The 44,332-nt window shown below is 73.2% G+C and carries 32 protein-coding genes and 1 riboswitch (1 of these 33 only partly in view); of the genes, 16 read left to right on the forward strand and 16 right to left on the reverse strand.

Features of this window, described 5'->3' with window-relative positions; all coding sequences use genetic code 11:
• A protein-coding gene (locus TR49_RS13305; protein WP_042381178.1) for an HTH domain-containing protein crosses the window boundary here: on the reverse strand, positions 1-207 show its 5' portion. 12 nt of this gene lie to the left of the window's left edge; 207 of the gene's 219 nt are visible here — the first part of the coding sequence; the start codon lies at positions 205-207; its stop codon lies off the left edge, out of view.
• A 138-nt stretch (positions 208-345) separates the two neighbouring features.
• Between TR49_RS13305 and TR49_RS13310 the strand changes: the two genes are divergently transcribed.
• A complete protein-coding gene (locus TR49_RS13310) occupies positions 346-1,581 on the forward strand; it encodes a CopD family protein (protein ID WP_042381179.1) in 1,236 nt (411 codons plus the stop codon).
• A gap of 128 nt (positions 1,582-1,709) precedes the next feature.
• Here TR49_RS13310 and TR49_RS13315 read toward each other — a convergent pair whose 3' ends face one another.
• Positions 1,710-2,441, reverse strand: a complete 732-nt coding sequence (locus TR49_RS13315) for an SDR family NAD(P)-dependent oxidoreductase (protein WP_042381293.1) — start codon at positions 2,439-2,441, stop codon at positions 1,710-1,712.
• A 95-nt stretch (positions 2,442-2,536) separates the two neighbouring features.
• Between TR49_RS13315 and TR49_RS13320 the strand changes: the two genes are divergently transcribed.
• Positions 2,537-3,388, forward strand: coding sequence for a LysR family transcriptional regulator (locus tag TR49_RS13320; protein ID WP_042381180.1), 852 nt, complete (start codon positions 2,537-2,539; stop codon positions 3,386-3,388).
• A gap of 69 nt (positions 3,389-3,457) precedes the next feature.
• On the opposite strand, the gene TR49_RS13325 is transcribed toward TR49_RS13320, so the two are convergent.
• Together TR49_RS13325 and TR49_RS13330 are read right to left on the reverse strand one after the other, a co-directional pair.
• On the reverse strand, positions 3,458-5,359 hold the full coding sequence (locus tag TR49_RS13325; protein ID WP_084724874.1) for a Xaa-Pro dipeptidyl-peptidase: 1,902 nt from the start codon (positions 5,357-5,359) through the stop codon (positions 3,458-3,460).
• A 43-nt stretch (positions 5,360-5,402) separates the two neighbouring features.
• Positions 5,403-6,842, reverse strand: a complete 1,440-nt coding sequence (locus TR49_RS13330; RefSeq protein ID WP_042381181.1) for a phospholipase C — start codon at positions 6,840-6,842, stop codon at positions 5,403-5,405.
• Positions 6,843-7,110: 268 nt separating this feature from the next.
• Between TR49_RS13330 and TR49_RS13335 the strand changes: the two genes are divergently transcribed.
• Positions 7,111-7,851, forward strand: coding sequence for a class I SAM-dependent methyltransferase (locus TR49_RS13335; RefSeq protein ID WP_042381182.1), 741 nt, complete (start codon positions 7,111-7,113; stop codon positions 7,849-7,851).
• Between the two features lie 93 nt (positions 7,852-7,944).
• Positions 7,945-8,325, forward strand: coding sequence for a VOC family protein (locus TR49_RS13340; RefSeq protein ID WP_042381184.1), 381 nt, complete (start codon positions 7,945-7,947; stop codon positions 8,323-8,325).
• 46 nt (positions 8,326-8,371) lie between these two features.
• Here TR49_RS13340 and TR49_RS13345 read toward each other — a convergent pair whose 3' ends face one another.
• Both TR49_RS13345 and TR49_RS13350 read right to left on the reverse strand, forming a co-directional pair.
• A complete protein-coding gene (locus TR49_RS13345) occupies positions 8,372-9,172 on the reverse strand; it encodes an SAM-dependent methyltransferase (RefSeq protein ID WP_042381185.1) in 801 nt (266 codons plus the stop codon).
• Between the two features lie 134 nt (positions 9,173-9,306).
• A complete protein-coding gene (locus TR49_RS13350; RefSeq protein ID WP_236653346.1) occupies positions 9,307-10,080 on the reverse strand; it encodes a helix-turn-helix transcriptional regulator in 774 nt (257 codons plus the stop codon).
• Positions 10,081-10,317: 237 nt separating this feature from the next.
• On the opposite strand from TR49_RS13350, the gene folE reads away from it, so the two are divergent.
• Positions 10,318-10,875: a GTP cyclohydrolase I FolE gene (folE, locus tag TR49_RS13355; RefSeq protein WP_152627245.1), complete on the forward strand. Its 558-nt coding sequence runs from the start codon at positions 10,318-10,320 to the stop codon at positions 10,873-10,875.
• A 52-nt stretch (positions 10,876-10,927) separates the two neighbouring features.
• Here folE and TR49_RS13360 read toward each other — a convergent pair whose 3' ends face one another.
• From TR49_RS13360 to TR49_RS13375, 4 genes are all read right to left on the reverse strand, one after another.
• Positions 10,928-13,009, reverse strand: a complete 2,082-nt coding sequence (locus TR49_RS13360; protein ID WP_052434261.1) for a SpoIIE family protein phosphatase — start codon at positions 13,007-13,009, stop codon at positions 10,928-10,930.
• 73 nt (positions 13,010-13,082) lie between these two features.
• Entirely contained in the window at positions 13,083-13,991 is a 909-nt protein-coding gene (locus TR49_RS13365; RefSeq protein WP_042381187.1) for a hypothetical protein, read from the reverse strand.
• A 42-nt stretch (positions 13,992-14,033) separates the two neighbouring features.
• Positions 14,034-14,306: a hypothetical protein gene (locus TR49_RS13370; protein ID WP_042381188.1), complete on the reverse strand. Its 273-nt coding sequence runs from the start codon at positions 14,304-14,306 to the stop codon at positions 14,034-14,036.
• A 314-nt stretch (positions 14,307-14,620) separates the two neighbouring features.
• Positions 14,621-15,178, reverse strand: a complete 558-nt coding sequence (locus TR49_RS13375; RefSeq protein WP_042381189.1) for a hemerythrin domain-containing protein — start codon at positions 15,176-15,178, stop codon at positions 14,621-14,623.
• Between the two features lie 186 nt (positions 15,179-15,364).
• Between TR49_RS13375 and gnd the strand changes: the two genes are divergently transcribed.
• The 9 genes from gnd to cobF all read left to right on the forward strand — a co-directional run bounded on the left by gnd (position 15,365) and on the right by cobF (position 26,800).
• The gene (gnd, locus tag TR49_RS13380) at positions 15,365-16,819 is read left to right on the forward strand and encodes an NADP-dependent phosphogluconate dehydrogenase (protein WP_042381190.1); all 1,455 of its coding nucleotides are present in this window, start codon (positions 15,365-15,367) and stop codon (positions 16,817-16,819) included.
• A gap of 153 nt (positions 16,820-16,972) precedes the next feature.
• Positions 16,973-18,850, forward strand: coding sequence for a methylmalonyl-CoA mutase family protein (locus tag TR49_RS13385; RefSeq protein WP_042381192.1), 1,878 nt, complete (start codon positions 16,973-16,975; stop codon positions 18,848-18,850).
• Positions 18,850-21,069, forward strand: coding sequence for a methylmalonyl-CoA mutase (gene scpA, locus TR49_RS13390; protein WP_042381193.1), 2,220 nt, complete (start codon positions 18,850-18,852; stop codon positions 21,067-21,069). Before TR49_RS13385 ends, scpA begins: the two co-directional genes overlap by 1 nt.
• Before the next feature lie 6 nt (positions 21,070-21,075).
• The gene (meaB, locus tag TR49_RS13395) at positions 21,076-22,062 is read left to right on the forward strand and encodes a methylmalonyl Co-A mutase-associated GTPase MeaB (RefSeq protein ID WP_042381196.1); all 987 of its coding nucleotides are present in this window, start codon (positions 21,076-21,078) and stop codon (positions 22,060-22,062) included.
• Positions 22,063-22,386: 324 nt separating this feature from the next.
• Complete coding sequence (locus TR49_RS13400; RefSeq protein WP_042381198.1) at positions 22,387-23,385, forward strand: ABC transporter substrate-binding protein; 999 nt, start codon at positions 22,387-22,389, stop codon at positions 23,383-23,385.
• Positions 23,386-23,410: 25 nt separating this feature from the next.
• A complete protein-coding gene (locus TR49_RS13405) occupies positions 23,411-24,433 on the forward strand; it encodes a FecCD family ABC transporter permease (protein ID WP_042381200.1) in 1,023 nt (340 codons plus the stop codon).
• Complete coding sequence (locus tag TR49_RS13410; protein ID WP_042381201.1) at positions 24,430-25,230, forward strand: ABC transporter ATP-binding protein; 801 nt, start codon at positions 24,430-24,432, stop codon at positions 25,228-25,230. The genes TR49_RS13405 and TR49_RS13410 overlap by 4 nt, the downstream gene beginning before the upstream one ends.
• Complete coding sequence (locus TR49_RS13415) at positions 25,227-25,997, forward strand: cobalt-precorrin-6A reductase (RefSeq protein ID WP_042381202.1); 771 nt, start codon at positions 25,227-25,229, stop codon at positions 25,995-25,997. The genes TR49_RS13410 and TR49_RS13415 overlap by 4 nt, the downstream gene beginning before the upstream one ends.
• 38 nt (positions 25,998-26,035) lie before the next feature.
• On the forward strand, positions 26,036-26,800 hold the full coding sequence (gene cobF, locus TR49_RS13420) for a precorrin-6A synthase (deacetylating) (protein ID WP_042381299.1): 765 nt from the start codon (positions 26,036-26,038) through the stop codon (positions 26,798-26,800).
• A 31-nt stretch (positions 26,801-26,831) separates the two neighbouring features.
• On the opposite strand, the gene nicT is transcribed toward cobF, so the two are convergent.
• The gene (gene nicT, locus TR49_RS13425; RefSeq protein ID WP_042381204.1) at positions 26,832-27,971 is read right to left on the reverse strand and encodes a Nickel transporter NicT; all 1,140 of its coding nucleotides are present in this window, start codon (positions 27,969-27,971) and stop codon (positions 26,832-26,834) included.
• Positions 27,972-28,002: 31 nt separating this feature from the next.
• Positions 28,003-28,208: riboswitch (cobalamin riboswitch) on the reverse strand.
• A 75-nt stretch (positions 28,209-28,283) separates the two neighbouring features.
• Positions 28,284-29,111: an adenosylcobinamide amidohydrolase gene (locus tag TR49_RS13430; RefSeq protein WP_084724861.1), complete on the reverse strand. Its 828-nt coding sequence runs from the start codon at positions 29,109-29,111 to the stop codon at positions 28,284-28,286.
• Positions 29,112-29,400: 289 nt separating this feature from the next.
• Between TR49_RS13430 and TR49_RS13435 the strand changes: the two genes are divergently transcribed.
• Complete coding sequence (locus TR49_RS13435) at positions 29,401-32,568, forward strand: putative bifunctional diguanylate cyclase/phosphodiesterase (RefSeq protein WP_160311595.1); 3,168 nt, start codon at positions 29,401-29,403, stop codon at positions 32,566-32,568.
• A 48-nt stretch (positions 32,569-32,616) separates the two neighbouring features.
• Positions 32,617-36,912, forward strand: a complete 4,296-nt coding sequence (locus TR49_RS13440; protein WP_160311596.1) for an amino acid adenylation domain-containing protein — start codon at positions 32,617-32,619, stop codon at positions 36,910-36,912.
• A gap of 40 nt (positions 36,913-36,952) precedes the next feature.
• Here the strand turns inward: TR49_RS13440 and TR49_RS13445 are convergent, their stop codons facing one another.
• The 4 genes from TR49_RS13445 to TR49_RS13460 form a co-directional block, all read right to left on the reverse strand.
• Complete coding sequence (locus TR49_RS13445; RefSeq protein ID WP_042381206.1) at positions 36,953-39,025, reverse strand: SpoIIE family protein phosphatase; 2,073 nt, start codon at positions 39,023-39,025, stop codon at positions 36,953-36,955.
• Between the two features lie 147 nt (positions 39,026-39,172).
• Complete coding sequence (locus TR49_RS13450; RefSeq protein WP_042381208.1) at positions 39,173-40,363, reverse strand: ArgE/DapE family deacylase; 1,191 nt, start codon at positions 40,361-40,363, stop codon at positions 39,173-39,175.
• A gap of 94 nt (positions 40,364-40,457) precedes the next feature.
• The gene (locus tag TR49_RS13455; protein WP_042381209.1) at positions 40,458-41,606 is read right to left on the reverse strand and encodes a metallophosphoesterase; all 1,149 of its coding nucleotides are present in this window, start codon (positions 41,604-41,606) and stop codon (positions 40,458-40,460) included.
• Positions 41,607-42,202: 596 nt separating this feature from the next.
• The coding region (locus tag TR49_RS13460; protein ID WP_052434266.1) for a helix-turn-helix domain-containing protein at positions 42,203-44,332 on the reverse strand (2,130 nt) is incomplete at its 5' end.

Here is a 44,332-nt window from a genome sequence, read left to right on the forward strand (position 1 = left end):
CATCTTCTGGATGGCCTGGCGGGAGACGCCCAGTTCACGTGCGATGTCGGCCTGCGTGACGCCCTGGTCGAGCAGGCTCTGCATCAGGTCACGTCGCTCGAGGGCGAACTGGCGGGCCAGGCGGGTGTGGTGGATGGCCTGGGCGCGCGCCTCCTTGATCTGCTCGATGGTCGACCGATGCCTGGAGAGATCACTCGTGTCTGCCATACCCCCAGGATGACAACCCCTGGTTGTCGCCGTCAACCCCTGGTTGTCAGTGGGGCGACCTGGTCGCACAGGCCAGTTAGGTAAGGCTAACCTAATGAAGCTTTCGTGACCGCACCCGCCTCCGAAGGATGGTTCCCCATGCCCTTTTCCGCCCTGCCCGCACCGTCGGTCCCGCTGGCCGCGGCGCCGCCCTCGACTCCCCTCGGGCCGTTCGGGGACAGTGCACTGGCGTGGGCGGGGTGGACGGCTGCGATGGCCTTCGCCGGTCTGGTCGCGCTCGCCCTGCTGGTCGCCGCCCCGGCGCGAAGGGGCGAAGCCGGGACGCATGCCCGCGTCCGCACCAGGCTCTCGGCCGCAGCCGTGGTGTTCGGGCTGCTGGCAGGCCCCGCCGCGCTGGCGGGTCTGGCCCATGACGCCGCAGGCGGCCCGGGCGCGGGCTACGACTACGCCGCCGCATGGGCGGGGCTCTTCGACGGCAGCGCCGAAGGGACGCTGTCCGGACTGCAGGTGGCGCTGCCGGTGCTCGGGGCCTTCCTGCTCGCGCCGATGGCGCTGCGGCGCACCCTCGCCGACCGCACCGGCACGGCACTGCTGTGGACCGGCCTGACGGCCGGTCTGGTGGCCCTCGGCAGCGCGAGGTTCCCCACCCAGGTCCGCAACGGCCTGGGGCGCACCGTCTTCGAGACGGGCGTCTGGATGCTGCACCTCTTCGGCGCCGCGGTGTGGCTGGGCGGACTGGTCGGACTCGTGCTGCTCGCCCTGCCCGGTGCGGTGGCACCGGCCGCGCGCGGCGCCTTCTGGGCGCCGGCCGTCCGGCGCTTCTCCGTCGCGGCGATGGCCTGCGTCGCGGCGATCACCCTGTCCGGGCTGTTCCTGTACTGGGAGCACGTCGACGGTCCGGGCCAGCTGGTCAGCACCATGTACGGGCGCGTGCTCGGCGTGAAGATCCTGATATTCGGATCGGTCCTGGTGCTGGGTGCGTTCAACCAGTTCTGGCTGCACCCGCGGATCGAGGCGCTGCGCGCGGACGGTGAGGCCGGCCGTCGCGGCGGCATCGCCCTGCGCCGCTTCCCGGTGGTCGTGGCAGCCGAGGTCGCCCTGGTCCTGCTCGTGCTGTTCGTCGCGCCGTTCCTACACGGTTCGGCCCGCAACCAGGCTTTCCAGGCCGAGGCGGCCCGGCACGCGACGGTCGTCGGCGCCCCGCTGCCGAAGCTGCCGCCCAAGCAGGCGACGGCCTCGACCTGGGCCTGGGGTGCCGCCGAGACCGCGGCGGTCATCGGCGTCATGGTGATCGGCCACCGCTGCTCCGGCCGCCTCGCCCGCCGTCGGGTCCGGCTCGCCGCGGCGACCGCACCGGCCGCCGCGGCGAGCTGACCCACGGCCAGGTGCCGGTCCGGCCGCGGGACCTATCCGGGCTCTTCGAACCTGACCGCGCTTCAGCACGTCGATCGCCCTCGGGGTCGAGCGCGGTCGGCGGCCTCAGCCGGCGGGTGCGCCCTGCATCACCAGGGCACGATGCCGGCGTCATCGAAGAACCGGCCGGTCGGGCCGTCGTCGGGCAGAGTCGCCAGCTTGACGGCGATCGCCGCGCCCTGTTCGGGGCTGCGCACGCCGCGGAAGCCGTTGAGGTCGGTCGCCACATAGCCGGGGCAGCCGGCGTTGATCAGGATGTTCGTGCCGCTCAGCTCCCGGGCGTACTGGAGGGTGACGGCGTTCAGGAACGTCTTCGACGGCGCGTAGGCCACGGCCACGGGGCCCGTCGTCTGCTCCGCTCCGGGTTCTGACTGCCGGGTGAGTGAGCCGACACTGCTGGACACGTTCACGATCCGTGGTGAGGCAGAGCGCCGCAGCAGCGGCAGCATCGCGTTGGTGACGCGGATGACGCCGATCACGTTGGTCTCCACGACCGCTCGGACGGTGGCGGGGTCGACGCTGCTGGGCTCCTGCGGCATGCCGCCGGCGATGGCGGCGTTGTTGACGAGCACGTCGAGGCGCCCGGCCTGATCCTCGATCAGCCGGGCGGCAGCGGTCGCGCTTGCGTCGTCGGTCACGTCCAGCGGTACGCCGAAGGCGTCGACGCCGGCCGCGCGCAGTCGCTCCACCGCGGCCTCGCGGCGCTGGTCGTCGCGAGCGCCGACGCCGACGCTCCAGCCGAGGGCGCCCAGGCCCGCGGCGATCTCGTAGCCGATTCCCTTGTTCGCGCCGGTGACCAGCGCAGTCGTTCGTTCACGCATAGGGACCATGCTGCCCTCGGACGCCATGGGGCGTCCAAGACCGATCGGGTGGGCAACGATACCGTCGGGGTATCGGTTCGAAGTACCGTGGCCGGATGGAGACCCGGGAGCTGCGCTACTTCGTCGCCGTCGCTGAGGAGCTGCACTTCGGGCGGGCCGCACAGCGGCTCGGGATCGCGCAGCCGCCTCTGTCACGGGCGATCCGGCAGCTCGAACGCCGCCTCGGGGCAGCACTGCTGGACCGGACCAGCCGCGTCGTCACGCTGACCGAGGCCGGCTCGGTGCTGCTGGTCGAGGGCCGGGCGGCCCTCGACGCGGTCGACGCCGCCGAGCGCCGGACCCGCCGGGCCGCCCTTTCCGCGACCGGCCGTCCCGGCCTGGTCCTGGTCACCAAGGCCAGCGCGTCCAGCGAACTGCTGGCGAGACTGCTCGACGCGTACGCCGCCGAACCCGCCGCAGTCCCCGTCGACGTCATCCTGTGCGGCCCGGCCGAGCAGGAACGACTCCTGCGCGAGGGCCGGGCCGACGTGGCGCTGCTGCACCGGCCGTTCGACTCGACGGCCGGGCTCCACACCGAAGAGCTCAGCACGGAGGGCCAGGTGGCGGTCCTCCCCGCCGGGCATCCGCTGACCGCCCGGGCCCAGGTGCGCATGGCCGACATCACCGGGCTCCCGGGCCTGCCCCTGCCACGCTGGCCCAGGCCCGACGGCAGCTACCCACCCGGCCCCGGCCCGCAGGTCCGCGACCACGCGCAGTTGCTGCAGCTCGTCGCACTCGGCCGGGCGTGCGCGGTCTCACCGGAGTCGTGCCGAGCCCAGCTGCACGGCGACCTCGCCGCCGTGCCCGTGCTGGACGCGCCGAACGTCACCACCGTGATCGCCTGGCCACCGCACAGCCGGTCCAGAGCCGTCGCCGACCTCGTCCGGACTGCGACACGTCTCCAGTAGGTCCACCGTGAGTAGGTCCACCGTGCCCGGCCAGGTCGACGTGCCGACTGTCCGGGCGCGGCACACGGGTCATGAAGCACGGTCGACTTCGAACAGCCCGGATCCGCCGACCAGGGGCAGCGTCAGCGACGACCGGGCCAGGTCGACGGTCAGCTTCGGGCGCGTGCTCGGCGGGTTGATCAGGCCGTCGTCCGTGCCGGCCACGATCAGGGCCAGTCGGTGTCCGGCCGGGATCACGTGGTCGCTCGGCGCGAGCTGCAGGGTCATCGTGTACGGCCGGTTCGGGGTGAGCCTCACCGTGTGGTCCAGCCCCGCGTAGTGTCCGAGATCGGCCCAACCGCGGCTGAAGACGGTCGCGTTGACCTTCATGGTGTCAGCGGCCGTGTCCAGGAAGCAGGCGCTGTCCCCGGCCGTGCTGTCGCCCCAGCAGGAGCGGGTGGTGAGCGTGGTGATGCCCTCACCGTCGGCCAGGTAGTCGCGGACGGTGGCCGGGCCGAGGTCGACGAGTACCGCGCTGAGGTGGGCACTGCTGGTGCTGGAGCTGACCGTCAGGGTCAGCGAGCCGCTGCCGGACAGGTGCAGGTCCCGGCTGAGCGGACCGGTGGTGAAGGCGGTCTTCTCCGCGGTGGCCTGACCGGCCTCGGCGGCCCAGGCGTTCTCGTCCTTGCTCGGGTCGTCGGTGAAGGAGACCTTCCCGCTGTTCGAACTGCCGCCCAGCACACCGGGGCTGAGGTGCACGGCAGTCCTCGCGGTGCCGGGGGCCGGCCAGCTGGCCTCGGTGGTCCAGTGGTCGGGGGCACGCTCGATGTCGGCGACCGGCTGCTTCTGGATGCCGTTGTCCACGCCCATGAGGTAGTGGTCGAACCACTGGTGCAGGGTGTCGACCCAGGGGCCGCGCCGGTAGTCGAAGGGGTCGACGTGCCCGGTCTGGGAGAGCCAGATCTTGCGGTCCACACGGGTGCCCGCCAGCGCGTTCCACCACTGCCCGAAGTTGATGTCGCGCACGTTGAGGTCCTGCATCCCGTGCACGACGAAGACACTGGCCTTCACCTTGGCGGCGGACAGGACGTAGTCGCGCTGCTGCCAGAGCGCGGACCAGTCCCCGTCGGCCGGCGAACCGGCCGCCAGCGCCTTCTGCTCGGCGCCGCAGGTCGCCGCGTCGCCGGGATCCTCGACCTCGGCAGCCAGGTCGGCAGGGGTGCCGCTGTAGAGCGGGGCGCCCTGCGAGCGGTAGTAGTCGTACCAGGAGCTGATCGCGGAAATCGGCACGATGGTCTTCAGGCCCGCGACGCCGGTGGCGGCCACGCCGTTGGCGACGGTCCCGTCCCAGGACTTGCCGATCATGCCGACCGAGCCGTTGCTCCAGGTCGGGCTGACCTTGCCGGACCCGCTCCGGGTGCTGTAGCCGGTGGCCCGCCCGTTCAGCCAGTCGATCACGGCCTTGGCGCTGGTCACGTCGGAGGGGCCGCCGACGTCCACGCAACCGTCGGAGCGGTTGGTGCCGGCCAGGTCCACCAGGACCACGGCGTAGCCGCGCGGGACGAAGTAGTTGTCGTAGAAGAGCGGGAACTGGACCGGGTGACCCTGTGCGTCGTAGGTCTTGACCTGGCTCTCGTTGCCGCGCCCGCAGCAGGCGTAGTACGGGCTGGCGTCCATGATCGCCGGGATCCTCGTCCCCGCCTTGGCGGGCTCGCTGGGACGGATGATGTCGGCGGCGACCCGGTCGTGCCGGCCGTCGCGGTTGCCGTCGAGACCGGTGTCGACCCAGACGGTCTCGCGGATCGCGTCGGCGTAGGAGTAGACGGGCTGGCTGGCGCCGTTCCGGACGGGACCGGCTGCGGCCGCGCCGGCGGGGGTGGCCGGCAGCACGGCGACGAGGGCGAGCAGCAGGATGGCGATCGTCGCCACCGGGCGTATGCGGTGAGGTTTCACGAACGGGGACCTTACCCAACCATGCCCATGACAACGCATCATCATCGACGAAGTCCGGCCGACCTGGTCAGGTCGGGACTCGTCAAGGGGCCAGCGGCGGATGCCCTTGGCTCCGCAGGGCGTGCGCCGCGGCCTGGATCCGCACCTGCAGGTCGCTGGGCGGCCTGGCGCCGTTCGCCCGCCTGGTCGTGGGCTCCTCCGCGGCTCGCGCCTCGGCCCGACGCACCAGGGTGTCGCGGGCGGGGGCCGGTCTGGGCGTGGTGCGGGTCAGCAACTCCCCGAGATGACTCGCGCGGGCGACGCGCGTGCCTGGATACTGCGGTCCCAGCCTGGCTCCGGTGACCTTCGCGGACGGGCTCCCGCTCAGGGCGGTCGGACAGAACCGCTGCAGGATCGTCTTGATGATCGACGTGTGGTCGAAGACCGTGTGCGACACGGCGCGCGGCTCGACCCACGGCGAGACGACGATCGCCGGCACGCGCACCCCCAGCCTGCCGAACATCTCCGGATCGTCGTCGACGACCGTGGGCGGTGGCACATGGTCGTAGAAGCCGCCGTGTTCGTCGTACACGACGAGCAGCAGCGTCCGCTCCCACAACGGACCCGAGGCGAGCGCGTCGTAGGCGGCCAGGACCAGGTCCTGGCCGTCCTTGACGTCGGCCGTCGGGTGGTCGTCGTTGAGAGGAAGGCCGAGCGGGTTGAAGCTGGTGAACGACGGGTCGATCCACGAGACCGACCGCAGCCCTCCCGCGGCGGCGTCCTCGAGGAAGCTCGGCGTCTTCGAGTCGACCCCGAGGTCGAGAGCGCTCTTCCAGGGCAGTCCGGACTTGCTGAAGTAGCCGAACTGCTGGTGGTGTCCCATCCGGTAGCGGGGGTCGGCCAGACGCAGCGTCCCCGGGTCGAAGGAGTACCAGCGCCAGCTCACCTCGTGCGCGTCCAGGTGCCGGACGAAGGAGGGCAGCCGGTACAGCGGCGGCACGTGCGGCGGGAGCTCGTCCCGGCTTCCGGCCGCCGACCCGCACAGCGCGTACAGCCGGTTGGGCCAGGTCGACCCGGGCACCGAGGCGAACCACCGGTCGCAGACCGCGAAGTGCTCCGCCAGGTGGTCGTGGACGGGCAGATCGGCGCCGTCGTAGTAGCCCATGACCGCGGCCACCGTGCCGTCCGCGACCGCGCGCGGGGGCCGGCCGGCGGCCGCGGCGGCGACGAAGCCGCTCATCTCCCCGCCCGCGATCTGGACGTCGACCGCCGCCGCGGTGTGGTCCGGATCGATCCCGAGGGCCGTCACGTCGAGATGGTGGACCGGGTAGCCGCGCCCCTGGTACTCGTTGGCCAGCCCCGGGTGCAGACCGTCGATCTCCGGGCGGCCGCCGCCGAGGCTCAGGTGACCGAGCATGTGGTCGAACGAACGGTTCTCCAGCATCAGGACGACCACGTGGTCGATCTTGTCCAGGTTGGCCACGTCCGTGGGAGCGCCCTCGTCGAGAGCCGCCTGGTCCCTCCGTCGGCCGGGGTCCGTCATCGTTCCATTCTTGGCGAGCACGGCACGCCCTGCCATCCGTGGGTGTCGCGGGGCGAGGCGACCGGAGGGGCCGACGGCCCGGCAGGGGGCGGCGCTCGGCCCGGTCGGCGTTTGACGACAGTTCACCGCCCGGAGGCCGCCAGATGTTTGTGCGTTTCGCCGGTGCGGTGCTTCGCCGACGAGAGGAAGACTCCCCAGTCAGTGGCCGCGGCCGTCCAGAAGGCCGACGCCGAAGGCGGAAACGCCGGCACACGAGGGGGACAGCACGATGGGCGGTCAGCTGTACGACGGGATCGGCGAGGCCTTCGAGGGCTTCAAGGACCTGCCCCTGGCACGCTACGGGGAGGTCCCCGGCTTCCTCTCCCTCGTCGGCGACGTGACCGGCAGGTCCGTCCTCGACCTGGCCTCCGGGACGGGCTTCTACAGCCGGGAGTTCAAACGCCGCGGGGCCTCGCGCGTCCTCGGCGTCGACATCTCCGGCGCGATGGTCGACGTGGCACGGGCCCTGGAGGGCAGCGACCCGCTGGGCGTCGAGTACGAGGTCGGCGACGTCGCCGAGCTGCGCGCCTTCGAGCGGCGCTTCGACCTCGCGGTCGCGGTCCAGCTGTTCAACTACGCCGAAGACGTCGCCACGATCGAGCGGATGTGCCGCACCATCCACCGCAGCCTCGTCGACGGGGCCGAGTTCTTCGTCTTCGCACAGCACCCGGACTTCCGCTTCGGCGGTCCCTCCCTGGCCAAGTACGGCTTCCTGTGCGAACGGGCGGGCGAGGACACCGAGATCGGGCCCCGCACCCGGATCACCGCGCTGCTCGACCCGCCGGTCTCCTTCGTCGCGACGCCGCCGAGCCGCGCGGTCTACGAGAACTCCCTGCGCGCCGCCGGGTTCGCGGACCTCACCTGGGTCCCCCTGGAGATCTCCGCCGCGGGCGTGCACCAGTACGGCGAGGAGTTCTGGGCCGACTACCTCGCCAACCCCGCCCTGGTGATGCTCCGCTGCCGCACCTGATCCGCCCACCGCGTCGGACCTGACATGCCGGGCGACCGACGCCGCCCTATGCTCGCGGGGAGGAGTGCCCGGGCGTCAGGAGGCCAGGAGCCGATGACCACCGTCAGCGTGCGCTACATCGTCGACGACGTGGAGGCCGCCATCGGCTTCTACCGCGACCTGCTGGGCTTCGATGTCGCGATGCACCCCGCACCGTCGTTCGCGGCGCTGGTCCTGGGCGACCTCCGGCTGCTGCTCAACGCACCGGGCGGCCCGGGCGGGGGCGGGCAGGTCCTGGCCGACGGGCGCCGCCCCGAACCGGGGGGCTGGAACCGGATCTCTCTGCAGGTCGCGGATCTGGAAGCCGAGGCGGAGCGCCTGCGAATGGCGGGCGCCCGCTTCCGTACCGGGGTCCTGAAGGGCATGGGCGGCGACCAGGTGCTGATCGAGGACCCCTCGGGCAATCCGGTGGAACTGTTCGAACCTCACGCCTGACCCACGACGGGCCTTCCGGTCGCGGGGCCCGCCCACGGCCGCCGGATCAGCGCTGCCGATCGGTTCGGCCCACCGCGGCGAAGCCGTACGACGGGGCCGTGGACGGGCGCGCACCGGCGTCGGGACGCCAGTCGGGGATGGGGACGAGGCCGGGAGCGAGCAGGTCGAGGCCGGCGAGCATGGCCGCGATCTCGGTGCGGGTGCGCAGGTGGATGGGGGCGATGTCCTTGGAGTACAGGCGGGCGGCCTGATAGGTGCCGGGCAGGCGCCGGTTGTCCTCGGCGTGGCTGAGGACGATGCAGCTGCCTGGAGCGAGGGCGTCCCGGTAGCGGGCGACGACGGCGGCCGGGTCGTCGGCGTGCGGAACGAAGTGCAGCACCGCGGTCATCAGGACCGCGACGGGCCGGGTGCGGTCGAGCAGGGCCGACTCCGGTGCGGACAGCACCGCGTCCAGGTCGCGCAGGTCGGCGTGGACGACCGCGACGCCGCGTCGCGGGACCCGCCTCCGGTTGTAGGCGGTGACGACCGGGTCGTTGTCGACGCAGACGACGCGCGCATCCACCCCCATGTCGGCGGTGATCTCGTGGACCGCGCCGTTGACGGCGAGCCCGGAGCCGAGATCGAGGAACTGCCGGATCCCGGCGTCGGCCAGGGCGCGGACCGCACGGCCGACGAAGGCACGGTTCGCGCGCAGCACGTCGGGCAGGTCGGGCATCGCCTCCGCGATCGCCCGGGCGGCCTGTCGGTCGGCGTCGATGTTGCACTTCCCGCCGAGGAAGTAGTCGTACACGCAGGCGATCCGCGGCCGCGGCGGGCCGTTCCCCGACGGCGGACCGGTGTCCTCCACGCCCGCCCCCTCCCTTGCTGCTCCGGCCTCTGGATCACGATTCCAGGACCGCCTGCCGTCCGCAGGCGCACGGCCCGCGCGCTTAGCCCGAACGGGCCAGGACTCCCCCGGCCCGGGAGCGGCAGAACCCGGCGTCATCGGTGGCTCTCCCCCGCCGGGGCCAGGTCCGGGTCTGCGGGCGGTGTCTCCGTGTCGGTGAGGACCACGCAGCACTCGCCAGGGCGCGGGTCGAGGACCGCGTGGACGGCGGGGGCGTCCAGCCCGTCCAGGTAGCCGTCGAGGAAGGCCCGGTTCAGGCCGCAGACCAGGGCGGTGGCCTTCGCGGCGAGTGGGTGGAACGGGCAGTTGCGCAGCCGGACCTGGGTCGGGCTCTCGCGGACCGGCTCGTACCCGTAGGCGTCGAGCATCCGCTCGCACAGCGTCAGACCGCGCTCGACGCCGAGACGTCCGGGTCGGCTGCGCTCGCGTTCTCGCTGCCCCAGGCGTCGGCCCCGGTCCGCGGCGGCCTCCGCCGCGGCGTCGGCGGCGGTGCGGCCGTCGGTCTGGCCCAGCACGCCTTCCAGGAGCAGGTCCGCCAGCAGTTCGTGGCGGCGCTCGGGGATCGTGACCGCGATCTGCGCATCGGTCGGCTCGTACACCTTGGGCTGGCGGCCGACACGCCGCTGCGCGCCCGGGGAGCCGTAGCGGGCGCGCAGCAGGCCCGCGTCGACCAGCTTTTCGAGGTGGAACGCGGCCAGTTTGCGGGAGATGCCGACGCTGGCCGCGGCCTCGTCCCGGGTGACCGGGTGCCCGGCGCGGCGGATGTAGGCGAACATCCGCCGTCGTGACTCCTCCCCCAGCACGCTCACGGACTCGATCCCGTCGACGGCGGGACCGGGCTGGTGCAGGGGGGCATCCGGGTTGGTCACCTTCCCACGATAACGCCGGCGCCACTGGTACGAATGCCGATCCTTGGCCGTGCTTGACGGACGCCTCGAATAACGACAAGACTTGTTGGCGAAAAAGAGCGTTGCACCTCCGAGCAGCAGCGCTCGACCACGGAGGGAGCTGAGATGAACGCGTGGACCAGCCCCGCGACCGAACCGGACCTGCTCGACCAGGAGGCCGTGTTCAGCCCCCTGCGCGTGGTGCGGGACACCAGCGCGATGGACCTGGACGCCGCCGAGGACGCGGCCGCGCAGTTCCTCAAGGCGCTCGGGGTGTCCACCGATTCGGAGAGCCTGCGCGGCACCCCGGGCCGGATGGCCCGCGCCTACGCCGAACTGTTCAGCCCCCGGTCGTTCGACCTGACCACGTTCCCGAACGACGAGGGCTACGACGAGCTGGTGCTCGCCCGCTCGATCCCGCTGCGTTCGGTGTGCGAGCACCACCTGCTGCCGTTCGTCGGCACCGCCCACGTCGGATACCTTCCCGGGGCCCGGATCCTCGGCCTGTCCAAGCTCGCCCGCGTCGTCGAGCACTTCGCCTGCCGCCCCCAGGTGCAGGAGCGCCTGACCAAGCAGGTCGCCGACTGGCTTCAGGAGAACCTGGACCCCAAGGGCGTCGGGGTCGTCATCGACGCCGAGCACACCTGTATGACGCTGCGCGGCGTCCAGGCCACCGGGACCCGCACCCTCACCTCCACCCTGCTGGGCATCCTGCGCACCGACGCCCGCACCCGAGCCGAGTTCCTGGCCTGCACGGGCGTCACCGGCAAGGCCTGAACCGCAGGCCTTGACCGCACACGCCCGCGGGCCCCGGCGAGTCCGCGCGCAGTCAGCCGGTCGGGACCGACTTGGCCTGGGCGATGAGGAGGGCCACGTCGTCGTGGTCGTCGGGGTGCCGGAGGGCGTCAACCAGCCACCGGCAGGACTCCCCCAGGGGCCGCCACGGGTGGTCGAGGGCGTGCAGCAGGGCGTCGAGGCGGGCGTCGATGGGATCGCGCCGGGTCTCGACGAGGCCGTCGGTGTACAGGACGAGCCGGTCTCCGGGGCGCAGGTCGAAGGTGGTCGTCGCGAACGGGACGCCGCCGACGCCGAGCGGGGCGCCCGTGGGCAGGTCCAGCAGCTCCGGTGGACCCTCGGCGGGGGCGAGCACCGGGGGCAGGTGGCCCGCGTTCGCGATCCTGCACTGGTGGCGGCCGGGATCGTAGACGGCGTACAGGCAGGTGGCGATGTAGCGCTCCAACCCGCTGGTGATCTTGTCGAGGTGGGTGAGCACCTCGTCCGGGTCCAGGTCGAGGTCGGCGAAGGCGCAGGTGGCGGTGCGCAGACGGCCCATGGTCGCCGCGGCGTCGATGCCGTTGCCCATGACGTCCCCGACGACCAGGGCGGTGCGGTCGCCCGGCAGCGGGATGATGTCGTACCAGTCGCCGCCGACCTGGTGGGCGGCCTGGGCGGGCTGGTAGTGGGAGGCGACCTCCAGGCCCGGCAGGTGGGGCGGGGATCCGGGGAGCAGGCTGCGTTGCAGGGTCTCCGCGACGTTGCGGACGCTCTGGTGCCAGCGGGCGTTGTCGATGGCGACGGCCGCGCGGGCGGCGAGTTCACCGGCGAGGACGACGTCGTCGGCGTCGAACGGGAGCGGGTTGTGGGTCCGCAGCATGTCGAAGGCGCCCAGGACCTCGTTGCGGGCGATCAAGGGAACGGCCAGGTAGGAGTGGGCCCCGGCCGCCTGGAGCTGCGCGGCGGCCTCGCTGTCGCGGGCGATGCGCCGCAGGTCCTCGGGACCCGCGTGGGTGACCAGGACCGGTTGACCGGTGCGCACGCAGCGGGTGATCAGGCGGTCGGCGCTGTAGGCTGCCGGTTCACCGACCGTGTCGGCCGCGGAGGCGGCGTCGGTCGGGTAGGCGGCGGCGACCGCGAGCGCGCGGAACAGCTCCGGGCCGTCCTCGTCCGGGCGGCGGGCGGGCCTGAACTCGAGGACCGCGTCGAGGACGTCGACCGCGGCCAGGTCGGCGAGATCCGGGACGGCGGCGTCGGCCAGTTCCTGGGCGGTCTGCTCGACCTCCAGCGTGGTGCCCACCCGGGCCGAGGCCTTCGCGATCAGCGCCAGACGGCGTCGGGCCCGGTCCGCCTCGATGCCCGCCTGGTGCCGCTCGCTGACGTCCACCACGGAGATGGCCACCCCGATCACCCGGCCGCCCGGGCCCTCCAGCCGGTAGGAGGACACGGACCAGGCGTGGTCGTGGTCGGGATCCGAGCGCGTGCGGCCGACGGTGTACTGGTCCAGCAGCGGCGTGCCGGTGAGCAGGACGTGCCGCAGCCCGGACTCGATCGTCGTGGTGTCCAGGAGCGGCAGGACCTCGCGCGGCCGGCGGCCGACATGCTCGGCGGCGGGGATGCCGTTGATGCGCTCCAACGCCGGATTGACCATCACGTACCGCAGTTGCTCGTCCAGCAGGGCGATCCCGATGGGTGACTGGGTGACCAGGCCCTGCGAGAGGGCCAGGTCCGTCTCGACCCGCCGCAGCGTCGTGTGGTCCACGGCGATTCCGAGCGCGAAGACCTCGCCCGCCTGGTCGGTCAGTCGCACGTTGCGGAACTCCACCAGCGGGGTGCTGCCGTCCTTGTGGCGGACCGGGAACGCGCCCGCCCACGACGACCCCGTGGCCATGACCTCGGCGAACAACCCCGCCACGAGTCCCAGGTGGTCCTCGGGGACCAGCAGCGGGGCGGCGAAGCGCCCCAGCGCCTCGTCCGCGGTGTAGCCGAACACCTCCTCGGCCTGGGGGCTCCAGAAGACGATCCGTCCGCTGGAGTCGAGGACCACGGCGGCCACGTGCAGCAGATCCAGCAGCGAGCCCGGCGGCACCGGCCCTGCGGCCCGCGCGACGCCTGGGGAACGCCCGTCGCCACCCATCCGCGCTCCGTCCTCGAGGGCCTTCCCCCATGATCTCCTCCCCCGGCGAGCGCCGCACGATCGGCGGGCGGGGCTACGCGAACCGACTCGCGTCCTCCCAGACGATGCTTCTCCTTCGTCCGTCCGCGCGACCGGCGATGGTCTCGCGCGGCATCCCCGCAGGGAGAACGGGAGCACATGCCCGGAACACGCGAAGCACGGCTTCGTCATCGTAGGAGGAGAAGCGCTCGGTGGCCTTGGCGGCGACGGAGCCGCCCCGGAGTTCGTGCACGTCGACAAAAGCGCCTGTCCCCTCGAGTGAGGGGACTCCGCCCAGCCTGTCGACCAGATCCCGGGGCAGGACCGTGGCCCAGGAGTATCCGCGGAGAACGGACCGCGCCGCGGCCACGGACCTGCGGCGGCCACCGCGCCAGAGGACCTCGTCGAGGGACGTGAGCCCGTGGTAGCCGGCGTCGTCACAGACATGACCGAATGAGGCCTCGGCGACCGTCGCCGTGCGTTTCACGAGTCCGAGCAGCGCCTCTGCCGTGGAATCCCGTGGGGCCGACGATGAGTGGTCGTCAAGCGTCGTCGAGGCCAACAGAGTCGGGCATGGTTGCGGGACGCCGGTCAAGGCAGTGTCCCAGACGGCCTCCAGGCGCAGCGACCGGCTCTTCTCACGGTCGACAGCGCCCCGGGAGTCGAGGCGGAAGACCGACGCTCCCACATTCAACGGACGCTCGGACATGCGAGCAGCGATCCAGTCTTCGGGTTCGGCCGCTCCCGACATCATGACGATCTCGTCGGGCCGGCCGGGCATCCGGGCCGTGATGGCGACGGCGTAGCCCTCGGGCGGACCGCAGGTCTCGTCATCGGGGGTGAAGCGGCCGTGTTCGGTGATCCAGAGCCATGCCGCGGGAGAGACGGCCCGCAGTCCGTGGGTGAGCCACCTTGCTGCCGCATCGTCCGAGGCGGGGAGGTCGGGGTCGTCGACGGTGAGCATGGCACTCAGGCGAGGAGACACGGAACGCACTCCGTCGAACGGCTAGACGCCCGGAGCCGACCGCTTGACCTGCTCCATCAGGCCCTCGACGGCGGCGCGCGTGGCGTCGTCGAGCCCGGACAGCACGATCGAGTAGTCGGAGCCGCCGCGCACCGAGACCACGGCCTTGGCCGCGTCGATCGCGACGCCGGTGATCAGCGCGACGTGGATGCGGTTTCCCTGGCGGGCGGCATGGCCGAACAGCTCCAGCACCCGCCCGTCGAAGGAGACGACGGTGTTGCCGGCGACGATGTCGTGACCCGGGGCAGCTTCCATGACCCCGCAGCATAGTGGCCCCGGAGTCGACAGCCGGCGGTCGGCGCTGCCGAGCGGAGCGTGGCTTCCCGTCAACTCTCGTGAGCCGCGCGCAAAATGAGTGGGACGACCCGGTGGACAAGGAGCCGGAAGCAGGCAATCCTTTTGGGAGCGCTCCCGCGCACACAACCACCCCCCCTGGACGGCGCGCGGGAGCCGCACAGGCCGCTACCCCGGTGGGCCCGGTGCGGCGGGGAACGCACGGCCCCGGAGCGTGGCGGGAGACCCGGCTGCTGCTGGGGCTCCCGCCACGACTCGTGTGGTCGCGTACTCGCCTACTGGCCGCGGCCGGTGACGAAGTCGCGCGCGCGGTCGACCAGGCCCAGGCCCGGCGCGACGAGCTTGTTGCCCGGAGGGGTGTCGGGTGCGGCGGGGTGGGGACGGGTCGGCGCCCGGTCCTTGGCCTTGCGGATCCGCTCGCCCAACTCGTCGAGCCGGTCCGGGCCGCAGGCGTCGGCGAGCGCCGGGAACAGGTGCGCCTCCTCGTCCGCCACGTGGGCTTTCACCTCGGCGATCAGCACCGGGACGGTCTCGTCGAACCGGGGGTCGGTGACGTCGAGGCCCTCCAGGCGCTTCAGCAGCTTCTCCACGTGCGCGTGGCCGTCGAGCTCCGCGTCGGCCAGCGCGTCGCCGTCGGGCAGATACGTGCGGACGGCGGGATACAGGTGCAGCTCCTCCGCGACCGAGTGGCGCACCAGCTCCACGGTGAGCCGGTCCACGATCTCGCCCCGCCTGGGGTCGCCCGCCGGGAGGGACTGGATCTGCTCGAACATCGACTCGACCTCGCGGTGGTCGGTGCTCAGCTCCGCGATGACGTTGCCGCCGTGGCCCATCAGTCTGCCGCCTTCCTGTTCAGGTGGGATGTGGGTGGCGCCTGCCCGCTTCCCGCGTCCTGACACCCGTGGCGGGCAGCGGCCCCGGCATCCGGTGGCGGCTCCAGGGGCTGGGGGTGAGCCTGGAAAGGTCCGCCGGCGGCGCCGGGTGCGTGCGCGGGCCCACGAATCCAGGGAGGCAGGCTGATGGAGGCAACGGCGCAGATCGGCGTCACCGGGCTGGCGGTGATGGGCCGCAACCTGGCCCGGAACTTCGCCCGCCACGGGTACACAGTGGCGGTGCACAACCGCACGCCGTCCCGCACGCGGGCGCTGGTCGAGAAGTTCGGCCACGAGGGGACGTTCGTCCCCGCGGAGTCGCTGGAGGACTTCGTGGCCGCGCTGGAGCGCCCACGGCGGCTGCTGATCATGGTGAAGGCCGGACAGCCCACCGACGAGGTCATCGAGGAGTTCGCGCCGCTGCTGGAGCCGGGCGACATGATCATCGACGGCGGCAACGCGCACTTCGCCGACACCCGCCGCCGCGAGCGGGCCCTGCGCGAGCGCGGCATCCACTTCGTCGGCACCGGCGTCTCCGGCGGCGAGGAGGGCGCGCTGCACGGCCCCTCGATCATGCCCGGCGGTTCCGAGGAGTCCTACGCCGTGCTCGGCCCGATGCTGGAGAAGATCAGCGCCCATGTGGACGGCGATCCGTGCTGCACCCACATCGGCACCGACGGGGCCGGGCACTTCGTCAAGATGGTGCACAACGGCATCGAGTACGCCGACATGCAGCTCATCGCCGAGGCGTACCAGCTGCTGCGGGAGGTCGCCGGGTACACCCCGGCCGAGATCGCCGAGATCTTCCGCCGCTGGAACAAGGGGCGGCTGAACTCCTACCTCATCGAGATCACCGCCGAGGTGCTCGCACACACCGACCCCGAGACCGGGCAGCCCTTCGTCGACATCGTCCAGGACGCCGCGGAGCAGAAGGGCACCGGGCGCTGGACCGTGCAGACCGCCCTCGACCTCGGCTCCCCCGTCACCGCCATCGCGCAGGCCACCTTCGCCCGGGTGGCCTCCTCGCGGGCCGAGCTGCGCGCGGCCTACCGGCCCCTGGCGGGCGGCACCGAACAGGAGCTGCGCCACCACGAGGCGGAACGCTTCACCGACCAGGTCGAGCAGGCGCTGTACGCGTCGAAGATCATCGCCTACGACCAGGGCTGGACCATGATCCGCGACGGCGCGGCCGAGTACGGGTGGGACATCGACCTCGGCGCGGTGGCGCGGATCTGGCGTGGCGGCTGCATCATCCGGGCCGCCTTCCTGGACCGGATCCGGGCGGCGCACGCCGCCAACCCCGGCCTGGTCAGTCTGCTCGCCGAGGAGGGGTTCGCGGCCGAGATCGGCGACGCCCAGGTGCCCTGGCGCGAGGTCGTGGCCATCGCCGCCCACCGCGGCATCCCGGCGCCGGCCTTCACCGCCGCGCTCGCCTTCTACGACACCCTGCGCAGCGAGCGCCTGCCCGCCGCGCTGATCCAGGGCCTGCGCGACTTCTTCGGCGCCCACACCTACCACCGCACCGACCGCGAGGGCGTCTACCACACCCGCTGGGCCGAGCCCGGCCGCCCCGAGATCCGGACGGACACCGGGACGTCGTAGGCGCCGGCGCGTGCGGACGACGCGACAGAAAGCAGCCCGTGCCCGCGTCGTCCGCCGTTGCCCCGGCCCAGCCGATCGATCCGATCAAGGAGAGGCATACGTCACACTCGGTGACGCTTAGAACCGTAAGAGGCCTGCTCTAGCATCCCAGATATGACGGTCCTGCCCGATGACGGGCTCTCACTCGCTGCCGATTTCCCGGACGCCACGCATACCCAGTGGCAGAGTCTGGTCGCGGGCGTGCTGCGCAAGTCCGGCAAGGACGTGTCGGGTGCGGCCGCCGAGGAGGCACTGGCCACGGCGCTGGAGGACGGGCTGGTCGCCGCCCCCCTCTACGTCGCGCCGGACGCGGCCACCGGACTCGGCTACCCCGGCTTCGCCCCCTACGTACGCGGCGGCAGGCCCGCGACGACCGGCTGGGACGTCCGCCAGCGGCACGAGCTGCCGGACCCCGAACGGGCCAACGCGGCGGTGCTCGCCGATCTGGAGAACGGCGTCAGCTCCCTGTGGCTGGCCGTCGGCGGACCGGCGCTGCCCGTGTCCGGCCTGGCCCGGGCCCTGGACGGCGTCTACCTGGACCTCGCCGCGGTCGCCCTCGACGCGGGCGACGAGACCGGCGCGGCCGCCCGCGAGCTGCTGCGGCTGTACGACGAGCGGGGCGTCGAGCGCGCCGCCGCCCGCGGCAGCCTCGGCGCCGACCCGCTCGGCCGCGAGGCCCGCACCGGAGCCCCGGCTGCAGCCGACGACGCCGTGGAGCTGGCCCGCCTGTGCGCGCAGCAGTACCCGGGTCTGCGGGCCCTGACCGTCGACGCGCTGCCGTACCACGAGGCGGGTGCCTCGGCGGCGGAGGAGCTCGGCTGCTCGCTGGCTACCGGCGTCGCGTACCTGCGGCTGCTGACCGAGGCCGGTCTCTCCGTCGAGGAGGCCGCCCGGCAGCTGGAGTTCCGCTACGCGGCCACCGGGGACCAGTTCCTGACGGTGGCGAAGCTGCGCGCGGCCCGGCGACTGTGGTCGCGGGTCGTCGAGGTGTGCGGCTCCGGCGGGACGGCAGCGGCGGCTCAGCTCCAGCACGTGGTGACCTCGCCGGTGATGATGACCCGTCGCGACCCGTACGTGAACATGCTGCGCACCACCATCGCCTGCCTCGCCGCCGGCGTCGGCGGCGCGGACTCGGTGACCGTGCTGCCCTTCGACCACGACCTCGGCCTGCCGGACGCCTTCGCGCGCCGGATCGCGCGGAACACCTCCTCGATCCTGCTGGAGGAGTCCCACCTCGGCCGGGTCGCCGACCCGGCGGGCGGCTCCTGGTACGTGGATCAGCTGACCGACGAACTCGCCCACGCCGCCTGGGCGTTCTTCCAGGAGCTGGAGAGCGCTGGCGGTCAGCGGGCGGCGCTGCGCTCCGGCCTGGTCGGCGACCGCATCGCGGCCACCTGGGCGGCCCGCGGCAAGAAGCTCGCCAAGCGCGCCGAGCCGATCACCGGCGTCAGCGAGTTCCCCAACCTGGCCGAGAAGCCCGTCCTGCGCGAGGAGGCCCCGGCCGTCCGTCCTCTCGGCCGCGCCGGGAGCGGCTTGCCGGGCGGTCTGCCGCAGGTGCGCCGCGACGAGGTGTTCGAGGCGCTGCGCGCCCGCTCCGACGCCCATCTCGCGGCGACGGGTGCGCGACCCCGGGTCTTCCTGGCCGCGCTGGGCCCGGCCGCGGCGCACACCCCGCGCGCCACCTTCGCCGCCAACCTCTTCCAGGCGGGCGGCATCGAGGCGGTCCACGACCCGGTGTCGGTGGACGCCGGCTCCGCCGCCGAGGCCTTCGCGGCCAGCGGCGCCGCCCTCGCCTGCGTCTGCTCCAGCGACGCGCTGTACGCGGAGCAGGCCGAGGCCGTCGCCGCCGCGCTCAAGTCCGCCGGGGCGGCACGGGTCTACCTCGCGGGGCGTCCCGCCGAGTACGCGCACGTCGACGCCTACGTCTTCGCCGGCTGCGACGCACCGGCCGTCCTCACCTCCGCCCTCGACCTCATCGGAGCCACGGCGTGATGCAGATTCCCGACTTCTCGCAGGTCGACCTGGGCGGGAGCACCCCGGCCGGGGTGACCGAGGAGCAGTGGCGCGCGGCGGTGAAGGAGTCGACCGGCAGCAGCGTCGCCAACCTGCTGTGGGAGACGCCCGAGGGCATCGGCGTCAAGCCGCTCTACACCGGCGAGGACCTGGCGGGGCTGGACTTCCTCGGCACCTACCCGGGCGTCGCACCGTACCTGCGCGGGCCCTACCCGACGATGTACGTCAACCAGCCGTGGACGATCCGCCAGTACGCGGGCTTCTCCACCGCGGAGGAGTCCAACGCCTTCTACCGCCGCAACCTGGCGGCCGGTCAGAAGGGCCTGTCGGTGGCCTTCGACCTGCCCACCCACCGCGGCTACGACAGCGACCACCCGCGCGTGACCGGCGACGTCGGCATGGCGGGCGTCGCGATCGACTCGATCTACGACATGCGCCAGCTCTTCGACGGCATCCCGCTGGACAGGATGACCGTCTCGATGACGATGAACGGCGCCGTGCTGCCGGTGCTCGCCCTCTACATCGTGGCGGCGGAGGAACAGGGCGTTGCGCCCGAGAAGTTGGCCGGGACCATCCAGAACGACATCCTCAAGGAGTTCATGGTCCGCAACACCTACATCTATCCGCCGAAGCCCTCGATGCGGATCATCTCCGACATCTTCGCGTACACCTCGCAGAAGATGCCGCGATACAACTCCATCTCCATCTCCGGCTACCACATCCAGGAGGCCGGTGCGACGGCCGACCTGGAGCTCGCGTACACCCTCGCGGACGGCGTGGAGTACCTGCGCGCCGGGCAGGCGGTGGGCCTGGACGTGGACACCTTCGCGCCCCGGCTCTCGTTCTTCTGGGCGATCGGCATGAACTTCTTCATGGAGATCGCCAAGATGCGCGCGGCCCGGCTGCTGTGGGCCAAGCTGGTCAGGCAGTTCGATCCGCAGAACCCCAAGTCGCTGTCGCTGCGCACCCATTCGCAGACCTCCGGCTGGTCGCTGACCGCACAGGACGTGTTCAACAACGTCACCCGCACCTGTGTGGAGGCGATGGCCGCCACCCAGGGGCACACGCAGTCGCTGCACACCAACGCCCTCGACGAGGCCCTCGCGCTGCCGACGGACTTCTCGGCCCGCATCGCCCGCAACACGCAGCTGCTGATCCAGCAGGAGTCGGGCACCTGCCGGGTGATCGACCCGTGGGGCGGCTCCGCCTACGTCGAGCGGCTCACCTACGACCTGGCCCGGCGCGCCTGGCAGCACATCCAGGAGGTCGAGGCGGCGGGCGGCATGGCCAAGGCCATCGACGCCGGCATCCCCAAGCTCCGCATCGAGGAGGCCGCGGCCCGCACCCAGGCCCGGATCGACTCCGGCCGCCAGCCGGTCATCGGCGTCAACAAGTACCGGGTGGAGAACGACGAGCAGATCGACGTGCTCCAGGTCGACAACTCCTCGGTCCGCGCCCAGCAGATCGCCAAGCTGCGCCGCCTGCGCGAGGAGCGCGACGAGCAGGCCACGCAGGACGCGCTGCGCGCGCTGACCGCCGCCGCCGAGCGCGGGTCGAGCCAGGGCCTGGAGGGCAACCTGCTCGCGCTGGCCGTGAACGCCGCCCGCGCCAAGGCCACCGTCGGCGAGATCTCCGACGCCCTGGAGAAGGTGTACGGGCGCCACTCCAGCCAGATCCGTACCATCTCCGGCGTGTACCGCAACGAAGCAGGCGAGTCCTCCTCGGTCACCCGCACCCGGGCGCTGGTCGACGCGTTCGACGAGGCGGAGGGACGCCGTCCGCGCATCCTGGTCGCCAAGATGGGCCAGGACGGCCACGACCGCGGCCAGAAGGTGATCGCCACGGCCTTCGCCGACCTCGGCTTCACCGTCGACGTGGGCCCGCTGTTCCAGACACCGGCCGAGGTGGCCCGGCAAGCGGTCGAAGCCGACGTGCACATCGTCGGCGTCTCCTCGCTGGCCGCCGGGCACCTGACCCTGGTGCCCGCGCTGCGCGAGGAGCTGGCCGCCGAGGGCCGTGAGGACATCATGATCGTCGTCGGCGGCGTCATCCCGCCGCACGACGTCCCGGCCCTGCTGGAGGCCGGCGCGGCCGCCGTCTTCCCGCCCGGCACGGTGATCCCGGACGCGGCCTACGACCTGGTCCAGCGGCTCGCGGCCGCGCTCGGGCACGAGTCGCTCGGCGCCGGCGAGCAGTAGCCGCGGATGCCAATCGACCTCGACGTCTACGTCAAGGGTGTCCTCGACGGGAAGCGGGCGGCCGTCGCCCGTGCCATCACCCTCGTCGAGTCCACCCGGGCCGACCACCGCGTGCTGGCGCAGCGGCTTCTGACGGAGCTGCTGCCGCACACCGGCAGGGCCCGGCGGATCGGCATCAGCGGCGTGCCGGGGGTGGGCAAGTCCACCTTCATCGACGCCTTCGGCACCATGCTCACCGGCATGGGCCACAAGGTGGCCGTGCTCGCCGTCGACCCGTCCTCGACCCGCACGGGCGGCTCCATCCTCGGCGACAAGACCCGGATGGAGCGCCTGGCCGTCGACCCCGCCGCCTTCGTGCGCCCCTCCCCCAGCGCCGGGACACTGGGCGGGGTGGCCAAGGCCACCCGCGAGTCGATGGTGGTCATGGAGGCGGCGGGCTACGACGTGGTGCTGGTGGAGACCGTCGGCGTCGGGCAGTCGGAGACCACCGTCGCCGACATGGTCGACTCCTTCCTGCTGCTCACCCTCGCCCGCACCGGCGACCAGCTCCAGGGCATCAAGAAGGGCGTCCTGGAGCTCGCCGACGTCATCGCCGTGAACAAGGCCGACGGCCCGCACGAGCGCGACGCCCGTGCGGCGGCGCGTGAACTCGCGGGCGCGCTGCGCCTGATGCACCCCGCCGACGCCGCGTGGACCCCGCCGGTGCTCAGCTGCAGCGCACGGGAGTCCGCGGGCCTCGACACCGTCTGGGAGCGGCTGGAGCAGCACCGCACCCTGCTCGACGGTACGGGCCGCCTGACGGCCAAGCGCCGCTCGCAACAGGTCGACTGGGCCTGGGCGATGGTGCACGACGAGCTGCTGGGCCGCCTGCACGCGAGCCCGGCCGTCCGCGCGCTCACCCCGCTGCTCGAAGAGCAGGTCCGCAGCGGGGAGTTGACCGCCTCCCTGGCCGCGGAGCGGATTCTGGACGCGTTCGACCGCCGCGAGCGGTAGCCGAACGGGTCAGGGTTCGACCTGGTCAGCGGGGGGAAGAGCACGACGTGCTAGCCTGCGACGGCCGGATTCGAGTGCCCAGGCACGCGGATACCGGCAGCGCGTCAGGAGCGAAGTCGGTGACGCCCGCACGGCGGGCCATTCCGACGCTGTCCCGCAACTGTGACGGCCCCGTCCGGGGCCCAAGCCAGGTCGACTCCCCCGCGCGGACGACATCAACCTCGTGGGAAGGCTGATCCGTCCCGGCCGCGCGTGCGCCCGCACGCCCCCTCGGCCGGCGCGATCACCCGCCTTCCCTCCACACCGACGGAGAAAGCGGCCACCATGCGCGCTCGGCAGCGGAACAACCGGCGAGGACCCCTGGTCCGGAGCCTGACAGCGGCAACCACGGCTCTCGCCGTCGCGGCGGTACTCGCCGGCTGCAGCTCGGGCGGCTCGACCACCGCCACCTCCTCGTCCTCGCCCTCCGCCGCGGCCACCGCGGCGTCGTTCCCGGTCACGGTCGCGGCGTCGAACGGCAAGGTCACCGTGAAGTCCGCGCCGAAGCGGATCGTCTCGCTCTCCCCGACCGCCACCGAGGACCTCTACGCGGTGGGCGCGGGCCGGCAGGTCGTCGCGGTCGACTCGGACTCGAACTACCCGAGCAACGCCCCGGTCACCAAGCTGAGCGGCCTCACGCCGAACGTCGAGGCGATCATCAAGTACTCCCCCGACCTGGTCGTGGCCTCCGCCGACTCCGGCGGTCTGGTGGCCCAGCTGACCAAGGTCGGCGTGCCGGTGCTGATCGAGCCCGCCGTCACGAAGCTGGACGACGCCTACGACCAGATCCAGCAGATCGGCACGGCGACCGGCCACCGCGCGCAGGCGCGGCAGACGGTGACGTCCATGAAGTCCGCGATCGCCGCGGACGTCGCCAAGGCCGGCACCGCGCACAAGGGCCTGAGCTACTACTGGGAGGTCAGCGCGAACCCGTACTACTCGGTGACCTCGCAGACCTTCATCGGTCAGATCGTCTCCCTGTTCGGCCTGAAGAACATCGCGGACGCCGCGGACAAGGCCTCGGACGGCGGCTACCCGCAGCTGTCCCAGGAGTACATCGTCACCGCCAAGCCGCAGCTGATCCTGCTGTCGGACAACAGCGCCGCCGACGGCGGCCAGTCCCCGGCGGTCGTCGCCAAGCGCCCCGGCTGGTCGGGCGTCCCGGCGGTGAAGAACAGCCAGATCGTCGGCCTGGACGACGACATCGCCTCCCGCTGGGGTCCGCGTCTGCCGCAGCTGGTCGCGCAGATCGCGCAGGCGCTGGAGAAGGCTCCAGCCCAGTGAGCCACCGCCGATCGGGCGACGGCCGGTGAGCGCACCGCGCCGCGTCCTTCGCGCCTACGGCACCGCGGCGGCCTTCCTGGCCGCCGCGGTGCTGCTCAGCGCCATGGTGGGCGCGGCGGACCTGAACCCCTGGGCCACGGCGTCCGCGCTGCTCGACAAGCTGCCCTTCGTGGACCTGCACTCGGGGCTCAGCCCGCTCGACCAGGCGGTGCTGTTCCAGATCCGCATGCCGCGGATCGTGCTCGGCGCGCTGGTGGGCGGGCTGCTCTCGCTCGCCGGGGCCGGCTACCAGGGCGTGTTCCGCAACCCGCTGGTCGACTCGGGCCTGCTCGGCGCCTCGGCCGGGGCGGGTCTCGGCGCGACGATCGCGATCGTCTACCTCGGCGGCAGCGGCCCGGCCACGGTGCCGGCGGCCGCCTTCGTCGGCTCGCTGGTGGGCGTCGCCGTCGCCTACCTGGCGGGCGCGGCCGCCGGGACGGGCACGGCCACCCTGCTGCTGGCCGGACTGGCCGTCGGCATGTTCCTCACGGCGATCCAGACGCTGGTGCTGCAGCGCTCGGCGCAGGACATCCAGCAGGTCTACTCCTGGCTGCTCGGCTCGCTCGCCACGGGCGACTGGCACCAGGTCGTGGAGATCCTGCCCTACGCCGCCGTCAGCACGCTGGCGATCCTGCTCCACGGCAGGCACCTGGACGTGCTCTCCGTCGGCGACGAGGAGGCCCGCACGCTCGGCATGCGCCCTGCGCGGATCCGGCTCGTGGTCGTCGCCGCCTGCGCGCTGGCCGCCGCCTCGGCCGTCGCGGTCAGCGGGCTGATCGGCTTCGTCGGCATCATCGTGCCGCACGCGGTGCGGCGGCTCGCCGGGACCTCGTACCGGCTGGTGCTGCCGCTGTCGCTGCTCTTCGGCGCCGGCTTCCTGGTGCTCGCCGACACGCTGGCCCGCACCGTCCTGGCCCCGGGCGAGCTGCCGATCGGCGTGGTCACCGCTGTGATCGGCTCGCCAGTGTTCATCTGGATCCTGCGCACCACGCGGGCGGTCCGCACATGAGCGCGCTCACCGTCGACGGCGTGGACGTCGACCTCGACGGCAGGGCGGTGGTCCGCGAGGTCTCCTGTGCGGTCGACTCCGGCGGCTGGCTCGCCGTGATCGGCCCGAACGGCGCGGGCAAGTCCACGCTGCTGCGGGCCGTGGCCGGACTGCTGCCGCGCCGGGGCCGGGTCGCCGTCGACGGCGCCGACACCCGGGGGATGCCCGGACGCGAGCTCGCCCGGCTGCTCGCCTTCGTCCCGCAGAGCCCGATCCTGCCGCCCGACATGACGGTGGCGGAGTACGTCCTGCTCGGCCGCACCCCCTACCTCGGCTACCTCGGCGGTCCTGGCCGCCACGACCGGCTCGTCGCCGACGAGGCCGCCGAACAGCTGGACGTCGCCCGCTTCGCCGAGCGCAGGCTCGTGACGCTGTCCGGGGGTGAGCGCCAACGGGTCGTCCTCGCCCGCGCGCTGGCGCAGGAGCCGCGCCTGGTGCTGCTGGACGAGCCGACCTCCGCCCTCGACATCGGCCACCAGCAGCAGGTGCTCGACCTCGTCGACGACCTGCGCCGCGCGCAGGGCCTCACCGTCGTCACCACCCTCCACGACCTGACCACCGCCGGCCAGTACGCCGACCGGCTGGTGCTGCTCGACGAGGGCCGGGTCAAGGCGAGCGGCCCGGCGCCCGAGGTGCTCAGCGAGGCGCTGATCTCCGACGTCTACGCGGCCCGGGTGCGCGTCACCGTCGACGGGCACGGGCGGCCGGTCGTCACCCCCCTGCGGGATCGCGCCGCTGCCGAGGGCGGGCCCAGGTGACCCCGCCCGCGCGCCACGTGCTGGTCCTCGGCGGCACGACGGAGGCACGCCTGCTGGCCGAGGCGCTGGCCGCCGACCCCGCGTACGAGGTGACCACCTCGCTGGCCGGGCGGGTGGCCGCGCCGAGGCTGCCCTCGGGGCGGGTACGGATCGGCGGCTTCGGCGGGGCCGAGGGCCTGGCCGCGTGGCTGCGCGCCGAGTCGGTCCACGCCCTCGTCGACGCCACGCATCCCTTCGCCGCCGCCGTCAGCGCCAACGCCGCCGCGGCCGCGCACGCGACGGGCGTGCCGCTGCTGGTGCTGTGCCGCTCCGGCTGGGAGCCCGTCCCGGGCGACCGCTGGCATCATGCGGCGTCACTGGACGAGGCGGCGGCGCTCCTGCCCGACCTGGGCACGCGGGTGCTGCTGACCACCGGCCGCAACGACCTGTCCCCCTTCGCCGGCCAGGACCGCCTGCCGCGGTTGGACGCGCTGTGGTTCCTGGCCCGGTCCGTCGACCCGCCGCCCGTGCCGCTGCCCGCCAACGTCGAAGTCCTGCTGGACCGCGGTCCGTTCACCGTGGAGCGGGAGCGCGCCCTGCTGCGCGAACGGCGGATCGACGTGCTCGTGACCAAGGACAGCGGAGGGGCGGCCACCGCGCCCAAGCTCACGGCGGCACGGGACCTGGGCCTGCCGGTTCTGCTGGTCCGGCGCCCGGCCCTCCCAGCCGGGGTGGCCCGGACGTCGCACCTCTCCGGCGCGCTGGCCTGGCTCGCCGAGCGGACCTGATGCACAACGACCGTACGGCGGAAGGCAGAATCGGAACCATGCGGAAGATCCTCGTCATCGGAATCGGCGCGGGCGATCCCGACCACCTCACGCTCCAGGCGGTCAAGGCCATCGCGCGCACCGACGTGTTCCTCCTGCTCGACAAGAACGAGGAACGCCAGGACCTCGTCCGGCTGCGGCTGGAGATGGTCGAGGAGCACGGCCGCCCCGGCCACCGCGTCGTGCAGGTGCCCGACGCCGAGCGCGACCGCCGCACCCAGCCCGGGTACCCGGCGGTGGTCCACAGTTGGCGCACCCGGCGCGCGGAGCTGGTGGAGCGGCTGATCGCCGAACAGGTCGGCGGCGAGGAGACCGGCGCCCTGCTGGTCTGGGGCGACCCGGGCCTGTACGACAGCGTCATCGCCGTCCTCGACGAGGTACTGGACCGCGGCGAGGTGTCCTTCGACTACGAGGTGGTGCCGGGCATCAGCAGCGTCTCGGCGCTGGCGGCGAGCCACCGGACCGTCCTCACCCGGGTCAGCCGGCCCGTGCGTATCACCACCGGCCGCCGCCTCGCGGCGGAGGGCTTCCCCGCCGGCTCGGACGACACGGTGGTGATGCTGGACGGCAAGGCCGCGTTCGCCTCGATCGACCCGGCCGGGATCGACATCCACTACGGCGCCTACCTCGGCACCGCGGACGAGATCCTCGTCTCCGGCCCGCTGTCGGAGGCGGCACCCCGGATCGCCGAGCTGCGGCGCGAGGCGAGCGAGCGCAAGGGCTGGATCATGGACAGCTACCTGCTGCGCCGCACGGAGGACTGACCCCCGTGCGGCGCCGGGTCGCCCGGTGGGCTCAGGCGGCGTCGGCCTGCTTCCTGCCGCCGCGGACCCACCGGTGCTCGACCTTGGCGAGGCGCCAGTAGCCGATCGCGCAGGCCCAGACGACGACGAACAGGCCGACGATGACGAAGCCGACGTTGTTCAGGTCGATGTTCGAGATCCAGCCGGTGACCGGGTCGGTCAGGTCCAGCTGGTCGTGCAGGATGCCGACCAGCTCGATCGTGCCGATCAGGAACGCGACGGCGATCGAGAGCCCGGTGATGGTGAGGTTGTAGTAGACCTTGCGGACCGGGTTCGAGAATGCCCAGTGGTAGGCGAAGTTCATGAACGTGCCGTCGAGGGTGTCGAACAGGCTCATACCGGCGGCGAACAGCAGCGGCAGGCAGACGATGGCGTACCAGGGCAGACCGGCGGCGGCGCCCGACCCGGCCATCACCATCAGCGTCACCTCGGTCGCGGTGTCGAAGCCGATGCCGAACAGCACGCCGACCGGGTACATCTGGCCGGGCCGGGTGATGGACTTCGTCAGCCGGCCCAGGATGCGGTTCATGAAGCCGCGGCTGTCCAGGTGCTTCTCCAGCTCGTGCTCGTCGAACTGGCCCGCCCGCATGGCCTTGAAGACCTTCCAGATGCCCACCAGGGCCACCAGGTTGAGCGCGGCGATCAGGTAGAGGAAGCTGCCGGAGGCCAACGTGCTGACGGTGCCCAGGTTCTGACGGGCGCTGGAGTTGTCTTTGGTCAGGTTCGTGGCGATCCGCATGCCCGCGGCGATGCCCGCCGCCAGCACGATCACGATGCTGGAGTGGCCCAGCGCGAACCAGAAGCCCACCGAGATCGGCCGCTTGCCGTCGGCCATCAGCTTGCGGGTGGTGTTGTCGATCGCCGCGATGTGGTCGGCGTCGAAGGCGTGCCGCATGCCGAGCGTGTAGGCGGTGACGCCGAGGCCAAGGCCGAAGACCTGGGTGCCGACCTTGTAGTGGTGCGGTGCGACGAGCGCCGCGAGGATCCCGAAGGCGACCACGTGCAGGGCCACGATGACCCCCAGCAGACCGGCGCTGCGCCACCAGTCTCTTCTCTCCCACCGGACGACGGGGGTCGCGGGTATCGCACCCGCCAGGACAGCGGTCGCGGACGGGTTTTCGGGCAGCGTCATGGAAGGCCAGCCTCTCCAGCACCTCGTGGATGGTCTCGTGCGTGCCGTGGCCGGTCTCCTGGCTGACGGGTACCACCGTCCCCGCCTCTGGCCTTCCCAGGCGCTGGCTGCGCCCAGTGACCTCCCGCGATCGCGTCGGCGACCGCGGGAACGAAGCAGGGACTTCCCGATCACAGTGGCGAGGGCCGCTCCGGACTTGAACCGGTCTTCCCGAACACCACGGCCCGACCACCCTAGGGCCGCCCGGCAGATCGCCACAAGCCTGCGCAGGTGCGCAGGTGTTGCAGATCACTCGGGGTGCACGACCACCGGTCAGCCCGACGGGGTCGTGAGCGGCGCCGCCGGACGCCCGGCGGTCGCCTCGTCGACCGCTTCCACGAACGCCCTTGCCCCGCAGGCCTGGTCGTCGACCGCCGCACGAACGTCCGGCAGATGACAGGAGGCCTGACGCACCGTGTGCACCGCCGGTGGTCCCTCCGCGCGGCGTTCGCGGTCGCGCTCCGCGCCGCGACGCACGGCGCTGTGCACGGCCCGGGCGAGCCGGGAGCCCCACACCGACCGCGGCCCGCCGAAGGGATCGGGCTCGTCCCCCGGCCCCGGCGCCCGGACTGCGACGCAGACCGCGTCGGACGGGGTGCCCGAACAGGAGTACCCCGCGTCGAGGAGGGCCTGGACCTTGGCCTCGGTGGCCGTCGCCAGCAGGTTGACCAGGCCGGCGTCGGAGACCGGGGCGGGGACGACAGCCAGGATGTTGATCGTTCCCGGGCGGTACGCGCCGTCACCGGCTGACACCGCGTCGGCCGCCGCCCAGGTCGGCAGGCCGATGCCGGTCGTCACGACGGCCGTCGCACCCTCGTCCTCGGCCCAGGTGACGTCGTCGACCCTGGCGGCGGTCATCAGGCCGACACCCGGTCCGGTCAGCCCCTCCGCGCTCGCGAGGTCGGCGAGATGACGGTCCGGGTCGAGGCGGCTGTAACCCGGGCGGACCTGCGCGTTCAGCACCCACCCACGCTCCCCGACACCGCCACCGAGGATCGCGCTGCTGACCATGCGCCAGCCCGGCCCCGCCCGCCACACCAGCAGGTGCCGACACGCGCCGTCCTCGATCCGCCCGGCCCGCGCGATCCGCACCCGCCCCATCGGTCCCCCGCTCCCGCGCCCACCCCCGCGGCGGCGCGCGGCGCCATCATCCCAGGCCGGAGCGTCGCTGTCGTCAGCAGACGGCGGGGAGCCGGTCCTTCCCGCGCGAGTCCGTGCGCGTGCGAAGGAGTACGCGACGGTATAGCGTTGTTTCTCGTACAGTCGCAGCCGTACCGGTCACGGCCGTATGAACAGCCGTATCCACCGGCCGCATCGGCATGCGGCACGGCCCACGTCACATCACACCCCACACCGCTTGGATTGGTCCACGCATGCGGGAGGTGGAGCGGTGACGACCGCTACCCGGTGGCGCCCAGACCTCCCGGTGACCGTCTTCTGTCTGTGGACGATCGCACTCGTCGGTCTGTACTACGCCTTCTCCGCCCAGAGAACCATCTTCGTCGCGGTCGGCCTCAGCGGCGTCGCGGGCATCCTGCTGGGGCTTGCGCGCAACCGCCCTGCCCATCCGCTGCCCTGGCTGCTGCTGGCCACCGCGAACCTGACGTTCACGCTCGGGGAGCTCGCGCAGATCGTGCTGATCCAGTACGAGCACGAGAACCCTGTCACGTCGATCGCGGACGCCTTCTACCTCGTCACGTACGTCCTGTACGCCGCGGGGCTGCTGGGCTTCATCCGCTGGCGGTCGTCACGGCAGGACCGGGCCAGTCTGGTCGACGCGCTCACTCTCACCGCGGCCCTGGCGCTGCTGTCCTGGGTCTACGTGATCGTCCCCTACGCGCACACCCCGGGGCAGACCTGGTTCCAGCGGGCCGTCTCCATCACCTACCCCCTCGGGGACATCCTGGTGCTGGCGATGCTGCTGCGGCTGCTGGCTCCGCGCGGCGGCAAGAACCTCTCCCTGGTCCTGCTCACCGTCGGCACCGTCGGGCTGCTGGCGGCCGACGTCGCCTACGCCCAGCTCCAGTTGCACGACGTGTGGCGCACCGGCACGCCCGTGGACCTGGGGTGGGCGGTGTTCTACGGGGCGTGGGGCGCGGCGGCCCTGCACCCGTCGATGAGGGCCCTGACCGAGCCGGTGGTAGTGCGGCAGGAGAGCGTGCGGGGCTGGCGGCTCGGCCTGCTGGCCGTCGCGTCGCTGACGGCTCCGGTGATGCTGATGATCGCCGCCGCGCGCGGGAAGACCGGCAACGCCGGCGTGATCGGGGCGTTCTCGGCGGTGCTCTTCCTGCTGGTGCTGCACCGTCTCTCCGGCGTCGCGGCCACCCACCGTCAGGCGCTCACCCGCGAGCGGGTCCTGCGGACGGCGGCCACCGGACTCGGCGACGCCGAGTCCGTGGCGGACGTCGCCGTGACCGTGACGGGCGCGGCGCGGGTGCTGCTGGACGGCGGCGCCGGGCGCAGCGTGCTGTTCGCGGTCAGGGACGAGAACGGCGACTGGTGCGTGCGGACGGAGGGGGGCATACCACCGGACGGAACGCCCCCGTTCGACGCCGACAGCCTGGCGGTGGTCGCGAGCGGCGGCACCCGGCGGCTGAGCGTCGCCGAGCTGCCCCAACCCCTGCGGACCTGCTTCTCGGGCCGCCATCCCGTGCTGGTCTGTCCGCTCGCCGCACAGGACCCGTCGACGAAGGACCCACCGGAGACGGGCGCGCTGCTGGCCGAGACCGACGAGTGGGGCCTGGCGTCCCGTCGCGACAGCCTGGCCACGCTGGCCACCCAGGCGGCCCTGGCCACACAGCGGCTGCTGCTGAGCCGGGAGGTCGGCCGGCGCAAGAGCGAGGCCTACTTCCGGACCCTGGTGCAGAACGCCTCGGACGTGATCCTGATCCTCGGCGACGACGACACGGTCCGCTACGCGAGCCCGTCAGCCGCCCAGGTGCTGGGCTCGACGGAACTGACCGGAAGCCGGTTCCCGGATATGGTGGTACCGCAGGAGAAGCGCATCGTGCGCGACGCGCTGGCCCAGATGCGCGTGCGCGACAGCGACAGCCGGCGCGACCACTGGCGGATGCTGCGGCCGGACAAGAGCGCCGTCGAGGTCGAGGTGCGCTGTAGCGACCTGCGCACCGACCCCACCGTGGGCGGCTTGGTGCTCACCCTGCGCGATGTCACCGAGCAGCGCAACCTGGAGCGGGAACTGACGCACCGTGCCTTCCACGACCCGCTGACGGGTCTGGCGAACCGGCTGCTCTTCCAGGAGCGGGTCTCGCACGCGCTGGCCCAGAGCCACCGCGAGGGCACGGTGGTCGGCGTGCTCTTCGTCGACGTGGACGACTTCAAGATCGTCAACGACGTGCAGGGCCACGGAGTCGGCGACGAGTTGCTGGTCGCGCTCGCGCTGCGCCTGTCGACCACGGTGCGGGCCTCGGACACCGCTGCGCGGATCGGCGGCGACGAGTTCGCGCTGCTGATCGAGGACCCGATGACGCCAGCGGACGTGGAGGCCTTCGCCGACCACGTGCTGCAGGTGTTCACCGAGCCGTTCCAGTTGAGCGTGGGCCCGGTGAGCGCCTACGTCAGCGTCGGCATCGCCACCACCGAGGACAGCTACGACTCCGTCGAGCTGCTGACCCACGCGGATCTGGCGCTGTACGAGGCGAAGACCGCCGGCAAGCGGCAGTGGCGGCACTACCACCCGTCGCTGCAGAGCGGCATGCTGGAGCGCCACGAGCTCCAGGACAGCCTCAACCGCGCCGAGGTGGACTCCTTCCAGGTGCTCTACCAGCCGATCGTGGAGCTGGCGACCGGCAGGGTGGAGGGGTTCGAGGCGCTGCTGCGCTGGCCGCACTCCACCCGCGGTGTGGTGATGCCCGAGCAGTTCATCACGCTGGCCGAGGAGAGCGGCCAGATCGTGCCGCTCGGAGGCTGGGTGCTCGACCTGGCCACCGCGGAGGCGGTGGGCTGGCACCGCCTGCTGCGGGAACGAAACGTGCGCGGCGGTGTGCCGGTGTGGCCCTACGTCAGCATCAACGTCTCACCGCGGCAGTTCCACGATCCGGGGTTCCCCGGGGTCATGCACCACGCGCTGGAACAGTCCGGGATCGCTCCCTCGTCGCTGGTACTGGAGCTGACGGAGAGTCTGCTCATCCGCCGCGACGAGCGGATCCTGGCCGAGATGCAGAACCTGACCGACCTCGGCATCCGCATCGCCATCGACGACTTCGGGACGGGCTACTCGTCGCTGAGCTACCTGCGCGAGTTCCCCATCTCGATTCTGAAGATCGACCGCACGTTCATCGACGAGCTCGGTCGGTCCCCCCAGCAGTACGCGCTGGTGGAAGGCATCACGCACCTGGCCGACACCCTGGGGGTGACGGTGATCGCCGAAGGAGTGGAGACCACCCGGCAGCAGGAACTGCTGATCGCGCTGGGCTGCCATCGCGGTCAGGGCTACCTGTTCGCGCAGCCGATGGAGGCGGAGGCCGCCCGCGAACTCCTGCTCGAATCGGCGTCCGGCGCCTTCAGGCCCAGCACGCTGCGACCCGGAGTCGCCTGAGCCGGCCGCCGCCCGGCTCCCGAACCCCTGGAAGGCCCCTGGATGGCGATGCCACAGAGACCCTCGCCCACGCCACGGCCCGGCCGGTACCTGCTGCTCCGCAACGACCAGGAGCAGTCCGGCGTCTGGCCGGCGGAGCTCGCACCGCCGGACGGCTGGCGCCCGGCCGGGCCTCCGTCGGAGTCCGCCCACGCGTCCTCCGCCGCGCTCGCCGCAGGACGCCCGTACCTCTGGCCGAAGCTCAGTCCCGGTCACCGCAGCCCGCCGGGCGCGCCGACCGGCCGGGCCGCCGGCCGCGGAGCCCGCGGCGATCCGGTGCCGACCGTCTCCGCGCTGGTCCGCACGCAGGCACACCGCACGCCGCTCGCTCCGGCGCTGCTGTGGGCCGGCGGCCAGTTCGACTACTCCGCCTTGGACACCCGCGCCGACGTGACCGCCGCGGCGCTGCAGGAGCGCGGCTGCGTGCCCGGCACGGTGGCGGCGGTCTGCCTGGACCGCACCGCCGATCTGGTGGTCTGCCTGCTCGCCATCCTGCGCACGGGGGCGACCCTGCTGCCCCTCGATCCCGCGATGCCCCCCGCCCGCCTGGCCCATCTGCTGGGCGACGCACGCGCCCGCCTGGTCATCACCGGGGAGGACCACCGGCGGCTGTGCGAGGCCGCCGCGACGGCCGGGTCCGTGGACGCCGGTCGCGGGGCCGCCACCACGGCGGTCGTCCCGGTCGACGAGGTGACCGGCGTGGGCAAGCCGGGGGAAGGGCCGTGGGAGCGGCCACGGCCGGACGAGCCCGACCCGGACGACGTCGCCTACCTGATCTACACCTCCGGCTCGACCGGGGCGCCGAAGGGCATCGCGGTCACCCACCGCTCCCTGGCCGGCTCCCTGGCCGCGTCCTCCGCCTGGTACGGCTGGCATCCCGGCGACCGCGCCGTGCACCTGGCCGCGATCAGCTTCGACACCTCACTGGAGCAGATCTTCGGCCCGCTGATCACCGGGGCCGCCACCGTCCTGACCGGCGGACCGCCCTGGGCCCCGACCGAGGTGCTGGACGCCGTCGCCCGGCACCGGATCTCCACCCTCGACCTCACGCCCGCCTACTCCCGCCAGCTCCTCAGCCTGCTCGGGACCGGCCGGTACGCGCTCGACACGCTGCGGCTGGTGGTCGTCGGCGGGGAGATCGTCCGGGCCAAGGACTGCCGCGGCTGGCTGGAGCACGCTCCCGGGGCCAGGCTGGTCAACGCCTACGGACTGACCGAGACCACGATCACCTCGACCACCTGCGACCTCGGCGCCTGGGCCGCCACGGCGGACGACAGCGCCCCGGCCCCGGTGGGTCGCCCGCTGCGGGGCACCCTCGTCCACGTCCTCGACCCGGACCTGCGGCCGGTGCCGTCGGGCGAACGGGGCGAGGTCTACATCGGCGGCAACCATCTGGCCGAGGGCATCTGGCGGCAACCCGACCGGACGGCGGAGGAGTTCCTGCCGGACCCCCTGGCCGACAGCCCCGGGGGACGGATGTACCGCACGGGCGACATCGGGGTGCTGCAGCCGGACGGAACGCTGTCGGTGGTCGGCCGCGTCGACGACCAGATCAAGATCCGCGGTCACCGGATCGACCCCGCGGAGATCGAGGCCGTGCTGCGGGCCCACCCGGCCGTCGACGACGTCGTGGTCGTCGCGCAGCAGCGCGACCAACGTGACCAACTGGACCAGCATCTGGCCGCGTTCTACCGCCCCGCGCCCGACGCCGCGCCCGACGGCGAGACGGCGGACCAGCTGCGCCGCGCGCTCGCCCGGGCCCTGCCCGGCTACATGATGCCCGCCTCGTTCACCGCCGTGGAGAGCCTGCCGGTCACGCCGCACGGGAAGATCGACCGCCGGGCGCTGGCCCGGGCCGCGCACCAGGCCCGCTCCACGGCCGGCCACGCCCCGCCTCCCGCCCGAGCTCCTGCCACGCGCGTCCCGGCACCGGCCGTTCCCGAACCGACGGTCTCGGAGCCGACCGTCCTCCCGCCGGCCGCACCGGCTCCGGCCGCTCCACTCCGGCCCCACGCCGCCATGGCACACCTGTGGTCGCAGATCCTCGGCGTCGGACACGTCCGCGAGGAGGACGACTTCTTCCATCTGGGCGGCAACTCACTGCTCGCCATGGAGATGCTGGCGCGGGCCCGCGTCATCTTCGGCATCGACATCACCGAGGTGCGCGAACTCTCCCGCGCGCTCCTGCACCGTCCCACCCTCGCGGCCTTCACCGAGCAGGCGATGCTGGCCCGCCGCGGCCGACTGACCGGCGCCGACCAGCCACCGGTCGACTTCGCCGCCGAGGCGGCGCTGAACCTGACCGCCGCCGGTACGCGCGGCCCCGAGCCGAACCCCCACCGGCCCAGGGACATCCTGCTCACCGGGGCGACCGGCCTGTGCGGCGCGCACATGCTCGACGAACTCCTGCGGCGCACCGGAGCCCGGATCCACTGCCTGGTGCGCGCCGCCGACCAGGCCCAGGCCTTCGAGCGGCTGCGCGCCGCCCATCTGCGCTACCTGCGGCGGGATCTCGCCGCCGACCGGCGGCGGGACCGGATCCTGCCGACCGTGGGCGACCTCGCCGCGCCGCGGCTCGGGCTCGCCGCGGAGACCGCCGAAGCGCTGGAAGCGGAGCTCGACCTGATCTACCACTTCGGCGCCCAGGTCAACTTCATCTACCCCTACCAGGACCTGCGGGCCGCCAATGTGAACTCCGTCCGCGCGCTGGTCGAACTGGCCGCACCCCGGTCGGTCCCGCTGCACTACACCTCCAGCCTGGCGGTCATGGCCGGGTACGGCGCCGCGGGCGTCAAACAGGTCACCGAGAGCACTCCCCTGGGCCACGCCGACTACCTCTCCGTCGGATACGTCGAGTCCAAGTGGGTGGCGGAGCTGCTGCTGCAGCACGCGGCCGCGGTGGGCGTCCCGGTCAGCGTCTACCGGCTCCAGGACGTCACCGGCTCCCTCAGCACGGGCGTCCTCAACACCGCGACGGAGATCTGCGCCCTCATCAGGTTCGTGGCCGACTCCGGCCTGTGTCCCGCCGTCGACCTGCCCCTGGACCTGCTGCCGGCCGACGACTTCGCGCACGCGGTGCACCACATCTCCACCGCCGTCCCGCACGCCGGGGGCGTCTACCACCTGACCAACCCCCGCCCCGCGTTGGTGGACGTGCTGGGCGACACCCTGCGCACGCGGGGGTGGGCGGTCCGGGAGGTTCCCTACCCCGAGTGGGTGGGCGCGCTGATCCGGTTCGCGGCCGAGCGCCCGGCCCATCCGGTGACCCCGTTCGTGCCGCTCTTCGTCGACCGCTGCAACCACGCCGACATGAGCGTCAGCGAGATGTACCTGCAAAGCGTCTTCCCGCGCTTCAGCCGCGACCACGCGGAGGCCGCCCTGGCCGGCAGCGGCCTGCGGATCCCCCCGGTGGACCGGGACATGCTCGGCCGCTACGTGGACGCCCTGGAGGGCGAGGGCTATCTCCCGCCCCCGCACCGGAAGACCTCCCGCCCGGCGACGCCGGACGGTGCGTCCTGGCCCGCACTCGACCTCTCCCACGCCCCCGCGGACGCGCCCGTCGCCTTCGGCGGCAGCCTCGCCCCCGACGACGTCCGTGCCGCCTACGCCGCGGGCGCCTATCCCATGCCCGCGCCCGACGACCGCACCCGCGAGACGGCCATGGCCTCCTACGGGGCCGAGGTGCGCGCCGGGCGCATCCCCGTCGTCGGAGCGGAGGGCGACCCGTGGGCCGTCACCTGGTGGTCACCCGACCCCCGGCCGGTGATCCCCGTCGACGGGGTCCACCTCAGCCGCAGACTCGCCCGCACCCTGAACCACCGCCTGCGCTGGACCACCAGTGCCGACCGGGACTTCGAGCAGGTCCTGCACGCCTGCCGGGCCGGACGCCGGCCGGTGTGGCTCACCGACGAGCTGATGGACTGCCTGCTCGAGCTGCACGCGCGGGGCCTGGCGCACAGCGACGAGGTCTGGGAGGGCGACCAGTTGGTCGGCGGCGTGCTCGGCGTGCGGGTCGGCCGCGCCTTCAGCATGGACACGATGTTCGGTGCCCGCCCGGGGGCCGGCGCGGTCGCGGTGGCCGACCTGGCGCGGCGCTTCGCCGAGGCGGGCGGGGAACTCCTGGACGCCCAGCGCGACAGCGCGCACGTGCGGGCGCTCGGCGCGGTGCTGATGCCGCGTCAGCAGTACCTCTCGCTGCTCCGCGGCGACGAGCGGAGCGGCGATCTCGACTCCGTGCCGCCCCTGCCTCCCTGGCCTCCCCTGCCGACGGCCGCGGCGGAGGCCCGCCGGCTCACGGCCCGCTGACCACAGGCCGCTGACCGCGGGCCGGGGTCCGGGGTCCGCCTCAGGCGAGTTCGGCCCAGATGGTCTTCGCGTCACGCGCGTAGCGCGTGCCCCAGTCCTGCGAGAGCCGCCCCACGATGAACAGGCCGCGGCCGCCCTCGTCGACGGTGCGCGCATGGCGCAGATGCGGGGCCGCCAGGCTTGCGTCGCGGACCTCGCAGGTGAGCGTGCCGTCGTGGATCAGGCGCAGCCCGATCGGGCCGCGCGCGTGGCGGATGGCGTTGGTGACCAGCTCGCTGACGATCAGTTCGGCGGCGTAGGCCTGCTCCTCGTCCAGGTCCCAAGCGGCGAGGCGGTCACGGACGTGACGCCGCGCGACGGCGGCAGCGGCGGGGTCCGCGTCCAGCTGCCAGCCCGCGACCTGGTCGGGCGGGAAGGGTTTGGTACGGGCCAGGAGCAACGCCACGTCGACCGAACCCGCCGGAGGGAGGGAGTAGACGATCTCGTCGCACAGGTCCTGCAGCGGCCGGTGCGGACGGCTCAGCGCCTCCTTGATCGCGCGCGGGCCGTGGACGTGGTCGGCGGCGTCGTTGGCGAGGGTGGACAGGGCCAGCACCCCGCCCTCCGGGACCTCCAGGCTGACCGCGGCGAAAGGGGAACGGTCGAGCTCTCCGAGGCGTGGCCCGGCGGGGATCTCGGGGTTTTCTACGGTTCCGTCCGGGTGGGCGACGAGCAGGCCCCCGGAGCCCGACCGGGCGACGGTGCACCGCAGCGAGAGCGGGTCGTAGACGGCCACGAGGCAGTCCGCGAGCCAGGGCCCCGCGTGCTGCAGATCCGCCGCGGGCAGGTCGGCCAGCTCGCCGGCCAGCACCAGCGTGGTGTCGTGCAGGCGGGCGAGCAGCTCGTCGGGGCCCAGGTCGAAGCCCGCGAGGGAGCGGATCACGGTACGCAGCTGCCCCATGGCGGTGGTCGCCCGGATGCCCTGCCCGGCGACGTCTCCGACGACCAGCGCGGTGCGTGCGCCGGGCAGGCCGATCACATCGGTCCACTGTCCGCCGCCCGGGGGCAGCAACGAGGCGGGGGTGATCTCCAGGGCGGTGCGCGAGATGCGTCGGGGAGGCAGGAGGTACCGCTGGAGGGTGGCCGCGAGAGCATGCTCGCGCGCGTAGCGGCGCGCGTTGTCGATGCTCAGGGCCGCATGGTCGGCCACCTCGAGCAGCAGGGCGGTGTCGTCGTCGCCGAAGCCCTCCGAGGGCTCCTGGCGGTAGAGCGTGACCAGGCCGAGCACCGAGCCGTGCACGGTCAGCGGGACGACGAGCATCGAGTGCGCCCCGAGCTCCCGGATGGACTTCACCCGGGCCGGATCGGCCGCGACCCACGGCAGGTCGTCCAGCAGCGGCACGGTCCGGGGCCGCAGGTCCGACAGTGCCTGGGTGTACGGGGTGGGCCCGGGGATGTCGTAGACCGTGCCCACCGGATACAGCGGTTCGTGCTCCCCCGAGGTGGAGCGGAACGCCGCGCGCCGCAGAGGTGTGCTCGGCACGAGGGCGGCGGGCGCCGGGGCGTCCCCGCGGATGACGGCGTCGACGACGTCCACGCTCACGGTGTCCGCGATGTCGGGCACCAGCACATCTACCAGCTCGCGGCAGGTGGCGAGCACGTCCAGGGTCCGCCCGACCCGCTCCCGCGCCCTGGCCAGGGTGCGCAGCCGCCGGCGGGCATTCTCCCGCTCGGTGACGTCGACCACCTGGAGCGCGACGGCGAAGACGCTGCCGTTCCGGTCCTGGAGCCGGAAGGCGGACAGGGAATACGTCCGCTCGCGCTCGGGCTTGTCCACCGCCCAGGCCCGCACGATCTGGTTGACCAGCGGCTCACCGCCGTCCAGAACGGCCCTGACCCGCTCCTCGACCTCCTGCGCGTCGACGAGGCCGTAGGCCTCCGTCAGCGGACGCCCGACGAGGTCCTCCTCCCGGAGGGTCCGCATGGCCGGGGTGGCCACGTTGACCCGGATGACGCGCAGGTCGGTGTCGAGCAGGTGCAGCCCGACCGGCGACTGCTCGAACAGCACGTCCAGCAGCGCCTCCGCCGCTCCTTCGGCGTCGTCGAGAGCGTCACCGCTGCCCACATCCGCCACCTTCCGCCACCTTCACCCTGCCCCACCGGGCACCCTGCCCGAAGCCGACACCCTTTGGCTCAGGTGTATACCGCCCGGCCGACCCCAGCCAGTCGGCCACCCGGCATCCACCCCGCCGGGCGGACGCCGAGCGCCCGGCCGGCGGCGTCAGCAGCAGAAGTCCCGGACGGTGGCGGTCAGGACGTCGGTGAGCAGGTCGAGCGAGGCGAGGTCGACGTACTCGGTGGCCGCGTGCGCGCCTGCGCCGTCGACGCCGAAGAGGAGGCAGGGGATACCCGCGCGGTCGAGGAGCGCGCAGTCGGTCCAGAAGGGTTCGGCGCGCACGACCGGGGGGTGGCCGAGGGCCAGGGTGGCGTGGTGCGTGAGGGTGCGGACGACGGGGGCCTGCGGGTCGGCCTCGAAGGGCTCGCGGTGGAGGCCGCGGGTGAGTCGGTAGGCGAAGTCGGGGACCGTGGCCGTCAGGTGGTCCAGGAGGGAGGTGAGTTCCTGTTCGACGCGATCGGCATGCTCGCCGGGGACGGTGCGGCGTTCCAGGGTGATGCGGCAATGGGCCGGATAGGTGGAGGGCTCCTCGCCGCCGCGGATGACGGAGGCGTGCACGGTGCCGGTGCCGAGGAGGGGGTGCGCCGGGCCCTTTGCGAGGCGGCGGCCCAGGTCCTCCAGGGCGACCAGGAAGTGCCCGGCCTTGGCGATCGCGTCGACGCCCAGCTCGGGGCGTGATCCGTGCGCCGCGCGTCCGACGATCTCGACGTCGAACCAGGCGAAGCCCTTGTGGGCGAGGGTGACCTCGAGGTGGCTCGGTTCGACGACGACGGCCGCGTCGGCCGTGAAGGACTCCAGCACCTCCTCGGTGCCGAAGCTGGCGTGCTCCTCGTCGGCGACCAGGGCGAGCACGACGTCGCCGCGCAGCGGCCCGTCGGCGGTGGCGCGCGCGGCGGCGACCATCATGGCCGCGAGACCGCCCTTCATGTCGAAGGTGCCGCGCCCGTGCATCCTGCCGTCGCGTATCCGCGGTTCCAGCGGGTCGCCGTCGTAGCCCGCGAGGCTGACGGTGTCGAGGTGGCCGTTGAGCATCAGGGCCCGGCCGCCACCGGTCCCGCGGACGAGGGCCACGAGGGAGGGACGGCCCGGGTGCTGCTCCAGCCGGTGCAGTTCGAACCCGCGGGCGGCCAGCCAGCCGCCGCAGTAGTCGGCGATGGCGCTCTCGCCCGCCCCGCCGGGGACGAGGTCGGGGTTGACGGAGTCGATGGCGACCAGGCGGGCCAGTAAGCCCGTCGGCGTGACAGCGGACTCTGCGGTGGCGGAGGTCTCGGGGGCTGCGGCTGTCTCGGGGACCATGACGTCCTTCCAGGCGAGGTGACGCCGCCTCCGGAGACCGAAGGCGCGCGCTTGCCCGAGCACAGTGCCGCACCCGCGTCCCACCGGTCCAGCCCTACCCGGCGGGCGGCGTCCCGCCCGACCGGAGGGTCAGCAGCGTGATCTCGCTGGGCGCGAAGACCCGGAAGGGCGGTCCCCAGAAGCCCGTGCCACGGCTGGTGTAGAGCTGGGTGCGGTCCCCGTGGCGGCTCAGACCCTGCACCACCGGCTGGTCGATCCGGACAAGGAAGTTGAACGGCCAGATCTGGCCGCCGTGGGTGTGCCCGGAAACCTGGAGGTCGATGCCGGCGGCGACGGCCTGGGGGACGAACTTGGGCTGGTGGGCGACGAGCAGGACCGGCTGGTCCGGGTCCGCGCCGGCCAGCGCGCCGAGCAGGTTCGCGCGGTGCCCGGCCTCACCGGAGGACTCCGCGGTCACGTCGTCCACGCCCGCGAGGACCAGCGCGTCGCCGTCGTGCTCCACCACGACGTGCCGGTTGTGCAGCGGCTCCCAGCCCAGCTCCGCCATGCGGTCCAGCCAGCCCTGGGCCTCCCCGCCGTACTCGTGGTTCCCCGTGACGTAGACCTTGGCCAGCCGCGACCGGATCGTGCCCAGCGGCGCGGACTGCTCGCGCCGCTGGGTGGGCGTGCCGTCCGCGATGTCGCCGGCGTGGACCACGACGTCCGGGTCGAGCGCGTTGACGGCGTCGGCGACCCGCGCCGACCAGGCCGCACGGTCGATCGGCCCGTAGTGGGTGTCGGCCAGGACGACGACCCGGGTCCCGTCCAGGCCCGCGCCGAGCCGCGGCAGGTGAACGTCCAGGCGCCGCACCCGCGGCACGCGCATGGCCTCGTGGTGTCCCCAGCCCAGCAGCCCGGCGGCGACCGCGGCGACGGCCCCGGCCACGATCCTGGCCCGGTCGACGCCGCCGACGCCGAGGCCGATCAGCCCGAGCTGGACCAGGCCGCCCAGCACCGACCAGGTGAACAGGACCCAGACCACCCCGAGCGACGTGTCCGCGACGCGCGCGGCCCGGTCGTCCCGGCGTGCCCCGTGGCCCGCCACCATCAGGAAGGGGATGGAGACCATCCAGGCGACCAGGACGAGCGTCCCGGCCAGGAAGACCGGCAAGGGCCAGTCGACACCCGAGGCGAGCAGCGTCCACCACGGCGGGAGGCAGAGAAACACGAGAATGAGGAGGACGACCGTCAGGCGTCGGCGCACGGACCGCCGTGGCGTCGGGCTCTCCTCCGAAGACGCGGCATCCGGGCCTGCGGCATCCGGGCCCGGCCCGGCCTCCGGTGCGGCGACGGCGACGGCGGTCTCCGGTCCCGCGTGGTCCGTTCGAGGGCCCGGCCCCGATCCGATCGATTCGCTGTCAGCCACTGCGCCGCCCCTCACATCCGCGGTTCCACCTCTCGATCCCTATCATCCGACAGGCAGTCACCGGTGGACGCGCCCGGGTCCGCCCTCGTCGACCGGCCCGGCCGCGCAGCGCGAGAACGACGAGAGGAACGTCAAGCACTCCCAGGCGATCACGGCATACGAGCTGTTCGACGGCCGCAGCCACTAACCTGCGGCGAGGCGGACTGGGAGGCCATTGCCGACCTCGCCCTCGACTGGGCCCTCGAGCCCACGCCGGGCGTCCTCGACCAGCGCTCGTCCTGTGCCCCGGCCACTGGCGGTGATCTCCGGACCGGGGCCCGAGGGGGCCCGTGCACGAGCCGGTGTGCGGGGCCCTCCTGCGACGTCCTTCACCCGAACAGGGGGCGTCTCACCCGATTCTCGCCCGCTGAAACGGCCGCGCGGGAGGCGGCGGCTCAGGGCAGGGCTTCGAGTCCGGCGCGCAGCTGGCGGCGTGAGGGGATGCCGAGCTTCGCGAAGACGTTCCCCAGGTGGTACTCGACCGTCTTGGCGCTGACGAAGACGGCAGCGGCGATCTGCTGGTTGGTCATGCCCTCCGCCGCGAGGCAGGCGATGCGGTACTGCTGCTCGGTCAGGGTCGCAGGAGCGGCGGGAGGGGCGCCGGCGGACCCTCCGGCGCCGTCGTCCGCATCGCCCGACGCGATGCCGCTCGCGGACACGCTGACGCCGGTCTCCCGCAGCTGCCGCGAGCAGCGGTCTGCAAAGGGCAGCGCGCCGAGATCGGCGAAGCGCGCCTGCGCCGACAGCAGCCAGCGGCTGGCCTCGCGTCGCCGCCGGGCCCGCAACAGCAGGCGGCCGTAGTCGAGTTCGAGCTCGGCCAGGCTGAACGGCGGGTCCGCGTCCGAGGTGCTGCCGACCGCAGCGGCCAGCTGCCCGGCTGCCGCGGCCGCGCCGCCCTCGGCCGCAGTGAGCCGGGCCTGAAGCCTGGTCAGGACGACCGTCAAGCTGGAGCCGGGCCCGGCGACGTCGCGCAGCGCGGCCAGCGCGGAGCGCGCCTCGCCGAGCCGCCCGGTGTCGATCAGGGCCTGCAGTTGGAGGGGACGCCACCACGCGTGGTGCAGCCCGAACAGGTCCGGCCGGGCGCTCACCGGAGCGAGCGCGGTGAGCACACGGCCCGGCTCCCCACGGGCGTGGGCCAGACACGCCGCCGCCAGCGCCGGGAACACCGCGTAGTGGGCGGGGCCGTGCGCGCGCTGATCCGCCGTCACGGACCGCACCTGCTGGGCGGCCGCGCCCCACTCACCGCGCAGGGCGCAGAGGCACGCCGTGAGGGCGGCCGCCGGGATGCCGTCGCGGACGTCCCGGCGGGCCACGGCCACCCGCGTCGACTCGCCGGCTTCGCGCAGCGCCGACTGCCAGTCCCCGAGCTGGAACAGGACGAAGCCGAGGTAGGCGTGCGACAGCGCGCGCACCGCCTCGACGTCGGCGTCGCCCTCGTGCAGGAGGACCTGCCTCAGGTCGCCCACGGCCTGGGCGGGCCTGCCGCTCTGCGCCAGCCACATGCCGCGGGCCCAGCGCAGGATGCCGTGGCCGCTCCGGTCGGTCGGGCTGGTGCCGAGGTCGGGCGCGAGCAGGGCCAGCCGGCGCAGCGCCGCGTCCGGGGTCCGGTGGATCCTTCCCTGGGCGTCCGCCGCGAAGTACACCGCCCACTGCCGCGTCCCACTGCCGAGCCGGTCGCCGACCCTGTCGCCGGACCGGTTTCCGGACCGGTTTCCGAGCCGGTCGCCGAGCCCGGTGTGGGCGAGCAGGGACAGCGCGACGCGTTCCTGGGCCTCGTGGTCCGCGGTGTCGGCCAGCAGCGCCGCGGCGGCGAGCTCGACCTCAGCGCGCGCCCGGGCGGGGAGCGCCCCGGCGAGGGTCCTGGCCTGGTCGAACAGGGCGTGCGCGGTCTGGTGGCGGCCCTGGCGGGCGGCGAGCCGGCCCAGGAACAGGTTGCGCGGCACGCTCGGTGCGAGCGGGGCGAGTTGCTCCGCCAGCGCCGGTGACCATCCGGCGGCGGGCGCTGTCATGCCCCATCCGGCGGTGGTCAGCAGCCGTCGCTCCCGGTCGGGTCGGGAGGTCGACAGGTCGGCGGACCACAGCAGCAGCGTTCCGGCCCGCTCGGTGTCCCCGGCCCGGTGGTAGCGCCTCGCCTCGGTCTCCAGACGGGCGGCGAGCCGCGCGTCGGGGCAGCGGGCAGCGAGCACGGCGTGGCGGAAACCCTGGACGCCGCTGAGCTGTGCGGCCGCGGCGCGGTGGACGTCCCGGCGCAGCGCCACGGGCAGGCGGGCGTAGACGGCCTCGCGCTGGGCCTGCGAGCGGATGGCGACCGGCTCGACCAGTCCGCGGGGCTGCCAGGCCACGAATCCGGCCTTGACCAGATCGTCGAGCGCGGCCACGGGATCGGCCACGCCGGCGACGGCCGCGAGGACCGGTAGCGGTGTGGCCCCCTCCAGCACGGCCATCGCGGCCAGCAGGCGCAGACTCGACGCGGGCAGCGCGCGGAGCCCGGGCGGCGCGGGCGGCGTGCCGCGCCGCCCGGGCTC

This window comes from Streptacidiphilus melanogenes, assembly GCF_000787835.1.
Classification (GTDB): domain Bacteria; phylum Actinomycetota; class Actinomycetes; order Streptomycetales; family Streptomycetaceae; genus Streptacidiphilus; species Streptacidiphilus melanogenes.

Bases quoted from the DNA above. Each gene is read 5' to 3' on its own strand.
- TR49_RS13320 (WP_042381180.1), top strand. From the start codon at position 2,537: ATGGAGACCCGGGAGCTGCGCTACTTCGTCGCCGTCGCTGAGGAGCTG.
- TR49_RS13375 (WP_042381189.1), bottom strand. From the start codon at position 15,178: ATGGGCCACGGCGGCAACGTCATCGCGGAGCTGAGCACCGACCACCGC.
- TR49_RS13430 (WP_084724861.1), bottom strand. From the start codon at position 29,111: ATGGGGCGGGTGCGGATCGCGCGGGCCGGGCGGATCGAGGACGGCGCG.
- TR49_RS13365 (WP_042381187.1), bottom strand. From the start codon at position 13,991: ATGCTCACCGTCGACGACCCCGACCTCCCCGCCTCGGACGATGCGGCA.
- TR49_RS13410 (WP_042381201.1), top strand. From the start codon at position 24,430: ATGAGCGCGCTCACCGTCGACGGCGTGGACGTCGACCTCGACGGCAGG.
- TR49_RS13315 (WP_042381293.1), bottom strand. From the start codon at position 2,441: ATGCGTGAACGAACGACTGCGCTGGTCACCGGCGCGAACAAGGGAATC.
- TR49_RS13335 (WP_042381182.1), top strand. From the start codon at position 7,111: ATGGGCGGTCAGCTGTACGACGGGATCGGCGAGGCCTTCGAGGGCTTC.
- nicT (WP_042381204.1), bottom strand. From the start codon at position 27,971: ATGACGCTGCCCGAAAACCCGTCCGCGACCGCTGTCCTGGCGGGTGCG.
- meaB (WP_042381196.1), top strand. From the start codon at position 21,076: ATGCCAATCGACCTCGACGTCTACGTCAAGGGTGTCCTCGACGGGAAG.
- TR49_RS13450 (WP_042381208.1), bottom strand. From the start codon at position 40,363: ATGGTCCCCGAGACAGCCGCAGCCCCCGAGACCTCCGCCACCGCAGAG.
- TR49_RS13360 (WP_052434261.1), bottom strand. From the start codon at position 13,009: ATGGGTGGCGACGGGCGTTCCCCAGGCGTCGCGCGGGCCGCAGGGCCG.
- TR49_RS13325 (WP_084724874.1), bottom strand. From the start codon at position 5,359: ATGCGTTGTCATGGGCATGGTTGGGTAAGGTCCCCGTTCGTGAAACCT.
- scpA (WP_042381193.1), top strand. From the start codon at position 18,850: ATGCAGATTCCCGACTTCTCGCAGGTCGACCTGGGCGGGAGCACCCCG.
- cobF (WP_042381299.1), top strand. From the start codon at position 26,036: ATGCGGAAGATCCTCGTCATCGGAATCGGCGCGGGCGATCCCGACCAC.
- TR49_RS13385 (WP_042381192.1), top strand. From the start codon at position 16,973: ATGACGGTCCTGCCCGATGACGGGCTCTCACTCGCTGCCGATTTCCCG.
- gnd (WP_042381190.1), top strand. From the start codon at position 15,365: ATGGAGGCAACGGCGCAGATCGGCGTCACCGGGCTGGCGGTGATGGGC.
- TR49_RS13370 (WP_042381188.1), bottom strand. From the start codon at position 14,306: ATGGAAGCTGCCCCGGGTCACGACATCGTCGCCGGCAACACCGTCGTC.
- TR49_RS13400 (WP_042381198.1), top strand. From the start codon at position 22,387: ATGCGCGCTCGGCAGCGGAACAACCGGCGAGGACCCCTGGTCCGGAGC.
- TR49_RS13330 (WP_042381181.1), bottom strand. From the start codon at position 6,842: ATGACGGACCCCGGCCGACGGAGGGACCAGGCGGCTCTCGACGAGGGC.
- TR49_RS13440 (WP_160311596.1), top strand. From the start codon at position 32,617: ATGCCACAGAGACCCTCGCCCACGCCACGGCCCGGCCGGTACCTGCTG.
- TR49_RS13340 (WP_042381184.1), top strand. From the start codon at position 7,945: ATGACCACCGTCAGCGTGCGCTACATCGTCGACGACGTGGAGGCCGCC.
- TR49_RS13310 (WP_042381179.1), top strand. From the start codon at position 346: ATGCCCTTTTCCGCCCTGCCCGCACCGTCGGTCCCGCTGGCCGCGGCG.
- folE (WP_152627245.1), top strand. From the start codon at position 10,318: ATGGACCTGGACGCCGCCGAGGACGCGGCCGCGCAGTTCCTCAAGGCG.